The sequence below is a fragment of the Lentilactobacillus farraginis DSM 18382 = JCM 14108 genome, from assembly GCF_000583655.1.
In the GTDB taxonomy this organism is placed as follows: domain Bacteria; phylum Bacillota; class Bacilli; order Lactobacillales; family Lactobacillaceae; genus Lentilactobacillus; species Lentilactobacillus farraginis.
Genome location: NZ_BAKI01000021.1, coordinates 1 through 40,458 on the forward strand (window position 1 = coordinate 1; position 40,458 = coordinate 40,458).

Genomic DNA, 40,458 nt, shown 5'->3' on the forward strand with positions numbered 1-40,458 from the left:
AGTTATTATTATCAGTGTAATTAATTCTATCTTATTGATATAATTGAATTAGTAGAGATTAATTACTTGTATATTGGAGGCGACATCATTATGAAAGAAAAAAAGATTGCATTTTTATCTCTTTTAATAATAATGATCATTGTAATTGTTTGGAAAACGTTATTATTCACAAACGTATTCCCTGACACAAATATTTTGTTAGGGGTAGCCCCAGATATCTTAGGCGTTTTATCGATACTCATATTATTATATTTTCAAAGAAATATTCAATCTTCTGAAAAAGGTAATTTTCCAATGATCGGAGTATTAATGACAATCATTACGTGGATAACCATTTTAATTTAGCAAGGTTATAAAAAATAATTTGCAAAATTTCGGACAACTATTCGTATATACTTCTGCCATCTCAAAAGTATTCAATTTGTAAGTGCATCGCGCATTAATCTTATGATTATGCAGAACCTAGACCAGTTCTTCGGCTAATTTAGTCCTTATTGTTTCGCACACTGTTTAGGACTGCTGCGCTACCCCACAAACCTGCATGTAAGGGATTTATTTCAAAAACCCAGAGTCGGGGTTTCCGAAATAAACGCCTTACACTCCGGTTTATCCCGGGGTAGCTCCGCACACTATCCTAGGACTGCTGCGCAAAACACCACCACTCCACATAAGGGATCAAATCGAAAAATCCAAGCCCGGGATTTCCCGTTTTGACGCCTTATGCTCCGGATGCTAACCGTTTTGCTCCGCACACTGTTCTAGGACTGCTACACAAAGCAACGTTCTGCATATAAGAGATCAATTTGAAAAGCCCAAACCCAGGGCTTCCCAAATTGACGTCTTATACTCCGAACGTTAACCGCTTTGTTTCGCACACTACTTTTTATGCATTGCCGTGCTATGAAGCGGGCCCCTTCTATCCGGATACAGAGACTGCATCAATGCGTTAACGGCAATTGGGGCTTCCCCAAAGGCTGTCGCAATCAACGGTTCCTTTCCCTCATACTTGGAAACATCTCCAATTGCGAAAACATTTTCCAAATCCGTCAAACCGCTGGACTGTACCCGAATGGTTCCTCGGTTAACATCAGGATGGACATTCCAGGCATTCAATGCGTCGTCTTGGGCAATAAAACCATAATTCACAACAATTTTATCCACTTGAAGTTCAATCATGTCATCGGATTTCATTTTTTTAGCGCTAACAGCCACCCGGCCTCCGGCAATCGAACTTAACCCCTTAATCAGATATGGGGTCACCGTTTCAATGCTTGAATTTTTCAATTGATCTACGCTGTGCTCCATCGCCCGAAACTTATCCCGCCGGTGAAGCAGGTAAACTTTCTTGGCAACTTTTTCCAACAGAAGTGCTTCATCAATCGCCGAATCACCGCCACCGGCTACTAAAACCGTTTGATCTTTGAACTGATCAAGATTTTTCACGCTGTAAAATAAATTATGGCCTTCAAAATCGGCACTGTTGTCAACAGCCAACTTCCGCGGGTTAAAGGCACCAACTCCGGTCGCAATAATAATTCCCTTTGTTAGGGTGGTCTCCTGATTAGTGGTTATCTGATATCCGGCCGCATTTTTTTGGATATCGGTGACCGTTTGGTTCAATTTAACGGCTGTATCGACCGTTCTCAGCTGCCCTTCCAGTTGATTGATTAACTTCCTGGCTTTAATCTCAGGATAGCCGCCAACGTCCAAAATCGTCTTTTCCGGGTAAAGTGCGCTCACTTGACCACCCAACTCGGACAAACTTTCAATGATTTGAGCCCGGGCGTTTCTGAGGCCGGCATAAAAGCCGGCGAATATCCCTGCCGGACCGCCGCCAATAATGGTAATATCATAAATTGAATTTTCTGAAGCCATTTGCTTTCCTTCCTATCCTTAGGTTGATCGCACTGTCAACCGGTTTTGACGCGTTTTTAAGAACGCTTTTTTTGATTTCGTTTTTCCGGCTTTCGCTTTTTGGCTTTCCGAGCTTTAGGAACAATAATCCGTTGCCCCTGCAATGTTTTCACCTCACGAAGGCCGGCGTCAATCATTATATATATTAAGAACCAACCCACAATCACGTCAAGGATTTCCTGCATAATTGACACGTTCAAACCTGTATTGGGAATATCCCAATCCCAAAACGTGTGCAGCATAACGGCAATTAAAAAGAAAACGTAGAATTTAGGCTTTGTAAAAAAATCATGAATTGTAAACGGCCGCTTGCGGGCTTTTCCCAAAATAATGGCGCCACCCATGATGCAGCCCAAATTGTGTGCGTGCCAATTGCCTGAAAGCTCCTGGTAAAAATCGTCATCAAACCGTACTGACTCACGTACCCCGAACTTTCAAAGACTGAAAAACCGGCACCAACCGCCGCCCCTATCAGACACCGTTAAATATGTAATTCAGCTTATATGAATTGATGAACAAAATGACAACGATACACTTAGCCAGTTCCTCAACAATTCCCACGATCAAAGCTGATTCAATACTGACATCGGTCCGAATCGGCAGCATCAAATAAAACGTCATCGTCACCAGCAGCGACAAGATCCCGCCCACCAAAAAAGTGGTTAGGACTTGAAGAACAGAGATATTTTGATAAACGTTGATTTCAAAGAACATCATCATTAGCGAAAACGGTACGGCCAGCGATCCGATAAAAATCAAACCCGGAATTGCCTTGTTGCTTTGAAACAAAAACAACAGCAGCATCAGCATGGCAAAGCTGACTGTCAAAACCAAAAAAATTCTGGAGAAAAACCACGGTTTGACCGGTCGACTGGAGACTTTTTTCAAGCTGGGAGTGGTTGCCCGGGTCCCGACAATAAAGAGTCGATCGGCCTCATCCTTGCTATGGCGGCGGAACACTTCGGAAAACATCCGCGATAAATGAATTTCTACCGGATCATCCTGACTTTGTTCGCTAAGCCGTTTGGCAATACTATCATCTAAATTATCAAAATTATCATAATTTCGCCGGACACCTGTCCAAATCAACGAGAAAAAATGCCGACCTAAATTTTTACTTTCAAGTTTCAAAAATCATCATTCCCTAGAAGTATTACTCTTTAGCGTAACTTACAAGGTCATTAGATTCAAGTCACCAAACCTGTTAACCGATTTTTCGATTATTATCCTACCAACCTGATTTACCAATCAAAATTCTCAAAATTTTAATCAAAAATTGAGTTATTAACCATTTTCGGTTATCATTAGGTAAAGGGTTTTCATTCTTGATATTACAACATTATGGAGGTAGTTTTAATGGCCCAGAAAAAAATGATTCTTGATCTTGATACCGGTATTGACGACGCTATGGCAATTGCCTACGCGGTCGCTGATCCGGATGTCGATTTAATTGGCATCATCGGTTCATATGGTAACGTCTACGTTGAAGACGGCGTTCAAAATTCACTTAAAATTCTTGAATTGCTTGGTGCCACCGACGTCCCGGTTTATCAAGGACTGGCTCATTCATCAGAAAGCGACCACTTCGATCGAATGCCCGTCAGTGCTCAAATTCACGGTGAAAACGGGATTGGCGATGTCGATCTGCCAACACCTGCCAGAAAACCGGAAACCGGTGATGCCATTGATTTCTTCATCGATGCCGTTAAAAAGTACGGTAAGGACTTAATCCTGGTGCCAACCGGCCCGCTCACCAATCTGGACGCCGCAATCAAAAAAGCGCCGGAAATCGCCGACGAAATCGGTAACGTTACCTTAATGGGTGGCGCGGTAACCGTTCCGGGCAACGTCACTAACGTCGCTGAAGCCAATATCCAACAAGACGCTTCAGCCGCCAACAATGTCTTTCGAAAAGTTCCCCTAACCCAGGTTGGTTTGGACGTTACCTTAAGAACGTTGTTGACTAAAAAAGAAACTCAGCAATGGCGTGATTTAGGTACCAAATCCGGCCGGGCTTTCGCGGATATTGTCGATTACTATATCAAAGCTTACGAAGTAACCAGCCCCGACCTGCATGGCTGTGCGCTGCATGATCCATTTGCGGTTGGTGTTGCGATCAATCCGGACTTTGTTTCGACCATCAGCTTAAACATGTATGTCACAACTGACGAAAAGTATTACGGGCGAACCACCGGTGATCCTGCCCGACTCTCAGATCCAAATCCAAACGTTAAAGTAGCCGTTAATGCGGATGTCGACGCCTACTTAAAGGCCTTTATGTCCCATCTAACAGGGTTATTCCAACAAAACTAATCGTCTAATAATAATCTTCAAAATCATAAATGACACAATTTAATGTATTTCAACACTGCCATTACCGGCATAAATTGAAATACAGCTAAATTGTGTCATTTACTTTATTAATCATTATTAAATTAATGCCGACATTTATGAGCCTACCGAATCGAAAAAAAACTCTTCAAGTAGTTACCGACACCGTCATCATCATTGTTGCCGGCGATCGCACTGCTGATTGCCCGGATTTCTTCCGTACCATTCTCCATTGCGACACCCAATTGCGCGTGAACCAGCATTCCCAGATCATTTTGAGAATCACCGAATGCCATTAGATTTGAAAAATTCCAACCAAAGTGTTTCAACAGTGCTTTCAAACCGACCGTTTTATCCATCTTGGGCGCCAAGAACTCCATAATTTGCGGTTGTGAACGGACAATGTGATATCTGCGGGCAAGCTTTGCGGGAATATCCTTACTGAAATTATCCAGCAAACTCGGGTTATCACACACGATTCCCTTGGAATACAGCTTATCTGTTCCAAGATTGGCGAAAGTACTTGAAGTAAACTTAATATTGCCTTTAAACTGCTCCTGATACTTTGATTTTTTTAAATCCGAAATCGAATAAACCTGCTCAAAATCCAAAAGATCAAGCGGCGCGTAAACCTCATCGGCAAACCGATATAACGGCTCAAAATCCGTTTTGGCCATTCCTGACTTAAATAATTCGGCTTTATCGGCATTATGAACAACCAACGCGCCGTTAAATGTAATTGTATAATCATTTTCGGTTGTCAGGCCCAATTGTTTAATATACGGCCAAATGGCGTTGATTGGCCGCCCCGTGCACAAGACCACTTTAATACCGTCCTGATGAATTTGTTTCAATATTTTTTCATTCTTTTTGGAAATGGTCTTGTCACTCGTTAACAGTGTCCCGTCCAAATCCAATGCAACCATCTTAATCACTGATAGTGTCCCCCTCTGTTGATTATAAAATCATTCATAATAAGTAAATGATCTAAAAAATCCTTTTGATTATATCTTACAAAGAACTTTTTAAAATTACTAGATTTAGTTACACAATTGTTCCGGATAAATTTGTAAAGAATGCGATTCCAACCTTAATTTCACAAGCAAAAAAGAAGCCGGTGTACTTAAATACCCCGGCTTCCGGATTTATCCGTATAACTCAAATGTTATTTTGATTAACTAATTTGCGATTCAAGTTCCCGAAGTTCCGCTTCACGCACACTGCGCGGCAGGAATCTTCTGATTTCTTCTTCATTAAAACCAACCTCAAGTCGATGGTCGTCAAAAATGATTGGTCGTTTAATCAAGTCCGGGTACTTAACCAATAAATCAATTAGTTGAGATACCGAAAGATTATCAATATCCAAATTCAACTTCTTATAGATATTGGACCTTGTAGAAATGATGTCTTCGCTACCATTTTCGGTTAAACGCAGGATTTGTTTTACCTCATCGGCATTTAGAGGGTTGGAATTAATATTCCGTTCCTTAAAAGCAATGTTGTGGCCTTTCAACCATGCACGTGCTTTTCTGCTCGATGCACTACTCTGTGCGACATATAGATTTAACATTACAATCCCCCCTAGTTTGTAACAGAAATGAAACTGAAATACATCCTTCACGTAATATATTAGCACAGTGAAACATTTTGTCAATACCATTACTTACTTTTTGTAAATGAATTTGTGAATTTTACAGACGTGCAACTTACTAAATTTTCGTTATAATAAAACCATTCCAAATATATCGGGGGATTTTTTATGGACGCTTTTTATCTGGTCGCACTTTTAATTGTCGCAACCATCGTTTCCAATATGATTTACACTGTTTTTCCAAAAATACCACTGACTTTTTATCAAATTGGCTGCGGTTTTCTACTAACGCTGCTACCAATTTTCAGAAATTATTCACTTTATCCTGAATTTTTCATGGTGGGGATTATCGCGCCGTTAATGTTTAATGACGGTCGCAATACCAACGTTTCCCATCTGGGACATGCCTTCGGTCTGGTTATCTCCATGGCTGTTTATCTGGCTATCTTCACCGCAACTGCCATTGGTATCTTCGCCCATACGATGATGACGTTAATTCCTTTAAGCCTGTGTTTCGCGCTGGCCGCGATTGTCACGCCAACCGACTCATTGGCATTTTCATCCATTACCGAAAATGTCCAGCTGCCGGAAAACGTCGCCGGTACCTTGGAAAGCGAGTCACTCTTCAATGATGCTTCCGGAATCGTTGTGTTTAACTTGGCCTTATCATCCTTTTTGACCGGGCAATTTTCATTTTCAAAGGGACTCGTTAACTTTCTCATCAGTTTTTTCGGCGGCCTTTTAATCGGTCTGATTGCCGGATTGATTTTTGTTAAACTGCAAACCTTTTTAGTCAACAAATCCATGGATACAACCAGCGTTATCGTCCCATTTAGTTTGATGACCCCATTCGCGATTTACCTGCTTTCCGAGCATTTGGGATGTTCCGGTATTCTGGCGGTTGTCGCTGCCGGTATCGTATATGGGTTGAATCAAAGTCGGCTAAAACTGACAACCACCAATGTCCGCCTGGTCACCGGCGCTACTTGGGCTATTGTCAGCAACCTCCTTAACGGCATCGTTTTCGTTTTACTTGGTGTGACGCTGCCCACCGTTATTTCAAATATCATACCACTATCAACCACACTGATACTCGAACTCGGCGGTTTAGCCCTGGCAATTTATTTGTTAATGGGGTTGATTCGGTTTTGCTGGGCCAAATTTAATTTCGTTAAACTTCATCGTAAGAAGCACCCAGCCTAAAAGAAGCTTTTCTGATCGCCATTGGCGGCGTTCACGGCACCATCACGCTCTCAATGGCGCTTTCACTGCCATTAAGCTTTTCGGGACATGCCTTTCCCTATCGAAATCAGCTTATCTTTGTCGCAGCAATCGTCATTTTATTGAGTTTAATTGTTCCGGCATTGATTCTGCCACAAATTCTGCCAACAAAAACCAATGGTGACCAGGCTTCCTTTAACCACTATCGGACTGAAATGGTTAATTACAGTATCGCCAAAATCAAGGCGCAGGAAAGTATCCCCCTAGCTGACAGAAACTACGTCATTGACATGCTGGCAAGTCAAAAACAGGGTCAAAATGCCGATAAAGAACAAATAAATACCATCTTGAACCAGACACGGAAAGTTGAAATCGATGCCATTACCAACCTGCTGGCAGCCGGAAAAATCCCCCAAAGCGTTGCCAACCGAATTTCCCGCAGAATGGTGATGACACCGGACAGGCGCGGTAGTTTCCTAACCAAATTACGCTTTTTGTTTCGCGTTCGCTTCCCAAGCCGCAAGACCAGACGGATAAAACGCAACGTTCAATCAGTTGCCGACAGGTTCGATCCTGATTTAAATTCAAAATTAGCCGAACAGAAAAAAGCCGTTCGAAAATTACTGGAAGAAACAATCTACAAACAAGTTAACGCTTATCTGGACGATATCGAAACCGGAGAAAACACCACCGCTGTTGCATTTGTCAGAAACGGTTATAATTTTCGACATGCCAGACTCGATACTAACGATAATTCGGACGATTTAAGAAACCAATTGTTAATCCAGGCCTTTCAGTACGAATACTCCTACGTGGCAACCGCCTTCAAAAATCAACAAATCTCTCGTAGCCTTTCAGATCAGCTGAATCAAAGCATAACCACCGATCAGATGTTTTATATGGAGCAAGAGTGAGGACTGCTCCACATAAGGGACCAAATCGAAAAATCCAAGCCCGGGATTTCCCGCTTTGGCGCCTTATGCTCCGGGTGCTACCCGTTTTGCTCCGCACACTATCCTAGGACCGCTACACAAAGCAACGTTCTGCATATAAGGGATCGGTTCAAAAAATCCAAACCCGGGATTTCCCGAACCGACGCCTTATACTCCGAGCGTTAACCGCTTTGTTTCGCGCACTATCCTTGTTTACAAAGTGCTGTCAATTGATTATACTTGACGGTATACATTGTGTTTGCAGGTGAAAAATAATGAAAATTACCCTCTTAGCGACCAGTGATACACACGGCTTTATTGAACCCACCAATTACGTGGATTCAAACGTTAACAAGCCTTTTGGTCTGAAAAAAGCAAGTTCGACAATTAAACGATATATCCGTCAACACCAGGATGAACAGGTTATTCTGGTTGATAATGGGGATTTTCTTCAAGGCTCACCAATGGCGGACTACGCTGCCAAAAGAGCCGATGAAAGCGATAAAGCATCGTTTATTAGCGCTTACAATCAAGTTGGTTACCAGATTGGCAGTATTGGCAATCACGAATTTGATTACGGGTTGGATTATCTCAATTTTGTGATAAATCATTCAACCCGTCAATTTGTGTGTGCAAATATTGTTGATCGCGACAATGAACCAATGCTGACCAATCCCTATACAATCTTGAACGTGGGCGGCATTAAAATCGGCTTCTTGGGTCTTACCACAACCAGCACCAAAAAATGGAAAAACGTCAACGCGTTAAATGACTTTAATCTCATCTCCGAACTAACTGCGTGCAAGCGTTATATTCCAGAATTACGCGAAAAAGCCGATCTTGTCATTGTCGTTTATCACGGCGGCTTTGAACGGGATCACACCGGCAACTGGAATGACATCAACCCCGGCGAAAATCGCGGTTATGATATTCTGAAAAACATTAAAGGTATTGATGGCCTGATTTCTGGTCATCAGCACCGAAAAATTGCCAGTGAACTCTTTAAAGTGCCAATCATTCAGCCCGGTTCCCGCGGTGAGTTTGTCGGCAAAATTTCTTTCGAGATTTCCAATACAACTAAACAGGTCACCCGTTACACTTCAGAGCTGTTAAGCGTGGCTGACAATCAACCCGATAAAACTATTGCCAAACAAATTGCGCCATTATCAAGTCATCTACAATACTGGCTGGATAAACCACTATCGCATATTGATGGTGATTTAACCTTTAATGACCCGTTTCATGCCCGGATCAAAGAATCCGCTTTTATTGAATTTATTCAAAAAGTGCAAATGGCCAAGATGGGTACAGATATTTCGGCAACCGCCCTCTATAATAACGAGGCCCACGGATTCGAAAGTCCAATCACCATGAGAAATATTATTACAAACTATGTTTATCCAAATACGCTGGTTAAATCGAGAATTTCCGGTGCGGATCTGCGAGCGGCTTTGGAAGTAACCGCCAAATATTTTGACGTCAAACATGGCGAAGTTGTTGTCAATGAACACTTTATGTTTCCTAAAGAACGTTTTTACAATTACGATATGTATGAGGGTATTGAATATACCTTAAACATTGCCCGGCCAATCGGTCAACGCGTTACCAGATTAAAATACCATGGTCGGGATGTCACCGACGACCAAGTCTTATTTGTCACCCTAAACCGTTATCGGGCAAGCGGTGGCGGCCACTATCCCATGTATACGAAAGACAAAATCGTTGCTTCCTGTGACATGACCATTAGTCAAATCATTTTGGAATACTTACAAAAGCACCCCTTAATCAAAGCAACCAACAATCACAATTTTAAAATTGAAGCCAAAGACTGATTTATGCTTTGATATTTGCTATCTTAATCATTATTCTGATACTTAAAAAGCAACCTGATGAAATGATCCTAAAATCGATCATCTCAAAGGTTGCTTTTTTAAATTTAACATTGAATTTTATCTTTCAAATCAACGTTTAGACACGTTTTCTTGGCCGTTTAACCTTCCGCTTATGGGGCTTTTTGCGAGATTGGCCAACCCTGCCTCGGCCAACCTTCTGCTTTTCCATTCCCACAACAGTTACCGCCTTAAAGTCCCGGATTGCGGTTACTTTAATTTTACCGGGATAGGTTAATTCATCTTCAATTTGGTTTTTCACCTGATCAGCCAACTCGGCGTTCTGCTGATCATTAATTTTTCTTGGATCAACCATAATTCGAATCTCACGGCCGGCTTGAATCGCATAGCTTTCCTTAACGCCCGGCTTACTGCTGGCAATTCGCTCAAGGCTCTTCAATCGGTTGATATACTCTTCAACTGATTCGCTTCGAGCACCCGGTCGGCCGCCGGAAATAGAATCTCCAGCCGCGACCAAACGAGCAATCGGTGTTGTTACTTCAACGTCTCCATGATGGGAAGCAATTGCGTTAATTACTTGCGGACTTTCATTAAACGTTTCAGCAATCTTTACCCCCAATTCAACGTGGGTCCCGTTAATTTCCCGATCAATTGCCTTTCCGATATCATGTAATAAGCCGGCCCGTTTAGCTATTCGAACATTTAATCCCAGCTCAGCCGCTAACAAACCTGCAATATCAGCCACTTCAATCGAGTGGTTCAAGACATTTTGCCCATAACTGGTTCGATATTTTAAGCGGCCGACAATTTTGATTAAATCGGGATGCATCCAACCAATATGAAGCGAGCCGACAGCCCGCTCACCGGTCTTGCGGACATCGTTCATGACATCCGTTTCTGCCACCTCAACCTGCCGTTCAATTGACTGAGCATTAATTTGTTTTGAAACGGTTAAATTGGTAATCGCCAGCTTGGCAACTTCCCGCCTGATCGGATCCGCGGTAACAATATGAAGCGTCGCCCGGTCATTCGGATCAAATACCAGATTGGTCCCGGTCAACGTTTCAATATACCGGATATTTTGACCATCACGGCCTAATAGTTTTTTCTTGGTACTGTTATCATAAATCTGGACAACGTGTTCGGTACGTTCCCGCGGCACATCGACCGGTCCCCGCTGAATTGCGTCAACCGCCATAATCTTGGCAATCTTAGGTGCATTAACTGCTGCTTCATCTTGTTGATAACGCAGTTCAATATCTTCTTCCCGGGCTAATTCCTGCTTTAATCGGCTTATAACCTGATCCTTAGCCTGCTCGGAAGTCATACCACCGTTTGCTTCAAGTGTTGCAACCCGCTTTTTAGCCAACTCATCAGCCTGCTGGTGCAGTGTGTTGATTGACTGCTTTAAATCAGCCAATTTGGCACTTTGACCTGCCAGATCTGCGTGAATCTGATCAAGCCTGGCAGCCGTCTGCTTTAAACCGGCTTCCCGCTGGTTGATTCTCACCTCACGAGTAGCATTATCCGCTTGATAACTGTCAAGCTCCTCTTCAATCGATTCTTTATAATCAGAAGTTTGCTGATTGGCTGTTTCATTAATCTTTTCAGCATCATCCTGTGCTTTAACCTTGGCCCGCTCAAGTAGCTTAGCTGCCGTTTGCCGAGCTTGATCGACCTTTGCCGCATACCGGCGTTTCTGTAGGAAAACGCCGCTGCCGGCGCTGACAACACAGACAATAATTCCTAAAATAACGTAGAGCAAGGAGCAACCCTCCTTTCTAAATCAGCTCGTTTCATCTTTAAGTCTAACATATTCTTTTATTTATTTGATGTACCGGTTCAAAAACTTCCTAACCGTATCGGTATATAGCTTGGGATGGTTTTGATAGGACCTGGCATGGCCCTTGCCCGGAACAATCAACAATTCCTTTGGCCCCTTATCCGCCTTATATAACGGATAAACCATTCGGGTTGGTACAAAATGATCGTGAGCACCGTGAATAAACAACATTGGCCGTTTATTCTTTTTTACCTGGTTCAACGCGCTGGCCTCTTTAAATGTATAACCATTTTTGACCCGGTTAATACCACTTACAATTTCAACCAATGGAAACTTCGGTAAATGATACAGCTGTTTGGCCTGATACGTAATCTCGCTTTCGACATCGGTATAACCGCAGTCCTCAATGTAGGCTTTAACCTGCTTGGGAACGTTCTTTACACCACTCACCATCATTGTCGTGGCGCCACCCATACTCGTGCCGAAAACAACGATTTGAGAATCCGCACCTTTTCTGCTAATTACCTTTTTAATCCATTTAACATAGTCCAACCGATCCGGCCAGCCATAGCCAATGTAATTTCCCTGACTATCACCGTGACCTCGTGCGTCCGGCAACAGGACATTATAGCCCAGATTATGAAACATGTAGGCATATTGAAACATCTTATCTTTATCACTCATAAAGCCGTGAGCTACTACCGCCGTCTTATTCGTTGGTTTGTCGGCCGCAATGTAATTAGCATCCAGCTTTAAATGCCGGGTTGCTGACATCTCGTGCCATCGCTGCTTGGGAACCCGCTGATACCATTGATGCGCCGGATATAGCGGACTCGCCGGTTTGATCTTCTGTGACTTACTCAGAAATGACTTGGGCGCGGGAACAACCGCTACCTTGTAAAAATAAAGGCCGGCACCAAACAATCCCGCCGCCACGACCGTCACAAGCGAAGCACAGGCAATTAAAATTTTGGTTCGTTTTTTCATGCGTAAATTACCCACCATTAATACTTTAATTATTTTATGACCTACTTATTGTACGCCATGTTGGTTGATGAATGCTAGTCGGGTTGTTTAATTGTTCTTAGGACAGCTACGCTAATCATAAACCTGCTTGTAAGGGATAAATCTTAAAAATCCAAGCCCGGGATTTCCCGCATCAATGTCTCATACTCCGGATGCTAACCGCTTGGGCGCACACACTTATACAAATTGCAGTATAATAATAAGTAACGAATAGGACGGTGATAATCATGTTTCCAGAACGACTAAGAGCATTGCGGCGGGGAAAACACCTCACCCTCCCACAACTGGCACAATTACTTAACCAACAGTTTCCAACTGACGAAGAACATCAAAATACACCTTCGCAAATTGGAAACTGGGAACGCGGCGTTCGAACGCCCTCATACGTAGAGGTGCAAAAACTGGCCTCATTTTTTAACGTCACCATGGACTACTTAACCGGCCTTACTGAAAACAGTACTTATGATTTGGCACGTTTATTTATTTCGGATAAATCACTTCAGTTTAATGGTCAAAGTCTGGATTCTTCAGACAGATACGAAATTTATCAGCTGATTTCCGGCTATATTCATGGCAAGACCGGCCGGCCACAACCGCCAACTCCAACGATGAAACAAGAAGAGCTGGATCTGGGAATGGATAAAAATAACAAATAACCGCACCTATCTAATCATCAAAAAGATGCTGACAAAAGTTGAAATTGTAAAGCCAACCCACGCAATTGCACAAAAAGCAATGTGCGCTTTATTTTTTTGAATAATCGCAAAAAATAGTCCCACCAGTAAAATCACCCAAATGGCGAAAATTTTTTGAGTAAATGTCATGAACTAATCAACCCTCGAATCTATAATACTTAATTTAGGAGTCAATATGCTAACCAATAAACAAAAAAAGAAACTTTTGAAAAATCGAAATCATCGAAAAATATCGGCTGAAAGCAGCTATATCACGCAAATGAAACGTTACCGTGAATTGTTTTCCGACTTTCCCGACATTAAGTTTTTAATTAATAATGTACTCGAAAGCGATCATCTTATCAAGTCCAAATTATTACCGCAGGAACTCCCGGAATTGCTTTTGCCTGACAATAGCCAGGATCTGATTTTTAAAAAAATCAATCAGGAATTTGACCAGGGGGACCCGGCCGGCGATCAACTCTGGAATCAACTGACGGACGCCCTGCCCAAACTGGACAAAGCGCTTCGCTCCTATCGGGACTACCTGGAAAAACAATACGGGATGTGGGCTTATATTTCAGGACCGTTTATTAAAAGTCTGGCGGCCTACATTGGCGACAGCCCGGTTTTGGAAGTCATGGCCGGTAACGGTTACATCTCAAAGGGGCTTCGGGACCTTGGCCTAACCGTGTATCCCACCGACAGCCTCGAGTGGGTCACAGAAAACCAGACCGGAAAACACCAAGTCACCCAAATTGAAAAGCTGGATGCCGTCTCAGCAATCAACAAGTATCAGTCAAAAGTTAAATTCGTTATTATGAGCTGGGCGCCTGATAAAGGAACCGCAGATGTAGCCGTTCTCGAGGCAATTCGAAAAGCCGATAACGATCTCAAACTGATCGTCATCGGCGAAAAAAACGGTGCTACCAATTCAAAAGCCTTTTGGCAGAAAGCCATATCATCGAGCCGGAAGCTGCCAAAAAGTTAAATGCCCATCATCAACCCTTTGACCTGATTAAAGATCAGGTTTACCTAGTTGACTGAAACGCGGTAATGGTAACTTTTTAATTAACGGTTCTTTTTCAAAGGGGGCTTTCTCAAATTCGAGGAGAGCCTTTTTAGTTTCACTACCGCCCCGATAATCACCAATCTCACCGTTTGAGCGAATGACCCGGTGGCAGGGAACCACAATTAAAAACGGGTTCTTGGCAACCGCACTGGCAACTGCTCGAATTGCTTTGGGCCTGCCAATTGATTCTGCCAATTCTTTATAAGTAATTGTTTTTCCGTAAGGCACTTTACCAAGTGCAGTCAGCACTTGGCGCTCCAATTCATTGTGAATATCACTAAAATCAAGTGGGACATCAAAGTCCCGCCGCTTCTTGTCAAAATATTCTTTAAATTCTTCAAGATAGCTGTTAGTCACATCTTCATCATACATGAACTGGTATTGATATCGATTTTTAGGATAAAAATCAAAAATTTCGGAAATATGTCGATGGGGGCTGGAAACGAAATTCAGCCCCTTATCCGTAACGGTAAAGTAAAATACCTGATGATTAATTTCAACACTTTCCCAATAAATTTTTTCATAAGTAAAATCTCCAAATAATTCATTAAAATCATTGTAACACAGCCTTCGCTTCAATAAGCGCCAGAAGCAGGCCGACACTTTTCTTGACTGCTAACAGGCACTCAGCCACAATAAAGCCAAACACGCGAAAGGAAGGCAAACACTTAATGCAAAACAAGCAGATTTTAGGCTCTTCAACCGATGCTACAACACTCAGATACGATTTAAGTGAAATTCGGATTAGCAAAACAATTAGTGAGTTAATTGAAATTGGACACAATCGCCGTGACAAAGTTCCTTTTGAGCGATTGGCCAAATTTACCCCTGTCGACAGAGATGTGGTTGCCGGCATTGAACACGTTGAGCGTAAATTAATTTCGGAATTATTGCCACTTCGACATAAGCGTTTGGCTGCTTCGCCCTTTTCCTTTTTCCGAGGCACCGATGAACTAATGGCTTACGATCTTTCGCACCAGGCCTCTTCAAACATCCCGGTTGTTATCTCTGGAGACGCCCACATTGGTAACTTCGGTTTTTACGCCTCACCGGAACGCAAACTGCTTTTTGACTTAAATGATTTTGATGAATCAACAATCGGCTCCTGGGATTGGGATATTCGACGGTTACTTGTCAGTATCATTCTGGTGGGTGAACAGTTGGGGCTGCCCCACGATAAAATTTCTGAAATCGAAAAAGCCGCTGTTGAGACCTATCAGGAAATCCTGAGTCAATGTTTTGATGAGCATAGCGCCTTGGAAAGATATTATTTTTCAACAGAAGTTGAAAGCTTTTTAAAAGCCGAAGCCAAAGGCAACTCCCTTCCCAAACTTTGGGAAAAAATTAGGCGAAGTGCCGTTTCCAGAGATTCTGAAAAAGTGGTTAAAAAGTTCACAACCATGGACGATCGCGGTCATCTTGTTTTCAAAGAGAATCCGCCCAAAACCGTCCATGTATCACAAAAGCGGTATGCGCAAATTGCAGCCCACATTCAAAAATATCTTCAAACTGTCAGTCCGGATGTTGCGGTGCTGCTGTCCCAATTTCACATTAGTGACATTGTTCGTCACAGTGTTGGCGTTGGTAGTTTCGGAACTCGTTGCTACCTGGTCTTATTTACAGCGATTGATGGCAGTCACTTGGTTCTCCAGATTAAAGAGGCCTTGCAGACCCGCCGCTTCCAAGGATTTGATGTCACCACCCAGTACAGCCAAAGCGGCCCGGATAATGGTGAACGGATTATTACCTGCCAACAGGTGCTGCAGCGAGCCTCTGATCCATTCCTGGGCTTCTATCATAACGATGATAACAATCGCAGTTTCTATGTCCGCCAGTTCTGGGACATGAAGGAATCCGTCAATCTTGAAAAGATGGATGAAGATGATTTTGCCAATTACGCCAAAATTTGCGCCCTACTGCTTGCTCGTGGGCACGCCCAAAGCCCCACTGCCGGTATTGTCCATGGTTATGTCGGTAAAAAGAAAAAACTGGTTAAAAGTCTGGTTGGCTGGGCAAATGATTATGCTGACCAAGTGCATAAGGATTACAGATTATTTAAAGAAGCTTTTGATACCGGTCGATTAGCCAAGGAGGAAAATATCGATGCATAAAGTTGTTTTTCATATCGATGAAGTTGAAAAATGGTCTCACACAATGGGTAATATTAAGAATTTACTTGATTACGGTCGCCAACAGGACGAATCCTATCAAATTGTTGTTTTAGTTAACGGTGACGGCATTATGGGCTATTTGATGTCCGTTGGTAAACAAGCCGTTAAAAACCTCAGTGCGATGTCCGTGCGCTTCCATGCCTGTCAAAATGCTATGGGCAGCCACGGTATTCAAGCAACCGACCTGCCGGACAATGTTAACATTGTTCCAGCCGGCGTCGCCGATTTAATTACATTACAGGAACAAGGCTATGCCTACATCAAGCCCTAACAAACAAAAGCAGGCAACCGACAAAAAAATCTGCCGATCGCTGCTTTTTTAAATTTCTTATCCGACCAATTGTGCAACGCCCCGATGAATTTCATTCGGTCGATCAACAATCGCACTTGCGTGAGCTGCTGAGAGTTCGGGTACATCACCAAATCCATATGTCACGCCGAGTGTTTTAACGTGATTTTCAAAACCACCAAGCATATCGGTATTTCGATCACCGATCATAACACTATCAGCCTGCTTAGCCCCTGTTTGCTTTAACGCATATTCTAAAATTGCGGTTTTAGTTATTCGAGTTCTTTCATCACTGGTAGCACCATACTCACCATCAAAGTAATGGTTCAGCTTAAAATGATCGTTAATCCGATTAATCATTACTTCCGGTTTGGCGGACGCAATATGAAGATGATAGCCGGCCGCTTTTAAAGCACTTAGTTCTTCCAAAATTCCCGGATAGATTTTTAGTTGAAAGATCCCTTCACTCTGATAATATTCCTGATAATATTTAAGGGCGTTAAAAACATCATCATCGGCGAGGTCGGGATAAAAATCACGAATCGACGTTACCAATGCCGGTCCAATAAACTGACGGTACTGATCATCAGTCAACTTGGGTAAACGCATTTTTTCAATAAAATATTTGATTGATTTAACGATTCCTTGTTCCGAATCAGCGATGGTCCCATCAAAGTCAAAGAATAAATGTTTCATTAATTTTTCTCACTTTCGTATAAGTCTGTATTTCCCTATCTTACCGGGAATGCCAAAAAATGCAAGCGCAAAAAATCGGGCAGCCAATTTGGTCACCCGATTTTTGAATACTTATTTTTTGCGCTTTAAAAAGTAATCTTACCGACAATCAAGCCATAAATGGTATAGATGGCCGCAATGACAATCAGAATAGCAACTGCCATTTCAATTGGGCCAAATACTTTATCTGCCTTATTATCACGCTTCTGCAAAATCCAATAAACCGGAATCCCGGCCGCAAACAACAACGACATCAGAAGCAGAAAATTACTACCAGCTGCGAATAACAACCAGCAGGCATAGATGCTTGAAATAATTCCAATTGTTACGTTTCTCGTTCGACCACTGGTGTGATCCTCATTAACCGAGTATTTTAATTGATAAAACGCTGAGAACGCATACGGAATCAAAATAGCCGCACTGGCAATCGAATAAAAGAAGTTATAAGCCGAAGCTGTGATCAAATAACTGAACATAAACAGCTCCACACAGACATTGGTTACCGTCAAAGATGTTACCGGCGCACCGTTTTTATTTTCTTTGGCAAACAATTTGGGGAACGTCCCCTCCTTGGCAGCCTCATAAGGCAGCTGACCGGCAAACATTGTCCATGACAGCCAGGCGCCAACAACTGAAATAATCAAGCCGAGGTTAACAACCATCGACCCCCATTTACCAACCAGGCTTTCCAGCAAGTCGGCCATCGCGGGTTGGCTTAAATGTGATAGTCCGGCTCTGCTCATAACGCCAAATGACAATAACGTTACCAACATATAGATCAAAATAACCGTAATGATTCCGAGAACCGTTGCTTTACCAACATCGGAACGTTTTCGAGCCCGACCGGAAAAGACGACCGCACCTTCAATACCAATAAACACCCAAACTGTTACCAGCATCGTACTTTTAGCCTGTTTCATGACATCCCCAAACTGGAAATTGCCACTCGGCGTGAACCAGAAGTCACTGGTAAACATATTCAACTTAAAGGCAAACAACACAATAATCAAGAACAGAAAAATCGGAATTAACTTGGCAATTGTAATAATTGTATTCACAAACGAAGCTGATTCAATTCCTCGTAAAATCATAAAGTGACAAGCCCACAAAATAACCGACGCCGCTAAGATGGACCAAATATTTTGACCATCACCAAAAATTGGCAGGAAATATGCCACCGCACTCATCAACAGCGTCGCATAGCCGACGTTGCCCAGCCATGCGGACAGCCAGTATCCCCAAGCAGAGTTAAAGCCCATGTACTTGCCAAATCCCGCTTCGGCATAACTGTAAACACCGGCATCCAAATCCGGTCGCTTCATCGTTAAATTTTGAAAGGTTAAGGCCAACATGACCATTCCAATTGCGGTAATAACCCAGCCGATAATAATCGCACCGGCGCCGGCGCCAACCGCCATATCATGCATTAACTTAAAGACGCCACCGCCGATAATCGAACCAACAACCAGGCCGATCAACTCGAGCAATCCCAACTTACCATCATGCTCTTTCATCGCTGTCACTCCCTTACGCAAATAATTTTTAATTCTTCCCCTTGGTACTGATATAATTGCAAAACCGGTGCAGTTGGCGATAGCAGTAGGTGAGTTTTGGTGTTAACCGCTTTGCTCCGCACACTTTCTTAGGACTGCTAGTTTCGCGCACTAAAAATTTTAAAATACTTGCGGCTATACTGAATCTTTCCTTCCGCAACCAGCTGCTGCACCATCAGACTGGTTGTTTCCCTGGTCGTTCCGCTTACCTTGGACAACTCGATTAGTGTCATGGGGTATGGAATCACGACCGTGCCATCTTCCTGCTCATCACCGATTTGCTGACCCAGAAACCAAATTGCATTTTGAACCCGACACTTTGCACTTGTCGTTACCATTCGCTGCAACTGCGTCTCCGTTGTGTTAATAATCGAACTCATTTCACGAATCGCATTCACCATCATCTCGGGATTGGCCCGCAACAAGTCTTCATAAAGTTTCATGGGAATAATGGCAATTTTAACCGCCGTCATTGTTTCCACGCTATAAGCATAATCTTCATCTTCAAACAGACCGATGTATGGAAACGCTTTGTTGGCTCGAATATAGAGGTAGAGCTGTTCATCCCCGTTTTCGTCTAAATGAAACGATTTGGCAACGCCACTAATTAAGAAGTAATAGTTTCGCCGTGGATCTCCCTGGTCAAACAAAACCTGCCCTCTATGAAAAGATTTAATTGTAGCCGCTGAAATAATTCGGTCCAAATCGTCATTATCAAGCGGGCTGAACTCTGGGTGAAGCCGCATTTTTGACCGATACAGTTGGTAATCACCTTTATTGTTTAATATCATTATTTTTCCACTCCAAAAATGGTTAGATAATTAACTCGTCAATAAAAGTGTACCGCAATTGAAGGTTTTGTACATCAAACGAATCGACAACCCCGCTTTAAATTCAGACAGCTCAACTTTTTCCAATTAGTTTCGGATTCCGACTTTTTCAGTAATCACCGTTCCGGAGCCATTTTGAACGAACCCTTCAATATTATCCAGAGCTGTCACCACTGCTTGGTTACCGGTAGCCTTGACAAAATCAATCGCAGCTTCAACTTTTGGCAGCATACTGCCGGGCGCAAACTGGTTTTGGCCAATATAAGTTTCCAACTCGGCTACCGACACCTGTTCGAGCTTCTTTTGATCAGGCTGGTTGAAGTTTACGTAGATATTTGGTACTGCCGTTAAAATGATTAAGGCATCGGCACCCACCAACTCAGCCAATTTTTCGCTGGCAAAATCCTTATCAATAACTGCTTCCCGACCAAGCAGCTGATTGCCGTTTGAAACAACCGGAATGCCACCACCACCAACTGAGATTGGAACAATGCCAGCGTCAACCAATGATTTCACTGCATCTGTCTCAACAACTCCGATTGGTTTAGGTGACGGGACAACCCGCCGATAGCCGCGACCGGCATCTTCCACAAAGGTAAAGTCCGGATTTTCCTTCTTGGCCAAATCCGCCTCGGCCTTTGACATAAAGGGTCCAATTGGCTTAGTTGGCTTTTCAAAGGCCGGATCGTCAGCACTGACTTCCACTTGGGTAACGACCGTCGCAACCGTCTTTTTAATCCCTTTTTCTTTCAATACCCGATTCATAGCGTTCTGCATCCAATAACCGATGCTGCCCTGGGTCATTGCCACGGCAGTATCCAGCGGCATGGCCGGATTGTCTTCGGTACTGCCGGCAGCCTGTTGTAATAACAAGTTACCGACTTGCGGACCGTTACCATGTGAAATGATTAATTGATCCCCGTTCTCAATAAATTTCACTAACTGTTCAGCTGTTTCCAACAATGCTTTCTGTTGCGCTGCGGCTGACGCATCCTTTGAAAGAATAGCATTTCCACCAAGTGCGACTACAATTTTACGTCCCATGGTCGTTCCCTCCTGTTTTGAATATAGGTTTTTAAAAACGAAGGGTCGGGGACAGACTATTAATGTTTGTCGCCGACCCTCACTTTCTTTGGTTTACTGAGTATTCAGTTTTTTAAGTTAAGCTTAAACTCTTGGAATAAACAGATTCCCCAGCGTTGCGGCCATCATGGCTTTAATTGAGTGCATTCTGTTTTCCGCTTCTTCAAATTGACGGGCGTATTTGCTGGTAAAGACTTCATCAGTTACTTCCATCTCTTTGATACCATATTTTTCTTCTACTTCTTTACCATAAGTTGTCTCGGTATTGTGGAAGGCCGGCAGGCAGTGCATGAAAATTAATTGGTCTTCAGGCGTGCCTGTTTTCTTCATAGCCGCCATGTTTACCTGGTAAGGCGTTAATTCCTTAACTCGTTCTTCCCAGTTGCTTTCACCCATGGATACCCAGACATCGGTATAAACAATGTTGGAACCTTTGAGTCCTTCATCCAAATCATCAGTAACCAATAATTTGGCACCTGATTTTTCAGCAAAGCCCTTTGCAATACTTTGGGTCTCTTCCGTTGGGAACAATGCCTTTGGCGCTACAATATGAACATTGACACCCAAGATTGCGCCGGTTACCAATAACGAGTTGGCAACGTTATTCCGACCGTCACCCATGAAAGTCAGGGTTAAGCCTTGCAGTTTGCCAAAGTTTTCCTTAACCGTCATAAAGTCAGCCAACATTTGAGTTGGATGCCACTCATCAGTTAACCCGTTCCAAACCGGCACGCCACTGTCACGAGCCAGGATTTCCGCATCACTTTGCTTGAACCCTCGGAACTCAATACCATCAAACATACTGCCAAGCACTTTAGCAGTGTCTGAAGTCGTTTCCTTCTTACCTAATTGAATGTCATTTTGACCAAGGTATTCCGGATGGGCACCCAAATCGATTGCGGCCGTTGTAAAGGCTGAACGAGTCCGGGTTGATGACTTTTCAAATAACAGGGCGATATTCTTTCCTTCCAAATAATGGTGTGGAATTCCCGCCTTCTTCAAAGTTTTCAGATGTAAACCAAAATCAATTAAATATTCCAACTCTGCAGCGGAAAAATCTTTTTCAGCAAGGACACTGCGACCTTGAAATACGTTTTGTCTAAAATCTTTTGTCATATCGAATTCTCCTCGTGATGTGATTTTTTGGGTACTAATTTTTGTTTTGAGGACTGCTGCTCTTAGGGCTGCCCATAAACGCCTTACACTCCGGTTTATCCCGGGGTAGCTCCGCACACTATTTCTTTAAATCCTCGCGGACAATTGGGCAGCTCATGCAACGTGGACCCCCACGGCCCCGGGACAACTCGCTTGAAATAACCTCGAGTACTTTCAAGCCGTGTTTTCTTAATAATTCGTTGGAGACATAGTTTCGGTTATAAGTGACAACCACTCCCGGTGCAATCGCCAGTGTGTTGGAACCATCATTCCATTGTTCACGGCCGGCAATAATCGGATCGCCGTTACCGGTTGGAATCAAGTCAAGATCGTCCAAATGAAGCGCAGCCTTTAAAACTTTCTTCAAATCGGTATCATGCTGCAGGTTCAATTCGCCTTTATTTTGACCCGGTGTAATTGTCCAAGTATCAATTTGACCACCCTTACCCAGGATTCCCGGATGAACCGTGAATTGGTCATAATTAATCATTGTAAAGACTGTGTCCAAATGCATCATTGCGTGGTTATGCGGAATTTTAATGGCAATTACCGTGTCGTATTGACCATGCGCAAATAAATTCTTGGCAATGTCTTGGATGGCATCAGCTGAGGTTCGTTGTGAAACACCGATTGCCATAACGTGGTCGTTTAAGACCAGCTCATCGCCACCTTCAATTCTGGTTGTGTGATTCCGATCACGCCAAACGTGAACACCCTGATTGGCAAAGCGGGGATGGTATTTAATAATCGTTTCATTAAATAATGACTCACGCTGTCGGGCAGGATACGTCATATGATTAATACTCAACCCATCACCAATGCATGCCGAAGGGTCACGCGTAAAGTAAAGGTTGGGCATCGGATCCATATAGAATTCGTAGTCCTGATTTTCGGCACAGCTTACAAGGTCCTTAGGTACAAAATCAAGTTCGTTCTTTCGAACACCTGCCATAATTTTAACAACCATATCCTGGTTGCTCATGCTGCCGAGATATTCTTTCAATGCATCGTGAATTGTTCCCGAAGCATATCCGGATTCAGTTAGCATCTGTTCCAGGAAATGATCTCTGACTTCTTCACCACCGGCATCCAAAGCTTCTGCTGATAATTTTTCCAGATACAAGACTTCAACACCATTATCGCGAAGTGTATCTGCAAAATAATCATGCTCCTTTTGCGCAATTGGCAAATATGGAATGTCATCGAATAGTAACCGCGGCATCATTTCAGGTGTAAAGTTTTCAATTTCCCTACCGGGGCGTTTCAACAATACAGTCTTTAACTTACCGATTTCTGAGTAGTTATGAATTGGACTTGTCATTTGTGTAACCTCCATTCTTCCCTTGAATACATCCCTTATGATAGACCGTTTTGAAAACGCTATCGTGTGTTTTTGTTCATCAAAAAATGTCGATTTTCTAGCAAAATTAGCATAGTATTTTTCGGTTTTGAATAATATTTATTATTTAATTAAATATTTGCTGTTCAACTTAGCTAATATGGATTTTTATTCATTTAAAAATGTTTAAATTAAAAAATAAAAATTTGATTAAAATCAATATATCCCTATAATATCACACTTTCTTCACAATGTTCATAATTTCTTCTAATTTAAAACAGAATAAATATTTTTTAATTCACAAAATATTCATCTATTCTTCAAAGAAAATACATCTATTTTTGATAAAGGATCGTTTTTTAGGCGAAATGTAAGCGGTTACTCATAACCACCCCCTTTTCATTTTGGATTTTAATACACTAAAATAGTTATAAAAGAAAAAGAAAACAGGAAGAATTCGTTTAACTCCCCGTTTATCTTGCTTTTTCCCCCCCATCAGTCAACGATTAGAGGAGAGCTATTTCCAAATCGAAACGTGCTCCGCCAACCATAAGTCTGCATGTAAGGGGGCTGCCATCAAATCCTCAAAACCAAGGATTCAATGGCAGCCCCCTTACACTCCGACTTATCCCAGGTTGGCTCCGCACTCTATCAACTTAATCCACCGACGAAACCAGCAAATCTGGGTTTGAATGCTTTAAAAATAGATTCTTAATATTTTCCGCGGATTTAACCGATGGACAAAATGTCACAATTGTATCGTACCCAGCCAGCGTTCCTGCCACATCATCCATGTGCAGGTCATCTATCACCGCTGCTAATGGGTTGGCATAACTCGGCTGTGTGTGAATCACATTAATAAATTCAATCTGTCGAACCTCGGTGACCGTGCCATTAATCATGCGATACATTCGTTCCAATTCATTTTGATTTCCCGACTTGAAAATCATATATCTGGAATTTCCCGAGCTATCAGGCTGCTTAACAATCTGCATTTCCCGAATATCCCGTGAAAGGGTAGCTTGTGTGACGTTGATTCCGGATAACTTTAGTTTTTCCATCAACTCTTCCTGAGTCGTAATCGTATATTGATTAATAATTTGTTCAATTTTAGCCTGCCGCACATCTTTTTTCATATGTCGTTACCTTCCTATTCGAAACAAGTTGCTTAAATATCCATAAACTCTCAATTTAACTGCATAACTACATCATAACAAATCATAATACAAAGTGGCCGATTTGACCATAGAAAGTGTGCGGAGTAAAACGGTTAACACCCGAAATATAAGACGTCGATTTGGGAAATCCTGGGTTTGGATTTTTCAAATCGATCTCTTATATGCAGCGGTGTTGTTTTACGGAGCAGTCCTAGAAAGTGTGCAAAGCCCCCTAATACGAACATGTTTCCTTCGGGTGCTGAGAGGTTACCCGAACTTTTTGATCATAAACATAAACCTCGCAGGCCTTACCACTGGTCAGCTCAATTTTTACCTCGTTTTGATAAATGGTAAACAAGCATTCATTATGGTGCAGCCGCAGCTTAAAGCTAATCGAGTTCCAAGCAGCCGGTAGCTTCGGTTCCAAGCTAAAGTGAGCCGCGTTATTCACGACACCGGCAAAGCCATAGACCACCCCCTGCCAGGCAGCGCCCAGACTGCCGGCGTGAATGCCGTTTTGCGTATTATGGTGCAGGTCCAGCAAATCCGTTTTAACAGCTTGCGAGAAGAAATCGTAAGATTGTTTTTTCTTTCCGGCTCTGGAAGCCGCAATAGCATACATCGCCTTTGACAGGCTCGAATCATGCGTGGTAATCGGTTCATAAAAATCGTAATCGGCTTCCAACTGCTCTTTAGTGTTCCCCTTTGGAAACAGGATATCAGCCATAATCGTATCCGCTTGTTTGTTTACCTGGTAGCGATACAACATCAACGGGTGAAAATGCAGCAGCAGTGGAAACAAGCTTTGATCAATCTGATCAAGATGCATCGGCGGTAATTGTTCAAAATCTTGAAACTGCAATTTAACTTTCTTTTCCTTATCATAAGGCAGGTACATTAAATCAGCAGCTTCTTTCATTGCCTCAATCTCTTTTTCAGAAACATTCAAGCGGCTGGTAATATCGGTTTGCTTGAATTTATCCGCATATTTGATGGCCAAGCGCAGATTAAACTGGGCCATGACGTTTGTGTAGTAATTGTTGTCAACCAGCGCACTGTATTCGTCCGGGCCGGTCACTTTATTAATAACGAAGCAGCGTTTCCCTGCCAGCTCCGTAAAATTACCGTATTGCATCCAAAAACGGGCCGTTTCCAAAATAATGTCGAAACCGTATTTTTCAAGGAAGTCATCATCGCCGGTAATTGTATAGTATTGTTCAACTGCAAACGCAATGTCGGCATTAATGTGAAATTGCGCCATTCCGGCCAGCCAATAAGAGCTCGATTCATACCCGTTAATCGTCCACCAGGCATACATTGCCCCCTTGGACAAGCCGAACTCACTGGCCTGTTCTTTGGCGATATTTAACGTGTGATAACGAAACATCAATAGTTTCTTGGCGAGCTGGGGCTGGGTATATGAGAAAAAGGCCAGCATAAACATTTCGGTATCCCAGAAGAAATGGCCGCCATAACCGTTGCCGGTCAACCCCTTGGCAGGAATACTGGTGTAGCCGTCCCGGCCGGCAGATTGATTCAATTCAAACAAATTGAATCTCAGGCATAACTGAATCTGCGGATCACCGTCAATTTTGACGTCACTGTGAAGCCAAAAAGTCTGCCATACTTGAGCTGAGGCCATCAATTCCGACTGAAATGTTGTATCACGAATATAGTTATCCAGTGCCGATAAGTACTGGTCAGCATACACCCTGGCATTTACCAGCGGATGAATATCGCCAATGGCAAATAAAAACTCAAAATTTTTCTGGCTGCCTCTTTTAGCGCGGTATTTGCTTCGATAACCGTAATGGTTGTTTTCGTCCTTAAAATATTCAATCTTGGGATCTGGAGCAAGATTTTCATTAGCCTGAAAGGTCAAAATCAACCCCTGCTGACTTCGAAAAGTTGTAATCAGATAACTGGGCTGGCCATTATCAGGAATAAAATCCAGTTGCATCTGGCCAACGCTCTGATTCACCCGGACATCTTCATTTTGCTGATGCGTTGCTTGGTTAGCATAATTATGAAGTTTGATAATTTCCACATCATCATCAAAATTAGTTGGAATAATCGAGTACCGGATACCATAAACATTTTGTTTACTGAGACTGGCAAAGCTTTCAACCACCAAGTTAAAATTACGGTTTTCAGGTGTCGTGATCGAAAACATCTCGTGGAGCAGCCCGGTTTGCATATCCAAATTTTTATCAATATTTTCAACCTTAAAGTGTTCAACAGCTGAATCTTCATTACCAACTGATTCGAATATAACGGGGATCCAGCAATCGATTAATCACTTGGTCGCTTTCGGGATATCCCGTGTACTTTTCACCGTATGAGACGTCGTTATAGTCAAAAAAACCATTAATAAACAAACCAGGCGAGCCGATATAATCCAAATTATTCCCCTGAAGCGGATTTGAATCCCGAACGCCCAAGTGGCCATTACCAACATTATAAATTGTTTCCAAAAACAGTGGTTCCTTACTTCTTAAATTTTGAAGGTGAATTTGAAATTCCGGTGATTGCTCAATCCTCATAGTCTGGTTTCCTCTCAATCCTTAAATTTGACTTAATTTTACCATTCTCCACAAAGTTTTCACTTTTTGTTTACAAAAAATTCACATTTTTATGTTAGTACAGTATAGTAATCATTTTTAGTTATTAAATTTCACTTAATCTACATAAATGATTGCGATAATTGCTTTACTAGCTTATTACTACTTGGTATACTTTTTATTGACTTTCCACTATGGTTTAATAAGTCGATAAGTCATTATGCATGCATCTGCCACTCAAATGACATATAATCAATATGTAAATAAAAGTTGATAAAGTATAAAGATGAAAGGTCCTTAAAGGAGAAAAAATTATGAATAGCAAATTACTTTCGTTTCTTGAAGAAATTAAGGCTCAAGGCAATATGTCAAAGGCTGCCCAAGCATTATTTGTTACCCAACCCTATATCAGTCGGGTAATAAAGAACGCCGAGGTTAACTTTGGCGTTCGTTTAATTGACCGATCATCTCATCCGATCCAGTTAACGTATGCAGGCGAGAAGTTACTATCTTACCTGCAGGAAGAAAATCGACTTCGGGCTAATCTGGATCGGGAAATGACCCACCTGTCAGAATTTAAATACGGTCATCTAACGATTGCTTCGAATGACGTTTTATCCAACGATATCTATGAACCCATTCTGATTAGGTTTTCTCACAAATATCCTAAAATTCATGCCCAAGTAATTCGCATGAATAGCCGGGACGCAGAGAAACGACTGTTATCAGGTTCATTGGACTTTTTTGTTGGTCAGCCGCTTTCAAATCCCAAGATTGATTACCAACCGGTTGCCAAAGTGCCACTCGTCTTTATCATTCCAGAATCATCATCATTATTCCAGTCAGGTAAATACAAGGTCGATTATGACAGTTTGAACTTCAACAAGCTGTCCGGCGAACCTTTCATCGGCATTCCACAACAAGACTTCTATCAGCGGGCAGTGAATAACTACTTAAGCGATCTGAGCGTTTCACCGGAATACAGCTTGGAGGTTCCCGACATTCATCTTGCCGCCAACCTTGCCCTTGACGCATTGGGAACAACGATTGCCCCAGAGGTCTTCGTCAGCGATCAGTTTGTCAATGACGACCAGCGCAAGAAAATTAACGTGGCACCAATTCCAACCGACGCCATTGCGGCCGACTTTGGTATCAGCTACATGAAAACAAAACAAGCTTCAGAACCGATTACCGATTTATTAAATATTATTACGGACGTTGTTGAAGAATACGCGCCAAGCCGGTAATCAATAAAAATTCAAACTTGATGTTTAAGTGAACCCCGATCAAAAATCGGCGGTTCACTTTTATTTTCTGCTTAAAACCAGTTAACACTACCCCTACATGTCTTGATAATCAATTATTATTTTGGATTGACTGATAACAAAATTGACTAAAATCGTCATAAAAAATTCATATTCATGTAACATTATTGACATGTTTAAACATTCAGAGTACCCTAACAATGATTAGAAAGGAGCTTGCCAATTTAACGTTCAACAACTGGGGAACTACCGGCTCAAAAATTATCACTCGAACCGGCATTAAAAAGTGCTCTCAGAGATTTGTTCGATACATAGCGTGCATCTCACTGACAGGATTTTGAGGGAACACTGTTCTGACAAGTGACTATGGCACTTAATCAGGGGTGATTAAGTGTGGGGGAGTTTTTAACAGGAAGGGTATGAGTTATTTGAAAGCAAAAAAGTTATTATTAGCCGGCTTAACGGGAGCCGCCGTCTTTTTACTGTTGGCGCCAAGTGCTTCGGCGGCGTCCAAGAAAAAAAGTGCCGGTTCGGATCCTTACGGCATCAATAAGATTTTGAAAAAGTTAATGGCCAAAAAGAAGGTCTCACCGAAAAAACATGTTCAACTGGACATCTTTTTAAAACCACAGAATCAAAAACAACTAACCGACGAAATTTATAATGTCAATACGCCGGGAAAACCCAGCTTCAAGCAGTTTTATACGCCAGCCAGTTTTCGGGCAAAATTTGGCCAACCCGCTAAGGTGACGGGTCAGTATAAGACGTACTTAACCAAGTATCACTTAAAGAGTCACGTCTTTGCCAATGGCTTGATTATCAAAGTTTCCGGTACCGCCAAAAACGTCAATAAAGCCTTTTCGACTAATTTGGAAACTGCCAAATACCATGAAAATCCGGTTCAATTTTCAAGCAAAAAGCCCAAGATGCCAACAGCACTGGCCGATAACGTTTTGGCAGTCTTGGGAATTACCAATTTAAATACCAAGGCCGGCGGTTTGGCTAAAAAGACCAAGAAAAAAGCCAAGGGTCCCGAAAAGAAGTATTCACCAAGCAAGTTTACCAAGCGTTATCAGCTTCAGCCACTTTATGACAAAGGTTACCAAGGCCAAGGGCAAACCGTGGGAATTGTAACCTTTGCCGGATTAAAGAAATCCAATGTCACCCATTTTTGGAAGTCTGAAGGCGTTAACAGCAGTTCAAAACGAATCAGCGTCAAAAAGATAGCCAGTCCGTCAAGCCAAACAACCGATACGCCCGAAAATCAGGTTGAAACAACCGTTGATGCCGAGCAAGCCGGTGCTGTGGCGCCGAAAGCAAATGTTCGCGTTTATCAGGCAAACTTTAGCGATGTCGGGATGGTAAATGCCTTTGCGACTGCTTTTGACGAAAACAAGGCCGGTTCTCTCTCAATAAGTTGGGGAACCAATGAATATCTCACTCATTACCTCAAGAATAACCGGCTTCTAACACCAGTCTACGGCCAAGTAATGAATATTGTTATGGCGCAAGGTGCTCTTCAAGGTGTTTCGACCTTTGCTGCATCCGGTGATTCCGGTGCCTTGGCTCAAGGAATTGGTGGTAAGATTGGCCCGATTTCATTGCCAAATTACAGCACGTATGCCTTTTTCCCGGCCGACAACCCTTGGGTTACCACAACCGGTGGCACGACCCTACCATTTAGTAAACAGATTAAAAAAGGTGTCAAAGTATCCGTCGATAAGGAACGCGCCTGGGGTGGCGATTACCTATTCAACGCTTATTTCAAGGGTCGAAATAATATGCTGAATAATATCAAGCTGTACTCTTACGCAACTGCCGGTGGCGGTGGCGGCATCAGTCACCTCTATAACACCCCACAGTACCAGGAAGGGGTTCCCGGGGTAAACACCTTTAACGCTCGGCAATACATCTCAAATCTCCTGCAGCCGCGAAAGAGCCCTGTTCTGGTAAGTGGTACCGATTATGGTCGAAACTATCCGGATATATCCGCAGATGCCGATCCGTTAACCGGGTATGACGTTTACGACAAGGCAATGGGTGGCTGGCAGGTATCCGGTGGTACCAGCTTTGTTGCACCACAGTTTAACGGGGCAACTGCCGTTATGAACAGTGGTAAAGGCACTCGAATGGGACTTTGGAATACCCAGATCTATCAATTGGCTCAGGATAAGGCCAAAACACCATTCACCGTCATGGACAGTACCACCAACAATTCTAATCTTTATTACACGGGTCAGCCCGGAAAAGTCTATAATCAGGCAACCGGACTCGGCACCGTTAATTTCGAAAAATTATATGACAGTTATCAATAATCAAGCTGCCTAACCTAAAAAACCAGCTGAACCGAAGTTTAACACTTTGGTCCAGCTGGTTTTATTTGCTTTGATTACTCTTCCACCCGGTTCTTTAACCCGGTATGGTTAAGCAAAATATTTAAAATAACGGCTGTAAAACTACCAACAACCATCCCATTACTCATAATAACCTGAACGGTAGCGGGCAGGTATTGGAACAGGTTGGGCTGAGTAGTAACTCCCAGACCCAAGCCTACCGAAACAGCGATAATCAATAAATTCTTGTTGTTAAGATCAATTTGAGACAACATCTTAACGCCCTGAGCACCAACCATGCCAAACATCACCAGCATTGCACCGCCAAGGACTGAAGCCGGAATCAAAGTCGCAATCGCACCAAACTTCGGAATTAAGCCGAGAATAATTAAGAAGAATGCCGAATAATAAATCGGTGCCAACTTTTTAATGCCGGATAATTGGACAATCCCAACGTTTTGAGAAAATGTTGAATACGGGAAGGTATTAAAGACACCACCAAAAATTGCAGCGATTCCTTCAGAACGATAACCATGTTCCAAATCCCGATCTGTTAACTTACGGCCGGTAATATCACTTAAGGCAAAATAAACACCAGTCGATTCAATCATACAAGTCAAAGCGGCCAAAATTAAAGTGGCGATCGATGACCATTCAAACTTGGGTGCCGCAAAATAAAAGAATTGCGGCAGCTGTGCCCAATGGGCCTGACCAACTGATTCAAAGCCAACGGTGCCCATAAAGATCGCCACCACCGTACCAATCAAAATCCCAATTAAAATAGCAATCTGCTTTAGGAATCCTCTTCCCCAAATATTTAAAATAACAATAATCAGAGCTGTTAAGAATCCCAAGAATAAATGAGTTGGATTTCCAAAGGCTTTGGCAGTCGCATCCCCGCCACCCAAATTTTGAAAGGCAACCGGCATCAGCGTAAAACCAATTAACGTGATCAACGAACCGGTAACAACCGGCGGGAAAAACCTTCTTAAATGAGCAAACGGTTTGGCCGCGATGATAATAAACAGCCCCGCACAGATAATCCCGCCGTACATGTACCCCAGGCCGAAATTCTTACCAATTGATTGCAGCGGGGCAACATACTCCACCGCACATCCCAAAACAACCGGCAAGCCGATTCCAGTGATCGGTGTTCGTCTGATTTGAAGCAACGTGGCAATCCCACACATAAAGATATCCATGGAAACCAGATACGTCATTTGGGTCGCGTTGAATTTCAATGCGCCACCAATCAACAATGGCACCAAAATATCGCCGGAATACATTGCGAGTAAATGCTGAAACCCTAAAATGGCATTACGAATCGGTGTCTTCTTATCCGAAACAGAAACATTATTCATCATACTCTCCCTTTTCATTCGTGTTTAACGTAATAACGACATATTACCATGAATTTCAAACAATCACAATGTTATTTCCGAATAATCCACCCACCATAACCACCTTATTTCCCAATAGTCGAATAATTCTGATTTTAAATCTGATTCATTATAACAATTTGATTTCAAAAAAGTCGCCATCAATCAGAAACATCTGATCAATGACGACTTTTAGTTAGCGGGAATTAACCCATTATATTAATTTTTAGTACCAACCGTATGCTTTCCAGTGGTGCTTGGCATTTACCCAGCTGCCATAACGGGCTTTAACGTAACGATCAGCAGTCTTTTCCTGATTAGCTTTTGAATAGTCACCGTGTAAATAGGATGAGCTTAATTGGTAACGGCCGATATACTGGCCATTTCGAGCAGTGTATGATCCTCGCGACTCATGGTAGGCAATCCACTTTTTGGCAGCGAGGTTGGCTTTTGAGAGGTGTGATGTGTAGGTACTGGTTGTCTGTGCATTTGCGATTTCTTGGGTTGCGGCTACTTGGAATGTCCCAAACATAGTAAGTGCCGTCATTAACGTAACAATGGATTTCTTTAAACTCATAATATCAATATTTCCCTCCGTGATTAATTAACGACTATGAATATACACCGTCGGATTTACACAGAGGTAACTATAAAATTACAAGTGTGTTAAAGTAATCGGCCATTTAGTAATATTTGAGCGGGAAGCCTATCGCCGCAGACCAAAACAGGTTTGGTTTTGTAATGAAAGAACCACTAATCACCTGAAAATAATTGTGACTATTTTCGAAACTGTTATAGAATTATTATTGAATATAAAATGAGGAGTGATTCTTTGGAACCGCATTTCAATAAAATAACCAAAGCCGGTTATCAAAAAATTAAAGATGAAATCAACGCACTTGAAAACAGCCGACCGGCTAAAATTAAAACATTGGCGGATGCCAGGGCCCTTGGTGACTTATCGGAAAACGCTGAATACAGCGCTGCCAAACGGGATTTACGCCATCTGGAAAGTCGGTTACGCTTCTTACGAAAAGAACTGCAGTATGCCAAGATTTACACGCCGACTGACAACGATAAGGTTGAGGTAGGCAAGTATGTTACGGTTGAGTTTCTGGATGATCAAGCAACTGAAACCTATCAAATTGTTGGAACCCCGGAAGTCGATATTGATCACGGCAAGATTTCGATTGCTTCGCCAATTGGGGCGGCCCTATTGAATCACAAAACCGGTGAGACGGTTACCATTCAGGCACCCAACCTGACTTATCAGGTCAAAATCAAAGCAATCAAGTTATAGGAGGCACCCATGTCCCAATATATTCACGTTATTTACACAGCCGTTATTTTATTTCCACTTCTGGCAATTCTGATTACCCTGCCGATCCTGTTGGTTAACTACCATCGATATGGTGCACTGCCAAAGTGGCACATTTTTTTGCTGTATACCTTTGTTTTTTACCTGATGTGCGCCTATTTTTTGACTATTTTACCTTTACCAAGTCAAAGCTTCGTCGATCACTTGAAAACGCCGACCTATAACCTGGTCCCGTTTACTTTTGTTTTCGATTTTGTTAAATACAACCCATTTTCACTTCTTCACCCGGCTACTTGGGTGGCAGCCTTAAAAGCGCCAACGGTTATCCAGCCCTTATTTAACATTTTCCTAACAATTCCCTTTGGCTTTTATCTGCACTACTACTTTCAACGCAGCTGGAAACAGACCCTGGTAATGAGTTTCTGCTTATCACTTTTCTTTGAAGTGACACAATATACCGGCTTATATGGCATTTATTCCCGGTCATACCGGTTATTTGACGTTGACGACCTAATCTTAAACACTGCCGGTGGCATGCTTGGTTATTGGCTGACAGGCGGACTGGCCAAAATCTTACCGACCAAAGAACGGGTGCAGGCCCACGCGCTTTCACACAGCCACAGTATTTCGGCCATTCGCCGACTGACCGCTTTGATAATCGATTTAATTTTAATCAGTCTGCTCGACCTGATTATTTCACTAATGACCAATCGGCATGATTGGGTCATCACGATAATCGCCTGGTTTATTCTGATCATTATCCCCGAAGTCTTTTTTCAGCGGTCTATCGGTATGCAGCTGGTAAACATCCGGGTGGTTGATAAATTCGGTCACCGAGCCAAATGGTATCGGGTTATCTGGCGAAACGTGCTTGCGTATGGCGTCATTGGTGGTATTTTCTTTACCAACCTGGTACTGCTTCAACTAAGCGGCACCGTTCCGGAATCCCAGCTAACAATGATTTGGTGGGGGATTTTAATCACAACCTTACTGCTCCTGCTTGTTTTTGTCGATCTGCTCATTGATTCGTTTGCCAGTCGTCACCGACTATTTTTCGAACGTCTCAGCGGAACCGATACCAAAGCCAAAACCGATCATCTTTTCAATCGATAATCCGTGAAAAAATATAAAAATCCCCTAGTCGATTCGGACGCCGATTATTATAATAAAATGTAAAGGCTGATTGTGATTTGACTGAAAAGAGGTTTCAATATGGTCAAAGAAAACGCACGTAAATTAACCTATCCAATTATCTTACATCACGAAGAAATCGGTTACAGTGTTGAAATTCCTGATATTGACGGTGCCTGGACAAGAGGCATCACCAAAGAAGAAGCCTTGAATAAGGCTAAAAACATCATTGGAACGGCTCTGATTGACCAATCGAAATGTCCAAAGCCAACACCGTTAAAAGACATTATTCTTTCCTCAAATAACGGTGACGCTAAAACAACGGTAACTGTCGATATGGATTATTATCAACAATTAATGTCGGGAAAAGCCACCCGAAGAAAAAACGCCTAATATTTGGATAATTCGATTATGCAGCAGGAAGTTGCCTTTCGGCGCACATTTCCACTCGGTAATAATCGTGATTTCATAAACGGGAGTTGGACAAAATTGCTTTTGCCCAACTCCCGTTTTTAATATCGTCGTCACAACAATGATGCTTATTCACAAGACAATGACCAGTTTAAAGCCATTTCAATGACTAAAACATCCGATAATGTCAAGCGGCATCCAATTGCTCATTTTGGCCGCTTCTCATTTTCATTATCAGCTTTTTAACGCCAGAAAGTACAAATGTCGGTATTGCTGAAACAATTATAATCCCAAGGTACATTGACATCGTTAGCGGTGAGGTGTACCCCAAAAATTGAGTCCCTTTTGTGAATTCTTGCTTGTTGCCTAATTATTACACAACTTATTTTAACTACTAGAATTTCAGATAGCCTTCGTGTCCCTGGCTTAATAATTCTACAGGTTGTCCCTTTGCCTGTAGTCGCTTAACCCGCTTTTCACCCCATACAGACATTGTGACCAACAAATCGCGTAATGTTTTCCCTTCATCAGACAAATAATATTCAACCTTGGGAGGTACCTGATTATAGACTTTTCGGACAATGATCTCGTCTTCTTCCAATTCCCTTAATTGCTGGGTCAACATCTTTTGAGTAATAGTTGGAATACGCCGGCGAAGTTCACCGGTTCTAAGAGGGCCATTTCCAAGATGGCATAAAATGATCGGCTTCCACTTACCGCCGATAACATCCAGAGTCGCTTCAACACCAATGTGATAAATTTTTTCCATTGTTAAACTCCTTATAATCCTTGATAGGTCCCATTAGGCACTTTTAAGTAACTATATGACTTTTTAGTGCGTACTTGTTCAACTTTCCGTAACACGTATACTAGCATATATAGTTTAGAAAGCCCAGTAGAAATTTGGAGGAAATCATTTTATGACAAAGCAACCATTTTTATCATCGTTTAAATTCAATAATGGTTTGGAAATCAAAAATCATATCGTCATGTCACCAATGACCACAATGACCAGTTTTTATAATGGTATGATCACCACTGACGAACTCAATTACTATGCAGCTCGTGCCGGCGGTCCCGGAATGATGATAACGGGTGTTGCCAACGTTAGCGATAGCGGCAAGGGGTTCGAAGGAGAATTATCGGTTGCCCACGACGACATGCTCCCCGGGCTAACCAATCTGGCGAGTGTGATTCATCAAGACGGCACAAAGGCTATCCTACAAATCTTTCACGCAGGCCGCAAATCAAATAGTGCCATTCTTCGCGGTGAAAAGCCGGTTAGTGCCAGTGCAATTGCGGCCACTTACCCCGCTAATTCCGAGACGCCACGGGCATTAACGACTGACGAGATTCTTCAACTTATTTCTGATTTCGGTGAAGCCACAAAGCGAGCTATCAAAGCCGGTTTTGACGGCGTTGAGCTTCACGGTGCCAACACGTATCTACTGCAACAATTTTATTCTGAAAATGCCAATCAACGAACCGATGATTGGGGCGGTTCAAGAGAAAAACGGTTGAAGTTCCCGCTTGCTGTAATTAAAACCGTCAATAAAGTTGTTAGAGACTACGCAGATAGGCCCTTTATAGTTGGCTATCGACTTTCACCAGAAGAAATCGAAACACCAGGGATTCGTTTGGAAGATTCCCTCTTCTTTGTTGATCAAATTAGAGACAAAGTTGATTATCTTCACCTTTCAATGGGGAGTTACAAGCGAACTTCGTTAAATGATCCAAGTAACAAGCAGTCATTAATTTCTCAATTTGCTGAACATACTCATGGAATTATTCCACTTATCGGGATTGGATCCGTGACAACCCCCGAAGACGTTAATGCTGCGATGGCCGATGGTGCTGATTTGGTTGCTATTGGGCGTGCCTTTATTCGGGAACCACAGTGGGTTCAAAAAGTGGCTCACAATGATCTAAAAAGTATCCGGACACAAATTAGTCCGTCAGATATGGATGAGTTAGCAATTCCACCGGTTATGCAAACGTATTTGAGGGAGTCCTTCTATTCTGTCATGCAGTTTACTGATGATCCCGAGCTTCATCAGGATTATCAAAATTCGCTGGCACCGATGGAAGGGTTTGAGAAAAAATTGTAACTAATAGCGACAGGCGCTCGGTGCAAACTAATTAAGTTTGTGCCAAGCGCCTGTTATTCAATATTTTGGAATATGATGATAATAAGACTTTAATTTATGGAGGCCTTTCAATGACAGATATATATGATGATCAATCCTTTTTTGAAGCTTACAGCCAAATGCCCCGCTCAAAATACGGCCTAAGTGCAGCGGGAAAATGGCACGAACTACGTAAACTCTTTCCGGACTTTACGGGAAAGACCGTTTTAGATCTTGATTGCGGCTATGGTTGGCACTGTCGTTATGCAGCCGATCATGGTGCCAAAGAAGTCGTTGGTATCGATGCATCCAGTAAGATGATTGACAAGACACAAGCCATGACCACTCAGCCCAACATTCATTATCATATTATGGACATAATGGCAATCGACCAGCTTGAAGCTAAATTCGATGTCATCATCAGTTCGCTGGCTATCCACTATATCAAAGATTATGGTGCATTAATCGAAAAAATTCATAACGCTTTAAATGTTCATGGTCATCGGACCCATTGATCTGTATCGATAATGATTAGGCGGCATCCAGTTGCTCATTGTTTCGATCAGGTCTCATTTTGATCACCAGTTTCTTGATTCCTGAAAGCACAAATGTTGGAACTGCAGAAACAATTATAATCCCAAGGTACATTGACATCGTTAACGGTGCCGTCCCCATTACATTATTAAAGAATGGCACAAGGGTGACCAAAATCGAGGTGGTTGCCGCAAAACCAACGGCCAATGTTAACCTGGAGTTACTAAACGGATTACGATCAAATAGCGTTTTGGCACTTCTGGCATCATAAACATGCCATACTGGCCAAATACCAACGTTAGAAACGCAATCGTTTGACTTTGCGCGACTGAATATCCCTGGAAAGCCGCCCAAACAAATGCTAAAAAGACTAGTCCGCCCATAACAGATCCCCGAAGCAATACTCTGGTTAACATGCCATTTGCCAAAATAGATTGTCGTGGATTTCGTGGCTCTTGTTTCATCAAATCCGCCTCCGGTTTATCATAACCCAAGGCAAACGATGGCAACGAGTCACTAATCATGTTCACCCATAATACCATTAAAGCAGTTAAAGTCGGCGTTACTTCCGAGATTTCGCCAATTGGAGAAGTAATCAAGAATACCCCTAATAACAGTGACAAGACCTCCGCAACATTGGTTGTTAATTCGTGGCGCATAAAATTAAGAATATTTGAAAAAATTGTTCGGCCGAATTTAACCGATTTCTCAATGGTTGTGAATTTATCATCCAGCAAAATCAAATCAGCCGCATCTTTGGTAACTTCAGTACCATTAATCCCCATTGCAATGCCAATATCAGCCGCTTTTAGTGCCGGCGCGTCATTAATACCATCCCCTGTCATTGCGACAACCTGTTGATGCGCCTGAAGGGTTGTAATAATTCGCTGCTTGTGTGCAGGGGTTACCCGGGCATAAACCCGCGTGGCCAACGCAAGTTCACTTAGCTGTTCATCAGTCATCTTTTCCAAATGCCGACCGGTAATAACCCGGGCATCATCACACTTGATAATTCCCAGCTGTTTGGCAATTGCTTTCGCCGTTTCAGCGTGATCACCAGTAATCATTACAACATTAACTGAAGCATCGGAAAGATTCTTAATAGATGCTTTCACTTCTTCTCTTGGTGGGTCAATAATGCCAACCAACCCAACAAAGCACAGATCCTGTTCCAACTTTTCTGCGGAAGCATGCAAAGCTTGGTCTTTTGTGATTTTTCTTTGTGTGAGCGCAATTGTTCTCAAAGCATCCCCGGCAAAATCCAGAACTGCCTGATGAATTTCTTCTTCAAAAGCAGCATCTTTTTTTACAACGCCATTCATCAAAACCGATTTTGTTCGCAGCGCAACAACATCCGGTGCGCCCTTTGTCAAACTGTAATAATCGTCATCTTCTTTAATCACTACCGTCATCATTTTTCGGGTACTGTCAAACGGCAACACCCGAATAATATCAATATCATGGCCGGCTTGGTTTTCCAATAAAGCATCCCGTTTAATGCCCTGCTTTGCCCCCAATACGACCAACGAAACATCGGTTGGGTTTCCGAACGGTCGCCAGTTTTGCTTCTCATCCGGCTTAATTTCGGCTTCATTATTCAAAACCGCCACCTCAAGTAACCGTTTGAAATCTTTTGGATTCCCGGCTTTTCCGTTCGACTTAATAAAATCGCCAACCGGTGTGTAACCTTTTCCTTCAACTTGGTAGATCTGGCCATTAGTCAGAAAACGGGTAACCGTCATTTCGTTTTTAGTTAAAGTTCCGGTTTTATCAGACGCAATATAAGTTGTTGCACCAAGTGTCTCCACACTGCTCAGTGATTTGATTAGTCCTTTATTATCTGCCAGCATTTTAGCACCAATAGTTAAAACAATTGAGAGCACTACCGGCATGGCATCCGGAATCGATGCAACTGCGATCGCAATTGCTGTTGACGATGTTCCCGCCAGATCCCCAACTGAAATAGTCCCGTTGGCCATCACTGATTTAACAAGATCAAATCCAATTGTCACTAAGATAATCAGGCCTGCCAACAACATTAATTTCTTGCTTAAGCTATGAACCGACTTTTCAATCGGCGTCTTTGTTTCGCCAATCTCCTGCATTAAATTGGAAATGCGGCCCAATTCTGTATGCATTCCGGTTTCTACAATAACGCCAATCCCATTACCGTTAACAACCATTGAGCCGGAATATCCCATATTGGTTCGACCACCAAGTTCCGTATCTTCAGGTAATGGGCCAATTGTCTTACTGATGGCATCGGATTCACCGGTTAAGTGAGCCTCGTCCACCTGTAATTCGGATACCTTAATCCAGCGCAGATCGCCTTCGATAAAGTCACCAGATTTAACAGTTACAACATCGCCGAGAACCAGTTGATCGGCAGCAATTGATTTCCAAGAACCATTTCTTAATACATTCATGTGATGCTGCCGCATATTGGATAATGTCGCTAACGATTTTTGAGCTGACCGGGTTTGATGGAAAGTCAGGCCACCATTAATTAAAACAATGATTAAAATTGCAGCGGCCTCATAAACGGAAGCCATCGCATGTGCATGATCACCCGTCACATTAAAATCATAAACCGCGCTGGCTAATGCCAAAACAGTCGCGACCAACAAAATAATAATTAGTGGTTCCCTAAAACTCCTTAAAAAAAGTTTCCAACCGGGAGTGTTTTCTTTTTCT

The 40,458-nt window shown here is 42.5% G+C and carries 33 protein-coding genes and 5 pseudogenes; 16 read left to right on the forward strand and 22 right to left on the reverse strand.

Going from position 1 to position 40,458, the window contains the following annotated elements; translation table 11 throughout:
• Positions 1–90 precede the first annotated feature (90 nt).
• Entirely contained in the window at positions 91–345 is a 255-nt protein-coding gene (locus JCM14108_RS08075; protein ID WP_035180034.1) for a hypothetical protein, read from the forward strand.
• Positions 346–876: 531 nt separating this feature from the next.
• Here JCM14108_RS08075 and JCM14108_RS08080 read toward each other — a convergent pair.
• The 4 genes and pseudogenes from JCM14108_RS08080 to JCM14108_RS15300 form a co-directional block, all read right to left on the reverse strand.
• Positions 877–1,875, reverse strand: a complete 999-nt coding sequence (locus tag JCM14108_RS08080) for an NAD(P)/FAD-dependent oxidoreductase (RefSeq protein WP_035180035.1) — start codon at positions 1,873–1,875, stop codon at positions 877–879.
• A 56-nt stretch (positions 1,876–1,931) separates the two neighbouring features.
• Positions 1,932–2,258, reverse strand: coding sequence for a hypothetical protein (locus JCM14108_RS15290; protein ID WP_237745771.1), 327 nt, complete (start codon positions 2,256–2,258; stop codon positions 1,932–1,934).
• Between the two features lie 5 nt (positions 2,259–2,263).
• Positions 2,264–2,335: pseudogene (locus JCM14108_RS16105) on the reverse strand (hypothetical protein); the annotation flags it as partial.
• A 50-nt stretch (positions 2,336–2,385) separates the two neighbouring features.
• Positions 2,386–3,045, reverse strand: coding sequence for a hypothetical protein (locus JCM14108_RS15300; protein ID WP_237745765.1), 660 nt, complete (start codon positions 3,043–3,045; stop codon positions 2,386–2,388).
• Positions 3,046–3,270: 225 nt separating this feature from the next.
• Between JCM14108_RS15300 and JCM14108_RS08090 the strand changes: the two genes are divergently transcribed.
• The gene (locus JCM14108_RS08090; RefSeq protein WP_035180038.1) at positions 3,271–4,227 is read left to right on the forward strand and encodes a nucleoside hydrolase; all 957 of its coding nucleotides are present in this window, start codon (positions 3,271–3,273) and stop codon (positions 4,225–4,227) included.
• A gap of 143 nt (positions 4,228–4,370) precedes the next feature.
• On the opposite strand, the gene JCM14108_RS08095 is transcribed toward JCM14108_RS08090, so the two are convergent.
• Both JCM14108_RS08095 and spx read right to left on the reverse strand, forming a co-directional pair.
• Positions 4,371–5,171 (reverse strand): Cof-type HAD-IIB family hydrolase, encoded by an 801-nt coding sequence (locus JCM14108_RS08095; protein WP_035180079.1) that lies wholly within the window; start codon positions 5,169–5,171, stop codon positions 4,371–4,373.
• A gap of 248 nt (positions 5,172–5,419) precedes the next feature.
• Positions 5,420–5,815 (reverse strand): transcriptional regulator Spx, encoded by a 396-nt coding sequence (gene spx, locus JCM14108_RS08100; RefSeq protein WP_035180039.1) that lies wholly within the window; start codon positions 5,813–5,815, stop codon positions 5,420–5,422.
• A 189-nt stretch (positions 5,816–6,004) separates the two neighbouring features.
• Here spx and JCM14108_RS15305 point away from each other — a divergent pair, with 189 nt between their 5' ends.
• From JCM14108_RS15305 to JCM14108_RS08110, 3 genes are all read left to right on the forward strand, one after another.
• Positions 6,005–7,039 (forward strand): cation:proton antiporter, encoded by a 1,035-nt coding sequence (locus JCM14108_RS15305; RefSeq protein WP_237745766.1) that lies wholly within the window; start codon positions 6,005–6,007, stop codon positions 7,037–7,039.
• 53 nt (positions 7,040–7,092) lie between these two features.
• Positions 7,093–7,971 carry a cation:proton antiporter gene (locus tag JCM14108_RS15310; protein ID WP_237745767.1) on the forward strand — a complete coding sequence of 293 codons (879 nt, stop codon included), beginning with the start codon at positions 7,093–7,095 and terminating at the stop codon, positions 7,969–7,971.
• A 293-nt stretch (positions 7,972–8,264) separates the two neighbouring features.
• Positions 8,265–9,821 carry a bifunctional metallophosphatase/5'-nucleotidase gene (locus tag JCM14108_RS08110; protein ID WP_035180041.1) on the forward strand — a complete coding sequence of 519 codons (1,557 nt, stop codon included), beginning with the start codon at positions 8,265–8,267 and terminating at the stop codon, positions 9,819–9,821.
• Between the two features lie 136 nt (positions 9,822–9,957).
• Here the strand turns inward: JCM14108_RS08110 and rny are convergent, their stop codons facing one another.
• Positions 9,958–11,604, reverse strand: coding sequence for a ribonuclease Y (gene rny, locus JCM14108_RS08115; RefSeq protein ID WP_035180043.1), 1,647 nt, complete (start codon positions 11,602–11,604; stop codon positions 9,958–9,960).
• A 60-nt stretch (positions 11,605–11,664) separates the two neighbouring features.
• Positions 11,665–12,609: an alpha/beta hydrolase gene (locus JCM14108_RS08120; protein ID WP_035180046.1), complete on the reverse strand. Its 945-nt coding sequence runs from the start codon at positions 12,607–12,609 to the stop codon at positions 11,665–11,667.
• Positions 12,610–12,875: 266 nt separating this feature from the next.
• Between JCM14108_RS08120 and JCM14108_RS08125 the strand changes: the two genes are divergently transcribed.
• The gene (locus JCM14108_RS08125; protein WP_035180048.1) at positions 12,876–13,304 is read left to right on the forward strand and encodes a helix-turn-helix domain-containing protein; all 429 of its coding nucleotides are present in this window, start codon (positions 12,876–12,878) and stop codon (positions 13,302–13,304) included.
• Positions 13,305–13,518: 214 nt separating this feature from the next.
• Positions 13,519–14,369: pseudogene (locus JCM14108_RS08130) on the forward strand (SAM-dependent methyltransferase).
• On the opposite strand, the gene JCM14108_RS08135 reads toward JCM14108_RS08130, so the two are convergent.
• A complete protein-coding gene (locus tag JCM14108_RS08135) occupies positions 14,341–14,997 on the reverse strand; it encodes a methylated-DNA--[protein]-cysteine S-methyltransferase (protein WP_237745768.1) in 657 nt (218 codons plus the stop codon). The pseudogene JCM14108_RS08130 and the gene JCM14108_RS08135 overlap by 29 nt on opposite strands.
• 68 nt (positions 14,998–15,065) lie before the next feature.
• On the opposite strand from JCM14108_RS08135, the gene JCM14108_RS08140 reads away from it, so the two are divergent.
• Positions 15,066–16,505: a DUF2252 domain-containing protein gene (locus JCM14108_RS08140; protein ID WP_191978544.1), complete on the forward strand. Its 1,440-nt coding sequence runs from the start codon at positions 15,066–15,068 to the stop codon at positions 16,503–16,505.
• Positions 16,498–16,836: a DsrE family protein gene (locus JCM14108_RS08145; protein ID WP_035180050.1), complete on the forward strand. Its 339-nt coding sequence runs from the start codon at positions 16,498–16,500 to the stop codon at positions 16,834–16,836. The genes JCM14108_RS08140 and JCM14108_RS08145 overlap by 8 nt, the downstream gene beginning before the upstream one ends.
• A 57-nt stretch (positions 16,837–16,893) precedes the next feature.
• On the opposite strand, the gene JCM14108_RS08150 is transcribed toward JCM14108_RS08145, so the two are convergent.
• The 9 genes and pseudogenes from JCM14108_RS08150 to JCM14108_RS16275 form a co-directional block, all read right to left on the reverse strand.
• Entirely contained in the window at positions 16,894–17,550 is a 657-nt protein-coding gene (locus JCM14108_RS08150) for an HAD hydrolase-like protein (RefSeq protein ID WP_035180051.1), read from the reverse strand.
• A gap of 125 nt (positions 17,551–17,675) precedes the next feature.
• On the reverse strand, positions 17,676–19,103 hold the full coding sequence (gene arcD / locus JCM14108_RS08155; RefSeq protein ID WP_035180053.1) for an arginine-ornithine antiporter: 1,428 nt from the start codon (positions 19,101–19,103) through the stop codon (positions 17,676–17,678).
• Between the two features lie 137 nt (positions 19,104–19,240).
• On the reverse strand, positions 19,241–19,933 hold the full coding sequence (locus JCM14108_RS08160) for a Crp/Fnr family transcriptional regulator (protein WP_035180055.1): 693 nt from the start codon (positions 19,931–19,933) through the stop codon (positions 19,241–19,243).
• Positions 19,934–20,059: 126 nt separating this feature from the next.
• Complete coding sequence (arcC, locus tag JCM14108_RS08165) at positions 20,060–21,016, reverse strand: carbamate kinase (protein WP_035180057.1); 957 nt, start codon at positions 21,014–21,016, stop codon at positions 20,060–20,062.
• Positions 21,017–21,139: 123 nt separating this feature from the next.
• A complete protein-coding gene (argF, locus tag JCM14108_RS08170) occupies positions 21,140–22,171 on the reverse strand; it encodes an ornithine carbamoyltransferase (protein ID WP_035180059.1) in 1,032 nt (343 codons plus the stop codon).
• A 118-nt stretch (positions 22,172–22,289) separates the two neighbouring features.
• On the reverse strand, positions 22,290–23,531 hold the full coding sequence (arcA, locus tag JCM14108_RS08175) for an arginine deiminase (RefSeq protein WP_035180060.1): 1,242 nt from the start codon (positions 23,529–23,531) through the stop codon (positions 22,290–22,292).
• A gap of 674 nt (positions 23,532–24,205) precedes the next feature.
• Complete coding sequence (gene argR, locus JCM14108_RS08180) at positions 24,206–24,685, reverse strand: arginine repressor (RefSeq protein ID WP_035180061.1); 480 nt, start codon at positions 24,683–24,685, stop codon at positions 24,206–24,208.
• A gap of 253 nt (positions 24,686–24,938) precedes the next feature.
• Positions 24,939–26,348 carry a glycoside hydrolase family 65 protein gene (locus tag JCM14108_RS08185; protein ID WP_500778295.1) on the reverse strand — a complete coding sequence of 470 codons (1,410 nt, stop codon included), beginning with the start codon at positions 26,346–26,348 and terminating at the stop codon, positions 24,939–24,941.
• Positions 26,349–26,381: 33 nt separating this feature from the next.
• Positions 26,382–27,249: pseudogene (locus JCM14108_RS16275) on the reverse strand (glycoside hydrolase family 65 protein); the annotation flags it as partial.
• A 332-nt stretch (positions 27,250–27,581) separates the two neighbouring features.
• Between JCM14108_RS16275 and JCM14108_RS08190 the strand changes: the two are divergent.
• Both JCM14108_RS08190 and JCM14108_RS08195 read left to right on the forward strand, forming a co-directional pair.
• The gene (locus JCM14108_RS08190; RefSeq protein WP_035180062.1) at positions 27,582–28,514 is read left to right on the forward strand and encodes a LysR substrate-binding domain-containing protein; all 933 of its coding nucleotides are present in this window, start codon (positions 27,582–27,584) and stop codon (positions 28,512–28,514) included.
• Positions 28,515–28,951: 437 nt separating this feature from the next.
• A complete protein-coding gene (locus JCM14108_RS08195; protein ID WP_035180063.1) occupies positions 28,952–30,847 on the forward strand; it encodes a S53 family peptidase in 1,896 nt (631 codons plus the stop codon).
• 74 nt (positions 30,848–30,921) lie between these two features.
• On the opposite strand, the gene JCM14108_RS08200 is transcribed toward JCM14108_RS08195, so the two are convergent.
• The gene (locus JCM14108_RS08200) at positions 30,922–32,226 is read right to left on the reverse strand and encodes a nucleobase:cation symporter-2 family protein (RefSeq protein WP_235807161.1); all 1,305 of its coding nucleotides are present in this window, start codon (positions 32,224–32,226) and stop codon (positions 30,922–30,924) included.
• A gap of 244 nt (positions 32,227–32,470) precedes the next feature.
• The gene (locus tag JCM14108_RS08205; protein WP_035180065.1) at positions 32,471–32,821 is read right to left on the reverse strand and encodes an aggregation-promoting factor C-terminal-like domain-containing protein; all 351 of its coding nucleotides are present in this window, start codon (positions 32,819–32,821) and stop codon (positions 32,471–32,473) included.
• Between the two features lie 255 nt (positions 32,822–33,076).
• On the opposite strand from JCM14108_RS08205, the gene greA reads away from it, so the two are divergent.
• The 3 genes from greA to JCM14108_RS08220 all read left to right on the forward strand — a co-directional run bounded on the left by greA (position 33,077) and on the right by JCM14108_RS08220 (position 35,086).
• A complete protein-coding gene (gene greA, locus JCM14108_RS08210) occupies positions 33,077–33,544 on the forward strand; it encodes a transcription elongation factor GreA (protein WP_035180067.1) in 468 nt (155 codons plus the stop codon).
• Positions 33,545–33,553: 9 nt separating this feature from the next.
• Entirely contained in the window at positions 33,554–34,675 is a 1,122-nt protein-coding gene (locus JCM14108_RS08215; RefSeq protein ID WP_035180068.1) for a VanZ family protein, read from the forward strand.
• Between the two features lie 99 nt (positions 34,676–34,774).
• Entirely contained in the window at positions 34,775–35,086 is a 312-nt protein-coding gene (locus JCM14108_RS08220) for a type II toxin-antitoxin system HicB family antitoxin (RefSeq protein WP_035180070.1), read from the forward strand.
• A 412-nt stretch (positions 35,087–35,498) separates the two neighbouring features.
• Here the strand turns inward: JCM14108_RS08220 and JCM14108_RS08225 are convergent, their stop codons facing one another.
• Complete coding sequence (locus JCM14108_RS08225) at positions 35,499–35,873, reverse strand: winged helix-turn-helix transcriptional regulator (RefSeq protein WP_003557481.1); 375 nt, start codon at positions 35,871–35,873, stop codon at positions 35,499–35,501.
• Positions 35,874–36,024: 151 nt separating this feature from the next.
• On the opposite strand from JCM14108_RS08225, the gene JCM14108_RS08230 reads away from it, so the two are divergent.
• Complete coding sequence (locus JCM14108_RS08230; protein ID WP_035180076.1) at positions 36,025–37,212, forward strand: NADH-dependent flavin oxidoreductase; 1,188 nt, start codon at positions 36,025–36,027, stop codon at positions 37,210–37,212.
• Positions 37,213–37,322: 110 nt separating this feature from the next.
• Positions 37,323–37,733: pseudogene (locus JCM14108_RS08235) on the forward strand (class I SAM-dependent methyltransferase); the annotation flags it as partial.
• A 28-nt stretch (positions 37,734–37,761) separates the two neighbouring features.
• On the opposite strand, the pseudogene JCM14108_RS14820 reads toward JCM14108_RS08235, so the two are convergent.
• Positions 37,762–40,458, reverse strand: a pseudogene (locus JCM14108_RS14820) (cation-translocating P-type ATPase); the annotation flags it as partial.

Coding starts and splice junctions, on each gene's coding strand:
- JCM14108_RS08075 (WP_035180034.1), top strand. CDS start 91: ATGAAAGAAAAAAAGATTGCATTTTTATCTCTTTTAATAATAATGATC.
- JCM14108_RS08080 (WP_035180035.1), bottom strand. CDS start 1,875: ATGGCTTCAGAAAATTCAATTTATGATATTACCATTATTGGCGGCGGT.
- JCM14108_RS15290 (WP_237745771.1), bottom strand. CDS start 2,258: ATGGGTGGCGCCATTATTTTGGGAAAAGCCCGCAAGCGGCCGTTTACA.
- JCM14108_RS08090 (WP_035180038.1), top strand. CDS start 3,271: ATGGCCCAGAAAAAAATGATTCTTGATCTTGATACCGGTATTGACGAC.
- JCM14108_RS08095 (WP_035180079.1), bottom strand. CDS start 5,171: ATGGTTGCATTGGATTTGGACGGGACACTGTTAACGAGTGACAAGACC.
- spx (WP_035180039.1), bottom strand. CDS start 5,815: ATGTTAAATCTATATGTCGCACAGAGTAGTGCATCGAGCAGAAAAGCA.
- JCM14108_RS15305 (WP_237745766.1), top strand. CDS start 6,005: ATGGACGCTTTTTATCTGGTCGCACTTTTAATTGTCGCAACCATCGTT.
- JCM14108_RS15310 (WP_237745767.1), top strand. CDS start 7,093: ATGGCGCTTTCACTGCCATTAAGCTTTTCGGGACATGCCTTTCCCTAT.
- JCM14108_RS08110 (WP_035180041.1), top strand. CDS start 8,265: ATGAAAATTACCCTCTTAGCGACCAGTGATACACACGGCTTTATTGAA.
- JCM14108_RS08120 (WP_035180046.1), bottom strand. CDS start 12,609: ATGAAAAAACGAACCAAAATTTTAATTGCCTGTGCTTCGCTTGTGACG.
- JCM14108_RS08125 (WP_035180048.1), top strand. CDS start 12,876: ATGTTTCCAGAACGACTAAGAGCATTGCGGCGGGGAAAACACCTCACC.
- JCM14108_RS08140 (WP_191978544.1), top strand. CDS start 15,066: ATGCAAAACAAGCAGATTTTAGGCTCTTCAACCGATGCTACAACACTC.
- JCM14108_RS08145 (WP_035180050.1), top strand. CDS start 16,498: ATGCATAAAGTTGTTTTTCATATCGATGAAGTTGAAAAATGGTCTCAC.
- JCM14108_RS08150 (WP_035180051.1), bottom strand. CDS start 17,550: ATGAAACATTTATTCTTTGACTTTGATGGGACCATCGCTGATTCGGAA.
- arcD (WP_035180053.1), bottom strand. CDS start 19,103: ATGAAAGAGCATGATGGTAAGTTGGGATTGCTCGAGTTGATCGGCCTG.
- JCM14108_RS08160 (WP_035180055.1), bottom strand. CDS start 19,933: ATGATATTAAACAATAAAGGTGATTACCAACTGTATCGGTCAAAAATG.
- arcC (WP_035180057.1), bottom strand. CDS start 21,016: ATGGGACGTAAAATTGTAGTCGCACTTGGTGGAAATGCTATTCTTTCA.
- argF (WP_035180059.1), bottom strand. CDS start 22,171: ATGACAAAAGATTTTAGACAAAACGTATTTCAAGGTCGCAGTGTCCTT.
- arcA (WP_035180060.1), bottom strand. CDS start 23,531: ATGACAAGTCCAATTCATAACTACTCAGAAATCGGTAAGTTAAAGACT.
- argR (WP_035180061.1), bottom strand. CDS start 24,685: ATGAAAAAAGATGTGCGGCAGGCTAAAATTGAACAAATTATTAATCAA.
- JCM14108_RS08185 (WP_500778295.1), bottom strand. CDS start 26,348: ATGGCCTCAGCTCAAGTATGGCAGACTTTTTGGCTTCACAGTGACGTC.
- JCM14108_RS08190 (WP_035180062.1), top strand. CDS start 27,582: ATGAATAGCAAATTACTTTCGTTTCTTGAAGAAATTAAGGCTCAAGGC.
- JCM14108_RS08195 (WP_035180063.1), top strand. CDS start 28,952: ATGAGTTATTTGAAAGCAAAAAAGTTATTATTAGCCGGCTTAACGGGA.
- JCM14108_RS08200 (WP_235807161.1), bottom strand. CDS start 32,226: ATGAATAATGTTTCTGTTTCGGATAAGAAGACACCGATTCGTAATGCC.
- JCM14108_RS08205 (WP_035180065.1), bottom strand. CDS start 32,821: ATGAGTTTAAAGAAATCCATTGTTACGTTAATGACGGCACTTACTATG.
- JCM14108_RS08215 (WP_035180068.1), top strand. CDS start 33,554: ATGTCCCAATATATTCACGTTATTTACACAGCCGTTATTTTATTTCCA.
- JCM14108_RS08220 (WP_035180070.1), top strand. CDS start 34,775: ATGGTCAAAGAAAACGCACGTAAATTAACCTATCCAATTATCTTACAT.
- JCM14108_RS08225 (WP_003557481.1), bottom strand. CDS start 35,873: ATGGAAAAAATTTATCACATTGGTGTTGAAGCGACTCTGGATGTTATC.
- JCM14108_RS08230 (WP_035180076.1), top strand. CDS start 36,025: ATGACAAAGCAACCATTTTTATCATCGTTTAAATTCAATAATGGTTTG.